General features: G+C 32.2%; 63 protein-coding genes (2 of these 63 running past the window's edge). 43 read left to right on the top strand and 20 right to left on the bottom strand.

Annotated features, from left to right (window positions below; genetic code table 11):
• The 30 genes from rplP to HM986_RS14900 form a co-directional block, all read left to right on the top strand.
• Nucleotides 1–13, top strand: the final stretch of a protein-coding gene (rplP, locus tag HM986_RS14755; protein WP_020897649.1) for a 50S ribosomal protein L16. It extends 407 nt beyond the left edge of the window; 13 of the gene's 420 nt are visible here — the last part of the coding sequence; its start codon lies beyond the left edge, outside the window; it ends in the stop codon at nt 11–13.
• A 12-nt stretch (nt 14–25) separates the two neighbouring features.
• Nucleotides 26–217, top strand: a complete 192-nt coding sequence (gene rpmC, locus HM986_RS14760) for a 50S ribosomal protein L29 (RefSeq protein ID WP_020897648.1) — start codon at nt 26–28, stop codon at nt 215–217.
• 17 nt (nt 218–234) lie between these two features.
• On the top strand, nt 235–492 hold the full coding sequence (gene rpsQ, locus HM986_RS14765) for a 30S ribosomal protein S17 (RefSeq protein ID WP_040756784.1): 258 nt from the start codon (nt 235–237) through the stop codon (nt 490–492).
• A gap of 2 nt (nt 493–494) precedes the next feature.
• Nucleotides 495–863 (top strand): 50S ribosomal protein L14, encoded by a 369-nt coding sequence (gene rplN, locus HM986_RS14770; RefSeq protein WP_092469503.1) that lies wholly within the window; start codon nt 495–497, stop codon nt 861–863.
• 12 nt (nt 864–875) lie between these two features.
• Nucleotides 876–1187, top strand: coding sequence for a 50S ribosomal protein L24 (gene rplX, locus HM986_RS14775; protein WP_020897645.1), 312 nt, complete (start codon nt 876–878; stop codon nt 1185–1187).
• A gap of 2 nt (nt 1188–1189) precedes the next feature.
• Nucleotides 1190–1741 carry a 50S ribosomal protein L5 gene (rplE, locus tag HM986_RS14780; RefSeq protein ID WP_179335855.1) on the top strand — a complete coding sequence of 184 codons (552 nt, stop codon included), beginning with the start codon at nt 1190–1192 and terminating at the stop codon, nt 1739–1741.
• A 2-nt stretch (nt 1742–1743) separates the two neighbouring features.
• Nucleotides 1744–2013 (top strand): 30S ribosomal protein S14, encoded by a 270-nt coding sequence (gene rpsN / locus HM986_RS14785; protein ID WP_020897643.1) that lies wholly within the window; start codon nt 1744–1746, stop codon nt 2011–2013.
• Between the two features lie 64 nt (nt 2014–2077).
• Nucleotides 2078–2476, top strand: coding sequence for a 30S ribosomal protein S8 (rpsH, locus tag HM986_RS14790; protein ID WP_179335856.1), 399 nt, complete (start codon nt 2078–2080; stop codon nt 2474–2476).
• A gap of 12 nt (nt 2477–2488) precedes the next feature.
• Complete coding sequence (gene rplF / locus HM986_RS14795; protein ID WP_179335857.1) at nt 2489–3031, top strand: 50S ribosomal protein L6; 543 nt, start codon at nt 2489–2491, stop codon at nt 3029–3031.
• Between the two features lie 10 nt (nt 3032–3041).
• Nucleotides 3042–3398 (top strand): 50S ribosomal protein L18, encoded by a 357-nt coding sequence (gene rplR / locus HM986_RS14800; protein ID WP_179335858.1) that lies wholly within the window; start codon nt 3042–3044, stop codon nt 3396–3398.
• A gap of 6 nt (nt 3399–3404) precedes the next feature.
• The gene (gene rpsE, locus HM986_RS14805) at nt 3405–3929 is read left to right on the top strand and encodes a 30S ribosomal protein S5 (protein ID WP_179335859.1); all 525 of its coding nucleotides are present in this window, start codon (nt 3405–3407) and stop codon (nt 3927–3929) included.
• Nucleotides 3930–3942: 13 nt separating this feature from the next.
• Nucleotides 3943–4122 carry a 50S ribosomal protein L30 gene (gene rpmD / locus HM986_RS14810; RefSeq protein WP_020897638.1) on the top strand — a complete coding sequence of 60 codons (180 nt, stop codon included), beginning with the start codon at nt 3943–3945 and terminating at the stop codon, nt 4120–4122.
• A 15-nt stretch (nt 4123–4137) separates the two neighbouring features.
• On the top strand, nt 4138–4590 hold the full coding sequence (gene rplO, locus HM986_RS14815) for a 50S ribosomal protein L15 (protein ID WP_179335860.1): 453 nt from the start codon (nt 4138–4140) through the stop codon (nt 4588–4590).
• Nucleotides 4591–4599: 9 nt separating this feature from the next.
• Nucleotides 4600–5964: a preprotein translocase subunit SecY gene (gene secY, locus HM986_RS14820; protein ID WP_179335861.1), complete on the top strand. Its 1365-nt coding sequence runs from the start codon at nt 4600–4602 to the stop codon at nt 5962–5964.
• Between the two features lie 9 nt (nt 5965–5973).
• Complete coding sequence (infA, locus tag HM986_RS14825; RefSeq protein ID WP_007094967.1) at nt 5974–6189, top strand: translation initiation factor IF-1; 216 nt, start codon at nt 5974–5976, stop codon at nt 6187–6189.
• A 4-nt stretch (nt 6190–6193) separates the two neighbouring features.
• Complete coding sequence (gene ykgO / locus HM986_RS14830; protein ID WP_008269159.1) at nt 6194–6310, top strand: type B 50S ribosomal protein L36; 117 nt, start codon at nt 6194–6196, stop codon at nt 6308–6310.
• Nucleotides 6311–6312: 2 nt separating this feature from the next.
• Nucleotides 6313–6687 carry a 30S ribosomal protein S13 gene (rpsM, locus tag HM986_RS14835; RefSeq protein WP_020897635.1) on the top strand — a complete coding sequence of 125 codons (375 nt, stop codon included), beginning with the start codon at nt 6313–6315 and terminating at the stop codon, nt 6685–6687.
• Between the two features lie 101 nt (nt 6688–6788).
• The gene (rpsK, locus tag HM986_RS14840; protein WP_020897634.1) at nt 6789–7172 is read left to right on the top strand and encodes a 30S ribosomal protein S11; all 384 of its coding nucleotides are present in this window, start codon (nt 6789–6791) and stop codon (nt 7170–7172) included.
• Nucleotides 7173–7387: 215 nt separating this feature from the next.
• On the top strand, nt 7388–7993 hold the full coding sequence (rpsD, locus tag HM986_RS14845; protein WP_179335862.1) for a 30S ribosomal protein S4: 606 nt from the start codon (nt 7388–7390) through the stop codon (nt 7991–7993).
• A gap of 93 nt (nt 7994–8086) precedes the next feature.
• Complete coding sequence (locus tag HM986_RS14850; RefSeq protein ID WP_020897632.1) at nt 8087–9079, top strand: DNA-directed RNA polymerase subunit alpha; 993 nt, start codon at nt 8087–8089, stop codon at nt 9077–9079.
• Nucleotides 9080–9219: 140 nt separating this feature from the next.
• Complete coding sequence (gene rplQ, locus HM986_RS14855) at nt 9220–9702, top strand: 50S ribosomal protein L17 (protein ID WP_178984439.1); 483 nt, start codon at nt 9220–9222, stop codon at nt 9700–9702.
• 409 nt (nt 9703–10111) lie between these two features.
• Nucleotides 10112–11215 carry a glutamine-hydrolyzing carbamoyl-phosphate synthase small subunit gene (gene carA, locus HM986_RS14860; RefSeq protein WP_179335863.1) on the top strand — a complete coding sequence of 368 codons (1104 nt, stop codon included), beginning with the start codon at nt 10112–10114 and terminating at the stop codon, nt 11213–11215.
• 201 nt (nt 11216–11416) lie between these two features.
• Complete coding sequence (locus HM986_RS14865; RefSeq protein ID WP_179335864.1) at nt 11417–13846, top strand: hypothetical protein; 2430 nt, start codon at nt 11417–11419, stop codon at nt 13844–13846.
• Between the two features lie 240 nt (nt 13847–14086).
• Entirely contained in the window at nt 14087–15382 is a 1296-nt protein-coding gene (gene eno, locus HM986_RS14870; RefSeq protein ID WP_179335865.1) for a phosphopyruvate hydratase, read from the top strand.
• A 423-nt stretch (nt 15383–15805) separates the two neighbouring features.
• A complete protein-coding gene (locus HM986_RS14875; RefSeq protein ID WP_179335866.1) occupies nt 15806–16402 on the top strand; it encodes a response regulator in 597 nt (198 codons plus the stop codon).
• A gap of 175 nt (nt 16403–16577) precedes the next feature.
• Nucleotides 16578–18164, top strand: a complete 1587-nt coding sequence (locus tag HM986_RS14880) for a vitamin K epoxide reductase family protein (protein WP_179335867.1) — start codon at nt 16578–16580, stop codon at nt 18162–18164.
• 63 nt (nt 18165–18227) lie between these two features.
• Entirely contained in the window at nt 18228–18479 is a 252-nt protein-coding gene (locus tag HM986_RS14885; protein ID WP_179335868.1) for a hypothetical protein, read from the top strand.
• A 13-nt stretch (nt 18480–18492) separates the two neighbouring features.
• Entirely contained in the window at nt 18493–19875 is a 1383-nt protein-coding gene (locus HM986_RS14890) for a TlpA family protein disulfide reductase (protein WP_161624669.1), read from the top strand.
• Nucleotides 19876–19962: 87 nt separating this feature from the next.
• Nucleotides 19963–20217: a hypothetical protein gene (locus HM986_RS14895; RefSeq protein ID WP_020897620.1), complete on the top strand. Its 255-nt coding sequence runs from the start codon at nt 19963–19965 to the stop codon at nt 20215–20217.
• A gap of 4 nt (nt 20218–20221) precedes the next feature.
• Nucleotides 20222–21622, top strand: a complete 1401-nt coding sequence (locus HM986_RS14900) for a TlpA family protein disulfide reductase (protein WP_179335869.1) — start codon at nt 20222–20224, stop codon at nt 21620–21622.
• Nucleotides 21623–22024: 402 nt separating this feature from the next.
• On the opposite strand, the gene HM986_RS14905 is transcribed toward HM986_RS14900, so the two are convergent.
• Nucleotides 22025–22783, bottom strand: a complete 759-nt coding sequence (locus tag HM986_RS14905) for a DUF481 domain-containing protein (protein WP_179335870.1) — start codon at nt 22781–22783, stop codon at nt 22025–22027.
• 226 nt (nt 22784–23009) lie between these two features.
• On the opposite strand from HM986_RS14905, the gene HM986_RS14910 reads away from it, so the two are divergent.
• Together HM986_RS14910 and HM986_RS14915 are read left to right on the top strand one after the other, a co-directional pair.
• On the top strand, nt 23010–24296 hold the full coding sequence (locus HM986_RS14910; RefSeq protein ID WP_179335871.1) for a citrate synthase: 1287 nt from the start codon (nt 23010–23012) through the stop codon (nt 24294–24296).
• Between the two features lie 153 nt (nt 24297–24449).
• Nucleotides 24450–25361 (top strand): dimethylarginine dimethylaminohydrolase family protein, encoded by a 912-nt coding sequence (locus HM986_RS14915; RefSeq protein WP_179335872.1) that lies wholly within the window; start codon nt 24450–24452, stop codon nt 25359–25361.
• Between the two features lie 119 nt (nt 25362–25480).
• Here the strand turns inward: HM986_RS14915 and HM986_RS14920 are convergent, their stop codons facing one another.
• The 6 genes from HM986_RS14920 to rsfS all read right to left on the bottom strand — a co-directional run bounded on the left by HM986_RS14920 (nt 25481) and on the right by rsfS (nt 30320).
• On the bottom strand, nt 25481–25747 hold the full coding sequence (locus HM986_RS14920; protein WP_179335873.1) for an acyl-CoA-binding protein: 267 nt from the start codon (nt 25745–25747) through the stop codon (nt 25481–25483).
• Nucleotides 25744–26397: a phosphatidylserine decarboxylase family protein gene (locus HM986_RS14925; RefSeq protein ID WP_179335874.1), complete on the bottom strand. Its 654-nt coding sequence runs from the start codon at nt 26395–26397 to the stop codon at nt 25744–25746. Before HM986_RS14925 ends, HM986_RS14920 begins: the two co-directional genes overlap by 4 nt.
• Nucleotides 26398–26409: 12 nt before the next feature.
• Nucleotides 26410–27225, bottom strand: coding sequence for a phosphatidate cytidylyltransferase (locus tag HM986_RS14930; protein ID WP_179335875.1), 816 nt, complete (start codon nt 27223–27225; stop codon nt 26410–26412).
• Nucleotides 27225–27833 carry an LUD domain-containing protein gene (locus HM986_RS14935; protein ID WP_179335876.1) on the bottom strand — a complete coding sequence of 203 codons (609 nt, stop codon included), beginning with the start codon at nt 27831–27833 and terminating at the stop codon, nt 27225–27227. Before HM986_RS14935 ends, HM986_RS14930 begins: the two co-directional genes overlap by 1 nt.
• Before the next feature lie 108 nt (nt 27834–27941).
• Nucleotides 27942–29930, bottom strand: coding sequence for an ATP-dependent zinc metalloprotease FtsH (gene ftsH, locus HM986_RS14940; RefSeq protein WP_179335877.1), 1989 nt, complete (start codon nt 29928–29930; stop codon nt 27942–27944).
• An 18-nt stretch (nt 29931–29948) separates the two neighbouring features.
• Nucleotides 29949–30320, bottom strand: coding sequence for a ribosome silencing factor (gene rsfS, locus HM986_RS14945; RefSeq protein ID WP_179335878.1), 372 nt, complete (start codon nt 30318–30320; stop codon nt 29949–29951).
• A gap of 94 nt (nt 30321–30414) precedes the next feature.
• Here rsfS and HM986_RS14950 point away from each other — a divergent pair, with 94 nt between their 5' ends.
• Entirely contained in the window at nt 30415–31146 is a 732-nt protein-coding gene (locus tag HM986_RS14950) for a biotin--[acetyl-CoA-carboxylase] ligase (protein ID WP_179335879.1), read from the top strand.
• A 31-nt stretch (nt 31147–31177) separates the two neighbouring features.
• Here the strand turns inward: HM986_RS14950 and HM986_RS14955 are convergent, their stop codons facing one another.
• Entirely contained in the window at nt 31178–31573 is a 396-nt protein-coding gene (locus HM986_RS14955) for an SRPBCC family protein (RefSeq protein WP_179335880.1), read from the bottom strand.
• Nucleotides 31574–31659: 86 nt separating this feature from the next.
• On the bottom strand, nt 31660–32304 hold the full coding sequence (gene pyrE / locus HM986_RS14960) for an orotate phosphoribosyltransferase (RefSeq protein WP_179335881.1): 645 nt from the start codon (nt 32302–32304) through the stop codon (nt 31660–31662).
• 120 nt (nt 32305–32424) lie between these two features.
• On the opposite strand from pyrE, the gene HM986_RS14965 reads away from it, so the two are divergent.
• Entirely contained in the window at nt 32425–33006 is a 582-nt protein-coding gene (locus HM986_RS14965) for an NUDIX hydrolase (protein ID WP_179335882.1), read from the top strand.
• Nucleotides 33007–33052: 46 nt separating this feature from the next.
• Here HM986_RS14965 and HM986_RS14970 read toward each other — a convergent pair whose 3' ends face one another.
• From HM986_RS14970 to HM986_RS14985, 4 genes are all read right to left on the bottom strand, one after another.
• The gene (locus tag HM986_RS14970) at nt 33053–33742 is read right to left on the bottom strand and encodes an N-formylglutamate amidohydrolase (protein WP_179335883.1); all 690 of its coding nucleotides are present in this window, start codon (nt 33740–33742) and stop codon (nt 33053–33055) included.
• Between the two features lie 68 nt (nt 33743–33810).
• Complete coding sequence (locus HM986_RS14975) at nt 33811–35052, bottom strand: glutamate-cysteine ligase family protein (protein WP_179335884.1); 1242 nt, start codon at nt 35050–35052, stop codon at nt 33811–33813.
• 92 nt (nt 35053–35144) lie between these two features.
• Entirely contained in the window at nt 35145–36590 is a 1446-nt protein-coding gene (locus HM986_RS14980) for a RimK family protein (protein WP_179335885.1), read from the bottom strand.
• Between the two features lie 456 nt (nt 36591–37046).
• Nucleotides 37047–38804 (bottom strand): M14 family metallopeptidase, encoded by a 1758-nt coding sequence (locus HM986_RS14985; protein WP_179335886.1) that lies wholly within the window; start codon nt 38802–38804, stop codon nt 37047–37049.
• Nucleotides 38805–38843: 39 nt separating this feature from the next.
• On the opposite strand from HM986_RS14985, the gene HM986_RS14990 reads away from it, so the two are divergent.
• Nucleotides 38844–39212, top strand: coding sequence for a DUF7793 family protein (locus HM986_RS14990; protein ID WP_179335887.1), 369 nt, complete (start codon nt 38844–38846; stop codon nt 39210–39212).
• A 69-nt stretch (nt 39213–39281) separates the two neighbouring features.
• Nucleotides 39282–40214 carry a citrulline utilization hydrolase CtlX gene (ctlX, locus tag HM986_RS14995; protein ID WP_179335888.1) on the top strand — a complete coding sequence of 311 codons (933 nt, stop codon included), beginning with the start codon at nt 39282–39284 and terminating at the stop codon, nt 40212–40214.
• A gap of 70 nt (nt 40215–40284) precedes the next feature.
• On the opposite strand, the gene HM986_RS15000 is transcribed toward ctlX, so the two are convergent.
• Complete coding sequence (locus HM986_RS15000) at nt 40285–42333, bottom strand: tetratricopeptide repeat-containing sensor histidine kinase (RefSeq protein WP_179335889.1); 2049 nt, start codon at nt 42331–42333, stop codon at nt 40285–40287.
• 619 nt (nt 42334–42952) lie between these two features.
• On the opposite strand from HM986_RS15000, the gene argS reads away from it, so the two are divergent.
• Both argS and HM986_RS15010 read left to right on the top strand, forming a co-directional pair.
• Nucleotides 42953–44731 (top strand): arginine--tRNA ligase, encoded by a 1779-nt coding sequence (gene argS / locus HM986_RS15005; protein WP_179335890.1) that lies wholly within the window; start codon nt 42953–42955, stop codon nt 44729–44731.
• A gap of 177 nt (nt 44732–44908) precedes the next feature.
• Complete coding sequence (locus HM986_RS15010) at nt 44909–46195, top strand: carboxypeptidase-like regulatory domain-containing protein (RefSeq protein WP_179335891.1); 1287 nt, start codon at nt 44909–44911, stop codon at nt 46193–46195.
• Between the two features lie 78 nt (nt 46196–46273).
• On the opposite strand, the gene HM986_RS15015 is transcribed toward HM986_RS15010, so the two are convergent.
• The 3 genes from HM986_RS15015 to HM986_RS15025 all read right to left on the bottom strand — a co-directional run bounded on the left by HM986_RS15015 (nt 46274) and on the right by HM986_RS15025 (nt 50059).
• Entirely contained in the window at nt 46274–48589 is a 2316-nt protein-coding gene (locus tag HM986_RS15015) for a TonB-dependent receptor plug domain-containing protein (protein WP_179335892.1), read from the bottom strand.
• Nucleotides 48582–49478, bottom strand: a complete 897-nt coding sequence (locus HM986_RS15020; RefSeq protein ID WP_179335893.1) for a FecR family protein — start codon at nt 49476–49478, stop codon at nt 48582–48584. Before HM986_RS15020 ends, HM986_RS15015 begins: the two co-directional genes overlap by 8 nt.
• 65 nt (nt 49479–49543) lie before the next feature.
• On the bottom strand, nt 49544–50059 hold the full coding sequence (locus HM986_RS15025; RefSeq protein WP_179335894.1) for an RNA polymerase sigma factor: 516 nt from the start codon (nt 50057–50059) through the stop codon (nt 49544–49546).
• A 99-nt stretch (nt 50060–50158) separates the two neighbouring features.
• Between HM986_RS15025 and HM986_RS15030 the strand changes: the two genes are divergently transcribed.
• From HM986_RS15030 to HM986_RS17910, 5 genes are all read left to right on the top strand, one after another.
• Nucleotides 50159–52696: a hypothetical protein gene (locus HM986_RS15030; protein ID WP_179335895.1), complete on the top strand. Its 2538-nt coding sequence runs from the start codon at nt 50159–50161 to the stop codon at nt 52694–52696.
• Nucleotides 52697–52923: 227 nt separating this feature from the next.
• On the top strand, nt 52924–54255 hold the full coding sequence (gene ffh, locus HM986_RS15035) for a signal recognition particle protein (protein WP_179335896.1): 1332 nt from the start codon (nt 52924–52926) through the stop codon (nt 54253–54255).
• A 125-nt stretch (nt 54256–54380) separates the two neighbouring features.
• A complete protein-coding gene (locus HM986_RS15040; RefSeq protein WP_179335897.1) occupies nt 54381–55268 on the top strand; it encodes a bifunctional 5,10-methylenetetrahydrofolate dehydrogenase/5,10-methenyltetrahydrofolate cyclohydrolase in 888 nt (295 codons plus the stop codon).
• A 209-nt stretch (nt 55269–55477) separates the two neighbouring features.
• A complete protein-coding gene (locus tag HM986_RS17905; protein WP_262890560.1) occupies nt 55478–55681 on the top strand; it encodes a YwaF family protein in 204 nt (67 codons plus the stop codon).
• A gap of 49 nt (nt 55682–55730) precedes the next feature.
• On the top strand, nt 55731–55910 hold the full coding sequence (locus HM986_RS17910; protein ID WP_317167402.1) for a TMEM164 family acyltransferase: 180 nt from the start codon (nt 55731–55733) through the stop codon (nt 55908–55910).
• On the opposite strand, the gene HM986_RS15045 is transcribed toward HM986_RS17910, so the two are convergent.
• The 3 genes in view from HM986_RS15045 to HM986_RS15055 are tightly spaced (at most 21 nt apart) and all read right to left on the bottom strand, a layout consistent with a single transcriptional unit that may run on beyond the window.
• Complete coding sequence (locus tag HM986_RS15045) at nt 55890–56315, bottom strand: VOC family protein (RefSeq protein WP_179335898.1); 426 nt, start codon at nt 56313–56315, stop codon at nt 55890–55892. The genes HM986_RS17910 and HM986_RS15045 overlap by 21 nt on opposite strands.
• A gap of 11 nt (nt 56316–56326) precedes the next feature.
• A complete protein-coding gene (locus HM986_RS15050) occupies nt 56327–57082 on the bottom strand; it encodes a pseudouridine synthase (RefSeq protein ID WP_179335899.1) in 756 nt (251 codons plus the stop codon).
• Nucleotides 57083–57103: 21 nt separating this feature from the next.
• On the bottom strand, nt 57104–57671 hold the 3' portion of the coding sequence (locus HM986_RS15055) for an alpha/beta fold hydrolase (protein WP_179335900.1). Its footprint extends 260 nt past the window's final position; only the last 568 of its 828 coding nucleotides appear in the window; the start codon falls outside the window, past its right edge; the stop codon is at nt 57104–57106.

A 57671-nucleotide genomic window follows, 5' to 3' on the forward strand; every position in this document is an offset into this window, starting at 1 on the left:
TTACGAAGCTTAATAGAAAGATATTATGAAGCAATCAGAAATTAAACAGCTTTCAATAGCTGAGTTACAAGAGAAACTTAGTGAATCTAAGAAGAGTTATACGGACCTGAAAATGGCTCATACAATTTCTCCTTTAGATAACCCAATTCAGTTACGAGTAGCTCGTCGCACAGTAGCTAGAGTAGCAACAGAATTAACTAATAGAGACGTACAATAATTGTATTCTGCTGAAAGATGGAAAAAAGAAACTTAAGAAAAGAACGTATAGGGATCGTAACTAGTAACAAAATGGAGAAATCTATTGTTGTTTCAGAAGTTAAGAAGGTAAAACACCCTATGTATGGAAAATTCGTGTTAAAGACTAAGAAATATGTCGCACACGATGAGACAAACGACTGCAACGAAGGAGATACAGTAAAGATCATGGAAACACGACCTTTAAGTAAATCTAAATGTTGGAGATTAGTAGAAATAATTGAAAGAGCGAAGTAATTATGTTACAACAAGAATCAAGATTAAAAGTAGCTGATAACACTGGTGCAAAGGAAGTTTTAACTATCCGTGTACTAGGTGGAACCAAAAGAAGGTATGCTTCTGTAGGGGATAAAATCGTAGTATCTGTAAAAGATGCTACACCAAACGGTAGCATTAAGAAAGGTGCTGTTTCTACAGCAGTTGTTGTACGTACAGCTAAGGAAGTAAGACGTCCTGATGGATCTTATATTAGATTTGATGACAATGCATGTGTACTTTTAAATCCTCAAGGGGAGATGAGAGGAACTCGTGTTTTTGGTCCTGTAGCAAGAGAACTTCGTGATAAACAATTCATGAAAATAGTATCATTAGCACCAGAAGTGCTTTAATTGATAAATAAAATGACAAAGCTTAAAATAAAATCAGGAGATACAGTAAAAGTAATTGCTGGTGATCATAAAGGATCAGAAGGTAAGGTACTTAAAGTATTAATAGATAAGAACAAAGCCATCGTGGAAGGTGTAAATATGGTTAAGAAACATACTAAACCAAGTGCACAAAGTCCTCAAGGTGGTATTGTAGAGAAAGAAGCATCTATGCATATCTCTAACTTATCGTTGTTAACTTCTAAAGGAGAAACAACTAGAGTTGGTTATAAAATGGATGGCGATAATAAAGTGAGATTTTCTAAAAAATCTAATGAAGTAATTTAACTATGGCTTACGTTGCAAGATTAAAACAAGAGTACAAGGACAAAATTGTTCCTGCTCTTACGGAAGAATTTGGATATAAAAATGTAATGCAAGTACCTAAGCTTACTAAGATAGTAATATCTAAGGGTGTTGGTGCTGCTGTTGCGGATAAGAAATTAATCGATCACGCAGTAGAAGAACTTACAAAAATATCAGGACAGAAAGCTATACATACAATGTCTAAGAAAGATGTTGCTTCTTTTAAGTTACGTAAAGGGATGCCAATTGGTGCCAAAGTAACATTAAGAGGAGAACAAATGTATGAGTTCTTAGATCGTTTAGTAACTTCAGCTTTACCACGAGTAAGAGATTTCAACGGAATTAAAGCTACAGGTTTTGATGGACGTGGAAACTATAACTTAGGTATTGTAGAGCAAATTATTTTTCCAGAAATAGATATTGATAAAGTCAATAAAATTTCGGGAATGGATATCACATTTGTGACTTCTGCTGACACCGATAAGGAAGCAAAGTCTTTATTAACAGAACTAGGATTACCATTTAAAAAGAATTAATTATGGCTAAAGAATCAATGAAAGCCCGTGAGGTTAAGCGTTCTAAAACGGTAGCTAAATATGCAGAGAAACGCAAAGCTTTAAAAGAAGCTGGCGATTATGAAGCATTACAAAAGTTGCCAAAAAATGCATCACCTATACGTCAGCACAACCGTTGCAAACTTACAGGAAGACCTAAAGGTTACATGAGACAATTTGGAATTTCTCGTGTAATGTTTAGAGAAATGGCTAACCAAGGATTAATTCCTGGTGTTAGAAAAGCAAGTTGGTAAAAAATTATAAATTGGTTTCAGGTTTGGCAATAGTGCCGAAAACCGCTACCGCAAATTAATACATATGAACACAGATCCAATAGCGGATTATTTAACGCGAGTTAGAAACGCAGTAAAGGCAAATCACAGAGTGGTTGAGATTCCTGCATCTAACTTAAAAAAAGAAATAACTAAGATTTTATTCGATCAAGGATTTATCTTAAGTTATAAATTTGACGATTCTACAGTACAAGGTACTATCAAAATTGCTTTGAAGTACAGCAAAGAGACTAAAGAGTCAGTCATCAAAAAAATTCAAAGAATCAGTAAACCAGGTTTACGTAAATATGCTTCTTCTAACGAAATGCCAAGAATCCTTAACGGTTTAGGTATTGCAATTGTTTCTACATCTCACGGAGTGATGACAGGAAAACAAGCGCAGAGAGAAAATGTAGGTGGTGAAGTTATTTGTTACGTATACTAAAAACAGGAAATTATGTCAAGAATAGGTAAAAACCCAATAACAGTTCCTGAAGGTGTAACAGTTGAGATTAAAGACAACATGATTACTGCAAAAGGTAAACTTGGAGAATTAACTCAAGAGTATTCGGAGATTGGAATTAAATTAGAAGACGGTACTATCACTTTAGAACGTGCTTCTGACAAGAAAGATTTAAGAGCAAAACATGGTCTTTATAGAGCATTAATTGCTAACATGATAGAAGGTGTATCAAAAGGCTGGACCAAAGAACTAGAATTAGTTGGTGTAGGTTATAGAGCATCTAATCAAGGACAAAAATTAGATTTAGCCGTAGGATTTTCTCATAATATTGTTTTGGACATCGCTCCAGAAGTAACAGTAGAGACAATCTCAGAAAAAGGTAAGAATCCAAGAGTTAAATTAACGTCTTTTGACAAACAATTAGTTGGCCAAGTAGCTGCAAAGATTCGCGGTTTTAGAAGGCCAGAACCTTACAAAGGAAAAGGTATCAAGTTTGTTGGTGAAGAAATTAGAAGAAAAGCAGGTAAATCAGCTTAATAATTAAGTTATGGCATTGACAAAGAACGAAAGAAGATTAAGAATAAAGAGCAGAATCCGTAAGGTAGTATCTGGTACTGAAACAAGACCAAGATTGGCTGTTTTTAGAAGTAATAAAGAAATTTATGCTCAAGTTGTAGATGATGTTACTGGTAAGACTTTAGCTGCTGCATCTTCAAGAGATAAGGACATTGTAGAGTCTAAAGGAAACAAAACAGAAGTAGCTGCTTTAGTAGGTAAATCTGTTGGGGAAAAAGCTAAGAAAGCTGGTGTAGAAACTATTTCTTTCGATAGAGGTGGTTACTTATATCATGGAAGAGTAAAATCATTAGCAGAAGGAGCTAGAGAAGCAGGACTTAAATTTTAAGACATTATGTATCAAAAATATAAAAACGCAGAGCTTGTTAAACCAAGCGGATTAGAATTAAAAGATCGCTTAGTTGGCGTGCAGCGTGTAACTAAAGTAACAAAAGGTGGTAGAGCATTTGGTTTTTCTGCAATTGTTGTTGTAGGTGACGAAACAAATGTTGTAGGACAAGGTTTAGGTAAGTCTAAAGATGTAGCTACTGCAATTGCTAAAGCTGTTGAAGATGCTAAGAAAAACTTAGTGAGAATTCCTATTCTTAAAGGAACGATTCCACATGAGCAAAAAGGTAAATATGGTGGAGCAAGAGTTAACATAATTCCAGCTGCACCTGGTACAGGAGTTATTGCAGGTGGTGCGGTAAGAGTTGTTCTTGAAGCAGTAGGTGTACATGATGTATTATCTAAGTCTCAAGGATCTTCTAACCCTCACAATGTGGTAAAAGCAACTTTTGATGCTTTATTACAATTGAGAGATGCTAAATCTGTAGCTAAAGAACGTGGTATTTCACTTGAAAAAGTATTTAACGGATAATCGATAGGATAAGATGGCAAAGATTAAAGTAAAGAAAGTAAAAAGCGCAATCAATCGTACTAAAAGACAAAAGCTTACATTAGCAGCTTTAGGTCTAAAGAAGATTGGTCAAGTTGTAGAGCACGACGCCACACCAAACATCCTTGGTATGGTTAAGAAAGTTGAACACTTAGTTTCTGTAGAAGAAGCTTAATAATATAACTTAAAAATGGATTTAAGTAATTTAAAACCTGCAGAAGGTTCAGTAAAAAATCAAGGAAAACGTATTGGACGTGGACAAGGATCTGGTAAAGGTGGTACTGCAACTCGTGGTCACAAAGGTGCAAAGTCTCGTTCAGGTTATTCTAAGAAATTAGGATTTGAAGGTGGTCAAATGCCATTACAAAGACGTGTTCCTAAATTTGGATTTACAAATATTAACAGAGTAGAATATCAAGGTGTAAACTTAGATACATTACAGAAGTTAGTAGAAGAAAAAGTAATAAAGGACAGTGTTGATTTTGAAACTTTATTATCTCTAGGATTAGTTGGTAAAAACGAACTAGTTAAAATCTTAGGTAGAGGTGAGTTAAAAACGAAATTAACAGTAACCGCTCATAAATTTACTGCTACGGCAAAAGCTGCTATTGAAGCTGCTGGTGGTGAAGCTGTAACTTTATAAGATTATAGGATGAAAATAATAGAAACATTAAAAAACGTTTGGAAAATCACAGAACTTAAGGATAGAATTATTCTAACCTTAGGTTTACTGTTAGTGTATCGTTTTGGTGCTCAGGTAGTATTGCCGGGTATTAATATTGATTCCTTAGGTGGTTTACAAGCCGGTATGGATGGTGGTATATTAGGATTGTTAAATGCATTTACAGGTGGAGCTTTCGCTAACGCCTCAGTATTTGCTTTAGGTATTATGCCTTACATTTCTGCTTCCATTGTTGTTCAATTAATGGGTATTGCGATTCCTTATCTACAAAAGCTTCAGAAAGAAGGTGCTAGTGGTCAGAAGAAAATCACTCAAATTACACGTTGGTTAACTATCGGTATTTGTTTGGTACAAGCTCCTGGTTATTTAGCTAGTATTCCAGGTTTATCTGGTTCATCATCAATGAGTGCTATGTTAGTTCCTGGTTTTAATGAAAATATTTTTTACTTTTCTTCAGTGATTATTTTAGTGACAGGTTGTGTATTTGCAATGTGGTTAGGTGAAAAAATTACAGATAAAGGAATAGGGAATGGTATTTCATTGTTAATTATGGTTGGTATTATTGCAACGTTACCTCAGACATTTATTCAAAATGCAGCTTCTCGTTTAGAAGGTGGTAATGGTGGATTTATGATGATATTATTTGAAATGGTCATCTGGTTCGTAATTATATTAGCGTCAATATTCTTAGTAATGGCTGTTAGAAAGATAGCTGTTCAATACGCAAGAAGAACGGCGTCCGGTGGTTATGAGAAGAATGTATTCGGATCACGTCAGTTTTTGCCATTAAAGCTTAACGCTTCTGGTGTAATGCCAATTATCTTTGCACAAGCAATTATGTTTGTCCCTAGTTTAATCGGTAGTTCTGCTTGGTTAAAAGATACAAGTACAGGTGTTTGGATGCAAACTAATTTTCAAGATATGTTTGGGTTCTGGTATAATTTAATGTTTGCTTTATTAATTATCGTATTTACGTATTTTTATACTGCAATTACAGTACCTACTAACAAAATGGCTGATGATTTAAAACGTAGTGGTGGATTTATTCCAGGTATACGTCCAGGATCTGAAACGTCTGAGTATTTGGATAAAATTATGTCACAAATAACATTACCTGGTTCTATATTTTTAGCCTTGGTTGCTATTTTCCCTGCGTTCGTTCATACATTAATGGATGTGCAGCAAGGATGGGCATTATTCTTTGGTGGAACATCACTATTAATTATGGTGGGTGTAGCTATTGATACGATGCAACAGATTAATTCTTATTTATTAAATAAGCATTATGATGGTTTGATGAAAACAGGTAAGAACAGAAAAGCGGTGGCGCAATAAGATTTAATTATGGCAAAACAAGCAGCAATAGAACAAGACGGAACTATTATAGAAGCATTATCAAATGCTATGTTTCGTGTTGAATTAGAAAATGGTCATATAGTGACTGCACATATCTCTGGTAAAATGCGTATGCATTACATTAAGTTGTTGCCAGGAGATAAAGTGAAATTAGAAATGAGTCCTTACGATTTAACGAAGGCTCGTATAACTTATAGATACTAATACGATGAAAGTTAGAGCATCAGTAAAGAAAAGAAGCGCAGACTGTAAATTAGTGCGCAGAAAAGGTAGACTTTACGTCATTAACAAAAAGAATCCTAGATTCAAACAAAGACAAGGGTAATTATGGCAAGAATTGCAGGTGTAGACATACCAAAACAGAAAAGAGGAGTTATCTCTTTAACTTATATCTACGGAGTAGGTAGAAGTAGATCTCAAGAAATTTTAGCAGCTGCTAAAGTTGATGAGAACACAAAAGTACAAGATTGGACTGACGACGAAATTGGAGCAATCCGTGAAGCTGTTGGAACTTTTAAAATCGAAGGTGAATTACGTTCTGAAACTCAAATGAACATTAAGCGATTAATGGATATTGGATGTTATAGAGGTATTCGTCATAGAGTTGGTCTTCCATTGAGAGGGCAACGTACTAAGAATAACTCACGTACAAGAAAAGGAAGACGTAAAACAGTTGCTAACAAAAAGAAAGTAACTAAGTAATAAATAGTCTTTAGTCTATTAGACGTTGGAAAGAATCTGTTTGAAATTTAACGGTTTAGGATTCTAGCGACTATAAACTAATACTAAAAGCTAAAAATAAAATGGCAAAAGCAAGTACTAAAAAACGTAAAGTTATAGTTGATGCAATTGGTGAGGCGCATATCACGGCATCTTTCAACAACATCATTATTTCTTTAACGAACAAAAAAGGTGACGTAATTTCATGGTCATCAGCTGGTAAAATGGGCTTTAGAGGTTCTAAAAAGAACACTCCATACGCTGCTCAGTTAGCTGCAGAAGATGCTTCGGCAGTAGCTAAAGAAGCTGGTTTGAAGAAAGTGAAAGTATACGTAAAAGGACCAGGTAACGGTAGAGAATCTGCAATAAGATCTATACACAATGCTGGTATTGAAGTTTCAGAAATCATTGATGTAACTCCATTACCACATAACGGTTGTCGTCCACCAAAAAGACGTAGAGTTTAATTTGAATTCTATTCAGTTTTCTAATTAGAACAGTTAGAAATACTTACTCAAATTTTTTAATAAACTAATATCTCGCATTTATGTGCTGATATTAGTTTATTTTGTATAAATTTGCAAACTGAAAAATATTAACAAGTATCAACAAGAGATCAACGATTTTTGAAGGATAAGATTAAGACCTTAATTCAATTATCACTCTTAAAAAACAATTAAAAATGGCAAGATATACTGGTCCTAAAACTAAAATAGCTCGTAAATTTGGACAAGCTATCTTCGGAGACGACAAAGCCTTCGAAAAAAGAAATTATCCTCCAGGACAACATGGAAACGCTAGACGTCGTGGAAAAAAATCTGAATACTCAATTCAGTTAATGGAAAAGCAAAAAGCTAAATATACTTATGGTATTTTAGAAAAGCAATTCAGAAACATGTTCAAAAGAGCAACATCTGCTAAAGGAATTACAGGTGAAGTATTACTTCAATCTTGTGAATCTCGTTTAGATAATGTTGTATTTAGAATGGGAATTTCTCCTTCTAGAAGTGGTGCTAGACAATTAGTATCTCACAGACATATTACAGTAAATGGTGAAAAGGTAAACATTCCTTCTTACCAATTAAAAGCTGGTGATGTTGTAGGTGTTAGAGAAAAGTCTAAATCATTAGAAGCGATACAAAACTCATTGTCTAACTCTAGCAATGTTTTTGAATGGATTACTTGGAATACAAGCACAATGGAAGGTACTTATGTTGCTGTTCCTGCTAGAATCCAAATTCCAGAACAAATCAACGAGCAATTAATCGTTGAACTTTACTCTAAATAATAATTAATCATATTGGGATTTAGCCAAAGGATTTATTAGTCTTCTTCATACTTATAAATCGCGCAACTAAATAACAATTAAAACGAAGAACATATGGCAATATTAAATTTTCAGAAACCAGATAAAGTAATCATGATTGATTCTACTGATTTTGAAGGTAAGTTTGAATTTAGACCTTTAGAACCAGGATATGGATTAACAGTTGGAAATGCTTTAAGACGTGTTTTATTATCTTCTTTAGAAGGTTTTGCAATCACATCTGTAAGAATTGAAGGTGTAGATCATGAGTTTTCTACTATCGCAGGTGTTGTAGAAGATGTTACTGAAATGATTTTAAACTTAAAGCAAGTTAACTTTAAGCGTCAAATTGATGAAGTGGATAACGAAACTGTTACTATTTCTATCTCAGGACAAAATCAAATTACAGCTGGTGATTTCCAGAAGTTTATCTCTGGGTTCCAAGTATTAAATACAGATTTAGTTATCTGTAACTTAGATCCTAAAGTAAACATCAATATGGAATTAACTATTGAAAAAGGAAGAGGTTATGTTCCTGCAGAAGAAAATAAGAAAGCTTCAGCAGCAATTGGAACCATCTTTACGGATTCAATTTTTACACCAATCCAGAATGTAAAATATGCTATCGAAAACTTCCGTGTTGAGCAAAAAACGGATTATGAAAAATTAGTTTTTGAAATTAGAACTGATGGATCAATTAATCCTAAAGATGCTTTAACAGAAGCTGCTAAAATATTAATTCACCACTTCATGTTATTCTCTGATGAGCGTATCACTTTAGAAGCTGATGAAATTGCACAGACTGAAACTTATGATGAAGAATCACTTCACATGAGACAACTATTGAAAACTAAATTAGTTGATATGGATCTTTCTGTACGTGCGCTTAATTGTTTAAAAGCTGCAGAAGTAGATACTTTAGGAGACTTAGTATCGTTCAATAAAAACGATTTAATGAAATTCAGAAACTTCGGTAAGAAGTCTTTAACAGAGCTAGAAGAACTAGTAAATGTTAAAGGTTTAAACTTCGGAATGGATTTAAGCAAATATAAATTAGATAAAGACTAAATATAGTATGCCATTCTTGTTTCATCACTAAGCATAGTCGAAGTGAAAGTAGGAATGGCATTCATATTTGAAATAATTATTATTAATCATATTTTGCTCCTCAAAAAAGAGTTTAGTAGCAAGATGAGAAAACAAAAGTCATGAGACACGGAAAAAAATTCAACCACTTAGGAAGACAGACAGCACACAGAAAGTCAATGTTAGCTAATATGGCTTGTTCTTTAATAGAGCACAAGCGTATTAACACTACCGTTGCAAAAGCGAAAGCTTTAAAGCAGTTTGTAGAACCTATGATTACAAAATCTAAAACAGATACGACGCACAACAGACGTATTGTTATGGCTAAGCTAAGACAAACAGAAGTTGTTGCAGAATTGTTTAGAGATGTAGCACCAAAGATTGGTGATCGTCCAGGTGGTTATACACGTATCATCAAATTAGGAAACAGATTAGGAGATAACGCTGATATGGCAATGATAGAATTAGTTGATTACAACGAAATCTACAACGCTGACAAAGCACCTAAGAAAACAACTCGTAGAAGTAGAAGAGGAGGAAGTAAGGCTGCAGCTACTGCACCTGCTGCTACTGAAACTAAAGCTTCAAACGAAGAAGAAGAATAGTAAATATGCTAACGAAAGTTCGAGAAGATTTTCAATTCAATGTGAATAAAAAATTTGCACTGGCTTTCGTATTACACAAATCTCGATTATCGAGTGTTAATAAGCATTAATAAATATAAAGGATAGACTGTTTCAGTTTATCCTTTTTTTTTGGATTTTTGCAAAGTATAGTAGAATGCTTTGGGCGTTACCCAACAAGTTTATAAAAAAAACTTATTCGGTCGCGCTTTCACTACTCGCTCTCTGCGAGGAGCTCAAACAAACCGTTCTAATACGAAGTATTCACGATTTCGAATATATAAAATGAAATTATGAGTAATCGCTAACGCAAACCATAGGTTGAGAAAAACCTACAAGAAATGAGTAAAAACATCGATTTAATAGCACTAAACGACTCAACGCAATAACAATGAAATACAAACAAAGAAAAAAAGCCCTTATTCTTTTAGCAGACGGAACAATTTTTCATGGTAAGTCCATAGGAAAAGAAGGTTCTGCTTTTGGTGAAGTTTGTTTTAATACTGGTACAACAGGTTATCAAGAAATCTTTACAGACCCTTCTTATTACGGTCAATTAATGGTAACGACCAATGCACATATTGGCAATTACGGAACCAAAGAAGAAGAAGTAGAATCTGATGATGTTAAAATAGCAGGTTTAATATGTAAGAACTTCAGTTTTAATTATTCTAGACCCGCAGCCGATGGATCTTTAGAAGAATTCTTTGAAAAGCACAATACTTTAGCCATTGCAGATGTAGATACTAGGGCATTGGTAAGCTACATCAGAGATAATGGAGCTATGAATGCTGTAATTACAACTGAGATAGACGATATTGAGGGACTCAAAAAGCAATTAGCTGAATTTCCTTCAATGAAAGGTTTAGAATTAGCATCAAAAGTGTCAACCAAGGAACCTTATTTTGTTGGTGATGAAAATGCGACTTATAAGATTGCTGCTTTAGATATTGGTATTAAAAAGAACATCCTTAGAAATTTAGCGAAGCGGGATGCTTACATCAAAGTGTTTCCTTATAACGCAAAGTACGAAGACTTAGAAGCTTTTAATCCAGATGGCTATTTCTTATCAAATGGACCTGGTGATCCAGAACCGTTATCTGATGCTATCAATTTAGCAAAAGAAATTATTGCAAATAACAAACCCTTATTCGGAATTTGCCTAGGACATCAAGTCATTGCTTTGGCCAATGGAATTTCAACGTATAAAATGCATAATGGTCACAGAGGTATTAATCACCCAGTAAAAAATTTAGTGACGGGTAAAGGTGAAATTACTTCTCAAAATCATGGATTCGCCATCAACAGAGAAGAAACTGAGGCTAATACTAATGTAGAAATTACACATGTACATTTAAATGACCATACAGTTGCAGGTATCAAATTAAAAGACAAAAATTGTTTTTCAGTTCAGTACCATCCAGAAGCAAGTCCTGGACCAAATGACTCCTTGTATTTGTTTGATCAATTTATAGAAAATATAAAAAATAATTAAGACAAGCTTATTTTTTAAAATAGACAACGCAATAAAATTTTATTTTTATTGCGTTTTTTAGTTAAGAGTAAAGGGTATTTAGTTTAAACTTTAATCTAGAAATGAATAACTTATTTTGAAGTGTATTTCTGTTGTTAAATATTAGTAACCTTAATAATTTCACTTTTAAAAAAACTATATTTGATACTGATCTTCAATTTTATGACCAAACTCTATACAGCGTGTCTCCTTCTTTTCTGCACTCTATTAATTGCGCAGAGTCCAGCAAGTTCTGTGGATAATGAATTATTAGGAAAGTACGAGTCGTATTTTAAACTACCAAGAGAATCACTATTTGTACACCTTAATAAAACAACCTTTATTGTTGGAGAAAGTGTCTGGTTTAAATCTTATGTTTTTGACAGACACAATAGTTTACGATCTAAAAAAACAACAAATGTCAATGTTGGCATTTATGATGAAGATGGGCAACTCGTTAAAAATCATTTGTGGCTTTGCTATGATGGATCAGGAAAGGGTAATATTCAAATTGATTCTACATTTAAAACAGGCGAATATTATATAAAAGCGTCTACAAATTGGATGAAGAATTTTGAAGAAAATGATGCCTTCATTCAAAAAATTAAAATAATTAGTAACGACATACAAGAGTATAAACCAGATGTTATTAATACGGAGTATGATATACAGTTTTTACCCGAGGGAGGTCACTTAATTACAGATGTCAATAATAACGTAGGTTTTAAAATAATTGATAATAAAGGTGAAGGCGTTAAAGTTATAGGAACTATTTATGACGATTCTGATGTGGAGATTACCTCCTTTAAGAGTAATACTTTTGGAATTGCTAGTTTTTTATTTAATCCTCAAAAAGGAAAGCAATATGTAGCTAAACTAACAACAAGTAATAGTAGGGAAATTACTCAAGATATTACTAATATAGACCCTACAGGTATTGCAATTAAAGTAAATAGTCAACATCCAGAAAAGGTTTATGTTACGGTAAGTACCAATAACGAAACGCTGAAATATATTAAGAACAATACTTATAGATTGTTGTTACATAAAAATGGTGAATTAAAATCTTTACCATTTTCATTTCAGGATAAAATAACTCAGATTTTTGAGTATTCCAAATCGGATTTATTTAAAGGGGTAAATACATTTACTGTTATTGATGAAAATAACACACCATTATTAGAACGTTTAATTTATATTAATAAGAGTATTGACGATGGTAATGAGATTTTAATAAGCGCTCTCAATGTGACTGAAGACTCTATCTCAGTTTCAATATACCCAGCAATAAATAAAACATCAGGGGATCATAAAGAGTACACCGATTTAAGTATCTCTGTTTTACCTGAAAGTACTATGAGTTATGATCCAAATCATAATATTATATCTGCAAATAAACTCAAACCGTATGTAAAGGGCTATGTAGAAAAGGCTAGTTATTATTTTACAGACGTCACGAACAAAAAAAGGTTTGAGTTAGATTTATTACTATTAACACAAGGTTGGAGCAGATACAATTGGCATTCCATTTTTAATAATACACCTAAAGCGTTATATGAATTTGAGAACGGTGTGGTTTTAGAGGGAAAAATACACTCTTCAGAAGAAATAACTAAAATACGAATTCAAGAACCCAAGCTTATTGGAAATAAATGGAACACAGTAGATGTAAATGAAGATAATGATTTTAGAATAGATAATTTTTTTGTGCTAAAAGATGAAATTATAAGAGTCTCTTATATGGATAAAGATGGAAAATTGATTAAACCCAAAATTTATCTTAATGCAAAACTGAATGCTTTCAAGGACTATATTTCAAATAAAGATTTAAGATATAACAATTCAATATTAAAAGAAACACCATTTTTAAGTGAAAGTAATTTTGATAATTTCTTTTATAATGATGTGATAGAATTAGAAGAAGTTTTATTAGAGTCTAAAGTTCCTGAGAAAAAAGCTAATTTCACAGGGGTAAAAATGAATTCTTTATCAGGTAGAGACAACTATACACAGGTAACGCAAGGTGTAGTTAGCAGTTTTCCAAATATTTTAGGATACATTAATGCAAATGGTTACTCAGTAAGCCAATCGTCGCAGACTGGTGGAGTTCAAATTAATAGCAGAATACCTATTACTATAAATGCCAGCCAATCTCCAGCAGTTTTTTTAGACGATGTACAATTAACAGATTTTGATTTTTTACTCAATAGGTCAACGGCAGATTTTGAAGGAATAAATATTGATAAAACTGGTTTTGGAGCAGGAATGATAGGCGCGAACGGAGTTATTAGATTATATACACGTAGAACTGCTCTTGGAGGCATAACGAAAGAAGATGAATTTGCTTTTATAAAATTAGCAAATAACGGGTTTACCGAAGCCAAAAGTTTTTATGCACCAAAATATAAAAGTTATAGCTCAGATCTTTTTAAATACTATGGTGTTATAGCTTGGTTTCCAAATGTTTTTATCGCTGATAATAAATCGCAAATATTGAAGTTTCCTGACACAAAAAGTGATATTATTAAGTTTTATATTGAAGGTTATGATTCGCATGGAAAATTTGTATCACAAATTTCGACACTAAATTTAAAGACTAGACTGAAGGATTAATCGCTCATTTTAGAACGAAATAAGATAATGTTTCATTTTAAATATTTTGACACTTTACCAAAAACGCAATAAAACACCTGTTTTATTGCGTTTTTTTAGTTACGAAATCATTATCGTTAGTATTAATCATAAATATGATTTTTGTTCTGTTTTAAGCTGTAGATTTTCGTAAATTTGGGTAACCTAAAGGGCTCACATGCAACTTTAAGGTTTAAAATTGTTAACTAAAAAAAATATATAATGAGCATTATAATTAATGTACACGCAAGACAAATTTTAGATTCCAGAGGAAATCCTACAGTAGAAGTTGATGTTACTACAGAAAATGGCATCATGGGAAGAGCAGCTGTACCTTCTGGTGCATCTACTGGTGAGCATGAAGCTGTTGAGTTAAGAGATGGTGGTGATACTTACATGGGTAAAGGTGTTTTAAAAGCCGTTGAAAATGTAAATTCTACAATTGCTCAAGAATTATTAGGAGTTTCTGTTTTCGAACAAAATGCTATCGATCAAATGATGATTGAATTAGATGGTACTCCAAACAAATCAAAATTAGGTGCTAATGCAATTTTAGGAGTGTCTCTAGCGGTTGCTAAAGCGGCTGCTAACGAATTGGGTATGCCATTATACAGATATGTTGGTGGAGTTTCTGCAAATACATTACCATTACCAATGATGAATATCATTAATGGTGGTTCTCATAGTGATGCGCCAATTGCATTTCAAGAATTTATGGTAATGCCTGTAAAAGCTAAAAACTTTACACATGCAATGCAAATGGGAACTGAGATTTTCCATAATCTTAAAAAAGTATTACACGATAGAGGTTTAAGTACGGCAGTTGGTGATGAAGGTGGTTTTGCACCTAACTTAGCTGGCGGAACTGAAGATGCTTTAGACACTATTAAATTAGCGGTTGAAAAAGCAGGTTATACCTTCGGAGAAGACATCATGTTGGCACTAGATTGTGCTGCAGCTGAATTTTTTGTAGATGGAAAATACGATTATAAGAAATTTGAAGGTGATTCTGGAGTGATTAGAACAAGTAAAGAACAGGCTGATTATTTAGCTGAACTTTCTGAAAAATATCCTATCATTTCAATTGAGGATGGTATGGATGAAAACGATTGGGATGGTTGGAAATACCTTACTGAAAGAATCGGAGATAAAGTACAATTAGTGGGTGACGATTTATACGTAACTAACGTAGAGCGTTTATCTCGTGGTATTGATAATGGTATTGCTAACTCTATTTTAATTAAAGTAAACCAAATTGGTACGTTAACTGAAACGATTGCAGCTGTAAACATGGCACATAATGCAGGTTATACATCTGTAATGTCTCACAGATCTGGTGAAACAGAAGATAATACTATTGCAGATTTAGCGGTGGCATTAAACTGTGGACAAATTAAAACTGGTTCTGCGTCTCGTAGTGATCGTATGGCTAAATACAATCAATTATTACGTATTGAAGAAGAATTAGGGAGTGTTGCTTATTTCCCTGGAGCGAATGCTTTTAAGGTGAAAGCATAGGTTTTTTTGGATTGTCCTCTTGAGGATTAGTGAGAAACAAAATATTTTTTGTTTTGAAACTACCGAGCGAAGCTCTTAGGGGTGTTTTTTTGAATGTATAGAAAAATACACAATTAGAATAGACCATCCAACTAAATATGCTGAACATATACTAAACCATCTAAAATTTAATATTTTAGATGGTTTTTTTATGTCTGAAGTTATATACTATTATAACTTTAGTATAATAATTAAGTTAGATATATAGAATAATATAGTTCAACTACACCTTTATTATTATTATTATTATTATTATTATTTGTGAGAAAAAAGTATTAATTTTATACAAATTCTTACCCTAAGGATTAATTAATTCATTGTTGATTACACATATTTAATTTTTTGATAGCCTAAAGATTAGGCTCTAAGACCTGTGCTATATTGATGAATAAAAAATCCATTAACGTCTTAATTATAGACGACCATCCCATTATTATTGAAGCGGTTATTAACACACTTCAATATATGCAAGACCAATCAGATAAGTTGTGTTTTAAAACCGAAAATGCTTCCGATTGCGAAACCGCTCATCAAAAAATACAAAGCTATTCTGAAGCAAAACCTTTAGATTTGGTCATCTTAGATTTAAGTCTACCGCCAGCTCCACACCTTAATTTACAATCTGGTGATGATTTGGGTGTACTTATTAGAGAACAATACCCAAATACTAAGATATTGGTCATTACGTCATATACCAATAGTCATAGAATTAGGCAAACCATTAATACCTATAATCCTTTGGGCTTTTTAAATAAGCAAGATGTAGGTTTTTCAAATTATATTAGTGCTATAAATAAGGTGCTATCTGGAGAAATACATTATAGTAAAACAATTATAAATGCTATTAAGCAAAAGTCACTCAATAATATTCAATTAGATACTTATGATATTATAATACTTAAAGAACTTGCTAATGGCTCTAATATGAGAGATTTGTTAAAGTTAGTGCATTTGTCTAAATCTGCAATAGATAAGAGATAACGACTTTTAAAACAAAAATTTAGTATTGAGAGTAATAGTGATAGAGATTTAGTGTTGGCTGCTAAATCTAAAGGGTTTATTTAGATTTCCGTTTTTGCTTACTTTAAAGTAAGCTTTTGTGTACTAGCTTTTGTTTTTAATACCTTAATTTTAAGCTTCTTAAAAGATTAAGGATTTGAAAGATGCATCTGTTTTTTTACTTGCACAGCTTCTAAAAGAATTTAAGTATTCTATTAGTAAGCAGCAATTGGCATTAAGATTACTTAGCGATCCAGATAATTTAGTTTTAAGTTTTACAAATTCTTTAGATTATTTTAATGTAGAACACATTGCGGCTAATGTTCCAAAAACGGCATTAGAGCAACTGCCTCAACATTTTATTGCACAAGTAAGTAATGGTAAAACGGAATATATTGTTTTGGCATCTAAAGAAACTAACAACACCATAAAAATTCAGTTAAGTGAAGAAAAAATAGTAACGCTTACTGAAAACGAATTTTTAAATGACTGGACAGGTTTTATAATTGCCATTGAAGAAAACAAAGCGGTTAGTAAAGCTTCTTTATCAAAGGATTCTATTACTAAAGTTTTTCTGCTATTGTTTTCCTTATCATTTTTGGGATATGTATTTCTCGTCACAAACTCAATGTTGTTAACTACAAATTTTGCATTATCACTTATTGGTCTTGGTTTAGGGTATCTTATTATTAAGGAGAAAATTGGGCAACAAACCTTTGCTTCCAAATACTGTAAAATAACTTCTACTGTAAGTTGCGAAAATGTATTAAACTCTAAAAGTGCCAAGGTTTTTAAAACTATTGACCTAAGTGATACGGTTATAATGTATTTTACAGCTATTACTGTCTTTAATTTGTTACAACCTCATAGTGTTTTGGTTTTTATAATTTCAGCAATTGCGTTACCAGTAGTTTTATATTCAATTTACCAACAATATTTTACGATTAAAAAGTGGTGTCCGTTATGTTTGGGTGTAGCATCTGTTTTGCTATTACAATTTTTTACACTTACAACTATTTATAAAACAACTTTATATCAATACAGTGATATTTTTTTGTTAATATCCGTTTTAGGTATAACAATAATAGGTTGGTTAGCACTTAAACCATTATTAGTTTTAGAACAAAAAAATACTACGCTCGAAATTGAAAATTTAAGTTTTAGAAGAAATCATAAATTGTTTATTCCTTATTATAACGCGTTAACACAACTTGACACAGAAGATTGTACTATACCGCAAATTGTACTAGGAGCTGAAAACCCAATCATAAAACTTACAATTATTACCAATCCTTTATGCAAAAGCTGTATCGAAGCTCATAAAACATATATAGATTTATTACAAAAGTATAAGGATAGCATTCAGTTAAACTTTAGGTTTTTAGTTCCAAATAAAGATAGAGCAGACAATAAAACTATAATCTCAGAACGCTTACTGCAATTGTATTTTGAAAACGATACAAAAGTTTTTTTAAACGCTTTTAATGATTGGTATAGCAATGGCAATACAAAAATATGGACTAAAAAATGGGGGAAATGTAAAGATTTAAAGTATAATAAAATACTAAGTCAACAAATATATTGGTGCTTAAAACAAGGGATAGAAAGCACACCTATAATTTTAATTAACAAAAAACTTTTTCCAAAAAATTATAGCTTTAAAGACATTGAGCATTTTGTTGAACCAATCTTAGAACAAGAGATGTTAAAAACTAAAAAAGAGATTAATAATATTCATGCATGAATGAGACATAACTTGAGTGTCTATAACGGTTCAAGTATTTTTTAACAATTAAATATTAAAATTATGTTACAAAACATTTTAAATTTAGAAGGAGTTACTGTGCTCGGTAAAACACAGCAAGGCGCGATAAATGGTGGAGGCAGCTGTAGGCTAACCACTTTAACTAATAATGATTCTGAAGAGTATATCATTATGGGAGGAAGTGTAGGTGAAACTGCTGAGTCGCAAACAGCAGCTGCGCAAAAAGCATGTGGTCAACTATTAGAAAATGCCGATAGATGTTTTTATGATTGTTCACATGATGGGCCAGGTTAAAATTAGTAAATCTATGAATAGAATAAAAAACTTAAACTGTAAATCTTATATGGGTTTACAGTTTATTCTCTTGCTTTTCTTCTCATGTGTTCAAGAAAAAGAGAGAGAAGTTTATGTTGAAAAAAACAATACGACCCAAAAAGACTCAATAGTAGTGTCTATTGAATTTATCGGAGTAGGTGAGGTAGGATTTAATATACCTGATGATTATTTAAATAATAATTTCTTAAGTTTTAAAAGTGAGACAAACGATAGCACCTCAATCATAAAAAAAATACCTATCACAGAGAAGTATAAGGTTATTAAATATAAAGGGTTGGTGTATAACAATAATGAATTTCAAAAAATTACTCAAGCTTATCTTTTAACGGATAAAACGGATACTCTTAAATTGACATTCCTTGCTGATAATTATGTTTTTTCAAAAAGCATGAACAATATTGATTATGTTTTTGAAAATTATAAATCTCTAGTAAATGAAAAATGGGATGTATCAAAAAGCAATGAAAAAAAATCAATATTAAAATTAGACACGTTGTATAGAAAATTTGTGCAAAAGTATTCATCTGAAAATAAAAGCGGCTTGTTACAATATAATGATATATATTATTATAATAAATTACAGAATTTAGATTCAACTAATGAAGAAGTTGATAATTTTCTAAAAAGAACGATTGATCCTGTAGCTAGTAAAGAATTGTATTCGTTGCTATATAATTATACAAAGACAAGAATTAAGATGTTTGACTACAACACACTTAATGAAAAGAAATATGGAAAAAAATATTTAGAACTTATAGCAATAGGACACTATAATTTTTTAAAAGACCCAGATAATAAAAGAGACAAAAAATATCAATCAGCAATTGATTGGTTAAAAACCACAGACTTTTACAAAAAGGACTCTTTACATATCAAGAAAAAGATCACACCTTTAGACAGTAATTTATTCAAAACAAAAATACATAAACTAATCTTAGCTGATACCGAGCAAAATGATTTGAGTATAGCTCAAGTCATCAAGCAAAACCCTAGTAGTTATTATTTGTTAGATTTTTGGGCGACGTGGTGTGCACCATGTATAAAAGGCGTTAAAATAATGAATAATATGCAGTTACCGAAAAACATAAAGGTAATTAGTATAAGTGTAGATAAAGAGAAGGATAAACAGAAATGGAAAACTAAGACTAAAGAATTAGAGCAATCTCTTTCTTATTGGATAGATGAAACAGATAGTAACACTAAGGAATTCATAAAATTTATCGAAATGCAATCTATCCCAAGATATATCTTAATAGATAAAGGTATGAATTTAATAGATCAAGCATTTTATCATCCACAAGAGCCTCAGTTTTTGTCAAAGTTAAAAGATGTTAAGAATCATAAGTATTGGTAAATTTCTAATCGGAAAGATATAAGAAAACGACACAACTTGAGTGTCTTAAATGGTTCGTGGATTTTTAAACAATTAAATATTAAAATTATGTTACAAAACATTTTAAATTTAGAAGGAGTTACTGTACTTGGTAAAAAACAGTTAGAGAACGTAAGTGGTGGTGCACAAAAATGTATTATTACGCATTCTGACGGCTCGTCATATATGCTTATCTTAAGAAGTTTTTCTTCTAGCGATTCAGGTGCTTCAGGTGCCGCAAATAATGCATGCGTTGATGATATAACTAATGGTGAAACCAGTGGTTGTCATTATGATTGTGAACATGATGGTTTTGGTCAATAATTTTATGATTAAAATTATTAAACATAATGCCAAATTTTGGGGTAACAAGCTGTACAGCTTGTTACTTCTTTTGTTACTAGCTTTATTGTTTAATTGTAAAAAAGATAATAAAGAAATAGTAAAAGATAAAATTTCGAACAAAATTAATATAGAAAATGATTCTATATATATATCAGTAGATTTTAATCAAGATGGTAGTGCAATTATCAATGTCCCTGATGCTTTATTACATAATTATTCACTAACTTTTAACAATGAAAAGCACGAAGAAAGAAGAGTAACTCATGTTCTATCTAGTGCTTATAGTTCAATGGTTGTAGAGTATGGTGTATATATTTCTGGTCAAAATAAAATTGAAAATATAAAGCAAAATTATCTAATTTCGAAAGGAAATTCTAGACTGTTTTTAGAATATGATTCAGAAAAATATATTTTCAAGCATAATAGTTCAAATATAGATTCTATAACAGAAAACTATAGAAGATTAAGATCAAAAATTTTTCAAACTGAAAACAAGGAAATCTATCTAAAGGAGTTAGATACATTATATCTTTTTTACAATAACTTATATACTGAAAAGAATAATACAAAAAAGGTTCAATTAAATGATATTTATTATTTTGAAAAACTACAAATGATAAACCCTTTAAGCGAAAAAGTAGATGATTTTATTAAAACTTTGTCAGATCCAATTGCTAGTAAAACTTTAAGGAGATTGCTTTTTAGTTATGTTGAAAATAGAATAAATATTTTTGATTATAAAAATTTAAATATCATAAATTTTTCTGAAGAATATATTAATCTGTTATCTATAGGTGTTTTTTCTTTTTTAAGATTTGAGGATAATAAAGGTAATGATAAATTTCCGGCAGCAACAAAATGGCTTAAGGAAACTAGTTTATATTCTAATAATAAAATTATAATTGACAAGGAAATTGAGCCATTAGACAATGAGGATTTTAAAAAGAATTTGTCTCAACTTCAGTTTTTTGGTAAATCGGAAGAATCAATTGATTTTACAAATATCATTAAACAAAATCAAACAGATTATTATTTAATTGATTTTTGGGCTACATGGTGTGCACCGTGTATTCAAGGAGTTAAAACTATGAATAAGATGGAGTTACCGAAAAATATAAAGGTAATTAGCATAAGTGTAGATAAAGAGAAGGATAAACAGAAATGGAAAACTATGACTAAAGAATTAGAGCAACCGCTTTCTTATTGGATAGATGAAACAGATAGTGACACTAAGGAATTCATGAAATTTATCGAAATGCAATCCATCCCAAGATATATCTTAATAGATAAGGATATGAATTTAATAGATCAAGCATTTTATCATCCACAAGAGCCTCAGTTTTTGTCAAAGTTAAAAGATGTTAAGAATCATAAGTATTGGTAATACTATTTATAAAGTTAGATGATTAAAGGGGTTCCGTATTATAAGCAAAAGGATGCGAAAGACTGCTGTCCAAACTGTCTAAAAAAATAGAATTAAGAAGGTTAGGTATAAAACGAACTTTAGAACAGCTAATAGAAGCACCTTTACTATATTTTGCATTGGAATAAAAATCAATATACAGCTTTAAACAAAATAATTAGCAAAAAGAATCCTGTTTTTTCAGTAAACTGTAACTAAATATATCAAGGATTTTAATTGGTTTTAAATTGACCTTTTGTTATTGTAAAATAATTTTGATTAAATTAAGAAGAAATGTTTTTAAGATAACCTATTATGTTAACAGTTAGTTGCAATGAAGACATGACTTTTGTTTCTAAAAGCGCAGCGGTCTAAAATCTTTTTTCAATCAAACGTATAAACAATACCATTAGTCAACTCATATTGCGTCTTAGGAATACCGATAATAGGATCCGTATCAAAATTATAAGTGAATGACGTTTTAAATAATAGATTCTTTAAAACTTTAATACCGATTGATGTTTGATTCGAAATCCTAAAATCTGAGAACTGTTTCAATAGTGGCTGGTAATATGTAGTGCTCACTATAGATATATTTTCTAAAGGATATAAGCTACTAGAAAAATAGATACTACTTCTAAAATCTCTTAGAATCTCGATACTTTGATCTGAAGATTCTTCGTGTTCAAACATTAAAAGGGTGCCTAAATAAAACCTGAAATTGTCATTTTTAGAGAGTTTAAATCGTGGTCCAACACCTAATAATCCTCTAAACTTTATATCGGAAATAGCATCGTACTGACTTTGCGCAAAGATTTCAAGCTTTAAACGTTCTGTAATTTTTCTATTATATCTGATATGCTGAATGCCTTTGTTCACAAAAGAATTGTTTTCAATTTGTTCAAGCTTTAAATCATTAATAAAAAGATAAAGGTTTCTTCCGGTATTGTATTGAAGCCTCAAATTGTTGGTGATTTTAAAAATAGACTGTGTGTTCTTAATAAGTCCAATATCTAAACTTGCAGCACCAGACCATTTCGATGTATCAGAAACACGCCTTAGAGATTCTACATTCACAATTTGTGCGTGAATTTTATAAAATCCAACAAAAGCTAAAAAGAGTAGTGTAATAGTAGGCTTCATAGTTTAAATTAAGTGCAAAAATACTAAACTCATTTTTTACTTACGGATTTTGTGAATTAGAAAAGTTAACGCACTCTATGTACAATTTTCAACGTTCTAACAAAATAAAATATAATTATATTGATTTGATAGAAATTGTTAAAACCATTATAAATCTGCTTTAGAAATCGTTTGATATTTCGTAAATTTACAATCCTTATAATTTATTAAAATCCGAAAAGAAAATATGTCAGACAAAGCTACATTAGAAATTAATGGCGAAAAGTATGAATTCCCTATTATAACTGGAACAGAGAAAGAAGTCGCTATAGATATTAAAAGTTTAAGAGGTTCAACAGGTGGTGTTATTACCTTAGACCCAGGTTATAAAAATACGGGAAGTTGTGAAAGTGCTATTACGTTTCTAGATGGTGAAAAGGGAATTTTAAGATATAGAGGATATTCTATTGAAGAATTAGCTGAGAAAGCTAGTTTTCTAGAGGTTGTGTTCCTTCTTATTTTCGGTGAATTACCAACACAAGAGCAATTAACAAAATTTGATACTGATATTAAAGCACATTCAGTTGTGGATGATGATATCAAAAAGATTTTAGATGCATTTCCAAAATCAGCGCACCCAATGGGAGTGCTATCTTCTTTAACTAGTGCGCTTACCGCATTTTACCCATCTACTGTAGACGTTAGTTCTGAAGATGAAATGTATAAGGCTATCGTTAGAATTTTAGCTAAATTCCCTGTTTTAGTGGCTTGGACATTACGTAAAAAGAATGGTCTTCCTTTAGACTATGGTGATAACAAATTAGGTTATGTAGAGAATTTATTAAAGATGATGTTTAAGAGCCCAAGTGGTGATTACGAACAAAATCCAATTTTAGTAAATGCCTTGGATAAACTTTTAATTTTACATGCAGATCATGAACAAAACTGTTCTACTTCTACAGTAAGAATCGCTGGTTCTTCTCATGCTGGTTTATTCGTATCATTGGCATCTGGTATTTCGGCACTTTGGGGACCACTTCATGGTGGTGCTAACCAAGCCGTTTTGGAAATGCTTGAAGCTATTAGAGCTGATGGCGGAGATACTAAGAAGTATATGGCTAAAGCTAAGGATAAAAATGACCCTTTCCGTTTAATGGGCTTTGGTCACAGAGTCTATAAAAACTTTGATCCTAGAGCACTTATTATTAAGAAAGCAGCTGAAGAGGTATTAGCTGATTTGGGTATCGAAGATCCTATTTTAGATATCGCAAAAGGTTTAGCAAAAGAAGCGTTGGAAGATCCTTATTTTGTAGATAGAAAATTATATCCGAACGTAGATTTCTACTCTGGTATTATCTATAGAGCGATGGGAATTCCAGTAGAAATGTTTACTGTAATGTTTGCTATGGGACGTCTACCAGGTTGGATAGCACAATGGAAAGAAATGCGTATGCGTAACGAGCCTATTGGTCGTCCAAGACAGTTATATGTAGGAGAAACTCATAGAGACTTTACATCTATTGAAAAAAGATAATTCTTTAAAGTCATAAAGAAAAGCTTCATAGATATTTATGGAGCTTTTTCTGTTTTTAATCATTTGTATTAGTCTTAAAAAATAATTATATAGGAGATATGAATTATTAATATGCTGTAGCAAATGATCATTTAAAAGAATAAATTAAGACACATGAAACTTAATATACAAAACGAAACGTCTCGTTTGAGATCAGTAATTCTCGGTACTGCAGAAAGTATTGGAGCTATGCCATCAATTAACGAGGCTTATGATCCTAAATCAATTCTGCACATTAAGGCGGGGACATACCCTAAAGAGAGTGATATGCATAAGGAAATGGAAGCCGTGGCTAAAGTGTTTGAGAAATACGATGTTACGGTTTACAGGCCAGAAGTGATAAAGGATTACAACCAGATATTTTCGAGAGATATCGCTTTTGTAATTGAAGATAAATTAATAAAAGCGAATATATTACCAGATCGCGAACGCGAGTACGAAGCTATTCATCAGGTAATTGAGGCAATAGGGGAGGATAATGTAATTATACTTCCAGAGGAATGCCACGTGGAAGGAGGTGATGTAATGCCTTGGAATGATTTCATATTCATAGGAACGTATTCTGGTGACGATTATTCGGATTATATTACAGCTAGGACGAATATGGATGCTGTGATCGCGATTCAAGAATTATTTCCACATAAAACGGTTAAAGCATTTGAATTACGTAAGTCAAACATTGATCCCAAAGAAAATGCACTTCATTTAGATTGTTGTTTTCAGCCCATAGGAAAAGATAAAGCAATTCTTCATAAGAATGGATTTCTAATTGAAAGGGAATATGAGTGGTTACTTAATTTCTTTGGCAAAGAGAACGTCTTCGAAATTACAAAAGATGAAATGTATAGTATGAACAGTAATATCTTTTCAATTTCAGAAGAGGTTATTATTTCTGAAAAAAACTTTACGAGATTAAATAATTGGCTAAGAGAAAATGGCTTTATTGTAGAAGAAGTACCTTATGCAGAGATTGCAAAACAAGAAGGTTTATTAAGGTGTTCTACATTGCCTTTAATAAGAGAATAATTTTGTTATATTTTTTTAATAATAGGTAGTCGATCTCTAAATAGGAAGTCTTCTGTTGTCAGTTTTTTGCAACTAAGTCCTTTATCCAATATGCAAGAGCAAAGCGATTGTAGAAACTTTTACTTTCGATATAAAAAGTAATTTGTCACAAGATTGATATACTCCTGTTTAGCTTCATCTTTGGTAATATCCTTTATTTGAAATAAAGCATTTGCCTTAAACGCATTAATTATTGGTTTACGACTGCTTGGGCGATCATAGTTATTGGTCGCTTTTTTAAAATAGGCATATAGTCGTAACAAAAAGTCCGCAGGAAACGGATCTGTATGGTCATTTACACGATCTACTGCATCTTGAAATTCTATATTTAATTCTTTTGAAGTCATTTTATTTCTGCAATGATGGTTTCACCACCTCGAACTTTTTGATTAAGTTCTACTTTTATATCTGCATCTAAAGGTAAGAATAAATCCACACGCGACCCAAATTTTATAAATCCAGAATCAGATCCTTGTTCTGCTTTAGCACCTACTTTGGCATAATTCACAATACGTTTTGCCAATGCACCTGCAATTTGCCTGTGTAAAACTTTGCCAAAATGTTCATTTTCAACTACTACAGTTGTACGTTCATTCTCTTCACTTGCTTTTGGGTGCCAGGCCACTAAAAACTTTCCAGGGTGATATTTACTGAACGTTACATTTCCTGAGATTGGATAACGCGTTACATGTACATTAATAGGAGACATAAATACCGAAACCTGAATACGTTTGTCTTTAAAAACCTCATTTTCTTCAACTTCTTCAATAACCACAACTTTACCATCCACAGGTGATAGTGCTTGCTTTTCGTTAGAATGTGTACTGCGTTTAGGGTTTCTAAAGAACTGTAAAATGAGAATAAAAAATACTAAAATGGCTAGCATTAAACCTTTTCTTAACCATTCATTAGTAATGAATCCATCAATTAAAAAAAATGAACCTACAACTATTACTAGTGTTATAAATATAATTTTATGACCTTCTTTGTGAAACATAGTTTTAACCTCTTAAAAGTGTATAATTCTTAAAAATAAATATATAAATGGTGCTGCAAAGATAATACTATCTAGTCGATCTAAAAGGCCTCCGTGGCCTGGCATTATAACTCCACTATCTTTAACCCCAGCTTGACGTTTAAATTTGGATTCTATTAAATCACCAAATGTACCAAAAACACTAACGATAATGGCTAATATTAACCATGGTGTAAACGTAAGTGTTTCTGTATATGTAGCAATAAAATAACTTGAAACACAAGCAAAAAATAACCCTCCAAGAAAACCTTCAACAGTTTTCTTGGGTGATATACTTGGAAATAATTTTTGTTTACCAAAATTCTTTCCAACTATATAAGCAGCACTATCATTAACCCATATAAGTATAAAACTACCTAATAATAGAAGGGGAGTGAATTCATTATGATAGTTAGAAATAAGTAACATACACACAAAACCACTAGCCAAATAAAAAGCAGCTACAATATATCGCTTAGATTCAAAAAGTGGAATTCGTTTTGAAGCAAATAAATCCTTTATCAAAATAAGATTGACAAATATGGTAATTACTAATAGAATTTGAATGGCTTCATCGCTCATTAAATTTGCTGAATTATTGACACTTAAATACCAAAATCCTACGTATAAAATAAGAAAAATGAAATATTGCATAAAAGATTGAAGCTTTATAAGGCGGCTCAATTCTGTTAAACAAATTATGCCAAATACTCCAATTAAAATAACAGAGGCTATCTGTGAGTAGAGTGAACCTATTAGAAGTAAAACATAGATAGCACCAGAAATGGCTCTTATGGCTAGTTCTTTCATTATAAGTCTTCTAATAAAAGTAGGTATAGGTTTTTTGAACTACTTCCGTAAGTTAGAAAGTCTTTATCGTCAGCTGTTTTGAAATGCTTAATTGTAGTGATATTAGTTGGTATCTTAGTTTTGCTCTTAGCTTTAATACCTTTTAAACCTTCACCAATAGTTTCTACAAACTGACTCGTTGTAGCGTAGATTATAAAATGATCTGGTAATTCTATTAATTTCTTTTCAGCAATTTGATTTGAAGAAATCAATAAAGAGCCATCATCAGAAATTAAATACTCACAGGTAGATAAAAAATAAGCACTTTCTGATAGTTTTGTACTACTATTAAGGTTAAAATCCTTGAATAATTCTGTTAAGCGCTGATCGATAAGAAAAACTTTATCATTATGCCAATTATTCTCCTCTAAGATAGAATTAAAACTTTCTTTTACCTCTTCGAGATTCTCACAATATAAGAACTTACCACCATTACCTTTAAAGTTGATTGTAAAACGTTCATCTACAGGTAACTTTACTTCAGGCATGTATTTGCCACGTTCATGATTTGGTATGTTTTCTTCAGTTTGTTCAGATTTTTTTCCGAAGAATTTACGAAATAAGCTCATTCAATAATTGCGATTAATCCTTATATAGGTGTAATTCTCAAATATAAAAAAACTTAAATTAACATGAGGTTAATTTAAGTTTTTTATATGATTGTAAGATGTGGACTGTTACTCTTCCACCTTTTTTATTTCTTCTTTAATATCATCAATCGTCTCTTTCTGTTCTTGCTCTATAATCGCAGGATTTTCAAAAGCACGCTTTCCAAAGATCTTTTCAAGGTTATCTTTAAAAATAACTTCTTTGTCTAATAAGACTTCCGCTAACTCGGTTAGTTTATCCTTATTGTTTTCTAATAAATTTATAGCTCGCTGATATTGCTCTTCAATAATATTAGAAATCTCTTGATCTATCAGTTCAGCTGTTTTTTCACTATATGGCTTAGTAAAACCATATTCAGATTGTCCTGAAGAATCGTAATACGTTAAGTTACCTACTTTATCACTTAGGCCATAAACAGTAACCATGGCTCTCGCTTGTTTTGTTACTTTTTCTAAGTCACTTAAAGCACCTGTAGAAATTTTATCAAAAATTACTTTTTCAGCAGCTCTACCACCTAATGCAGCACACATTTCGTCTAGCATTTGTTCTGGGTGTACAATTAAGCGCTCTTCTGGTAAATACCAAGCAGCACCTAACGAACGTCCTCTAGGAACAATAGTTACTTTTACTAATGGTGCAGCATGCTCTAACATCCAACTTACAGTAGCGTGACCAGCTTCATGAAAAGCAACAGCTCTCTTTTCTGCAGGGGTTATAATTTTGTTTTTCTTCTCTAATCCACCAATAATTCTATCAACAGCATCTAAGAAATCTTGTTTGTTTACTGCTTTCTTTCCTTTTCTTGCTGCAATTAACGCCGCTTCGTTACAAACGTTAGCGATATCTGCACCAGAGAAACCAGGTGTTTGTTTGGCTAAGAAATCAATATCTAAAGTTTCTTCTTTTTTAAGTGGACGTAAATGCACTTCAAAAATTTCTTTACGCTCTCTAACATCTGGAAGATCGACATAAATCTGACGGTCAAAACGACCTGCTCTCATTAATGCGCTATCTAAAACGTCTGCGCGGTTTGTTGCAGCTAAAACAATAACATTTGTATTAGTACCAAAACCATCCATTTCTGTTAAAAGCTGATTTAAAGTGTTTTCACGCTCATCATTAGAACCAGACATGTTGTTTTTTCCTCTAGCTCTACCAATAGCGTCAATCTCATCAATAAAGATAATTGAAGGAGACTTTTCTTTAGCTTGCTTAAATAAATCTCTTACTCTAGATGCACCAACTCCAACAAACATTTCTACGAAATCTGAACCAGATAGAGAAAAGAATGGCACTTTTGCTTCACCAGCAACAGCTTTTGCTAATAATGTTTTACCAGTTCCTGGAGGGCCTACAAGTAATGCTCCTTTTGGTATTTTACCACCTAACGCTGTATATTTTTCAGGAAATTTTAAGAAATCTACAATTTCTTGTACTTCCTCTTTAGCTCCTTCTAAACCTGCAACATCTTTAAAAGAGGTTTTTGTATCTATTTTTTCATCAAAGAGTTTAGCTTTAGATTTTCCGATATTGAAAATCTGTCCACCAGCTCCTCCACCTCCGCCACCAGACATACGACGCATAATAAAAATCCATACACCTATAATTAAAACAAACGGTAATAACGTTATTAGGAAATCTCCCCATACATTATGTTCCGTTTCATAAACTAACTCGGTATTGAGGTTATTAGTCTTAATAACTTCATTGACTTCTTTTTCGAAATTCTGAAGATCACCAAATTCAAACTTATAGTTTGGAACTGGTGTTACAGAAGGAAATATAGAATTAGAATTTGTTTTTTTGTGCTGAGATTGTTCTTTTGCTTCTTTGGTTAAGAAAACTCTAGCTTCTCTTTTATTAACTATTTCAATTTTATCAACTTCACCTTGACTCAGATAAGTTAAGAACTGTGCCGGAGTAGTTTGTGTACCTGTTGATTCTCCAAATCCGCCAGAAAAAATCTGAATAGATAAGAATATAACTATGATAATTCCGTAAATCCAATACGGGTTTAGTTTCGGTTTCTTGTTTAAGTTTTTATTGTCTTTAGCCATTCGTAGCGTTTCTCGTTTTTAGTAACTGGTTTCTATTTGGGTTATTTTTGCATCGCCCCAAAGCTCCTCTATATCGTAGTATTCTCTTATGTGTTTTTGAAATACATGCACCACAACATTAACATAATCCATTAGAATCCATTCAGCATTTTCAGTGCCTTCAATGTGCCAAGGTTTATCTTTAAGTGTTTTGCTAACTTGTTTCTGTATGGAGCCAACGATTGCGTTTACCTGTGTGTTTGAAGTACCTTCGCAGATAATAAAATAATCACAAACCGTATTTTCTATTTCTCTTAAATCTAATAGTGTTATCTCTTTTCCTTTAACATCTTCAATGCCACCAATAATTGATGTAATGAGTTGGTCTGTAGGGATTTTATCTTTCTTCATTAAATTGTATTAATTTTGTGCAAAGTTATTATTTTTTTAGTTCTTGTATGCGCTTAATGTCATAAGAAAACTATAAAATAAAATTACCTATGAAATGTATATAATCAAACTTAATGCCATTGACTCTACAAATACGTATCTAAAAGATTTGTCTGCTGTGGCTTTACCAAAAGATTATACCGTTGTGGCTGCCGAATTGCAGACTAAAGGTAGAGGGCAAATGGGAGCGAAATGGAAAGCTGAGGATGGTAAGAACCTTACAGCGAGTGTGTTTAAAAGACTACCTTTTTTTAGTATTACAGAACAGTTTTATATCAGTATGGCTGTTTCTTTAGCGCTTATTAAAGCTTTAGAAACGTTTAAAATACCAAAATTACGCATTAAATGGCCTAACGACATTTTGTCAGCAGACACTAAATTGTGTGGTATTTTGATAGAAAATGTCATAAAAAACAATAATCTGCAAGGCTCCATTATTGGATTTGGGCTAAATGTGAATCAGAAATTCTTCAATAATTTGCCTCAGGCTGCATCTATGAGTTTAATAACAGGAATAATTTATAATAAAGATGAAGTGCTTTCGGAGGTATTAAAACAATTAAAGATTCATTTCGATTTACTAGAATTGAAACGATTTATAGAAATTAAAACAGCATACGAAAGTCTCCTTTTTAGAAAAAATAAGCCATCAACTTTTAGAACATCCAAAAATGATAGCTTTTCTGGAATTATACAAGGTGTTACCGAAAACGGCCAATTAAATATTTGGACGGAAGACGGTATTATTAAAACTTTTGATCTAAAAGAAATTAAGTTGCTGTATTAAATTTCAACAACGTTTTACATAATAATATGTATTAAACCTCAGTTTTCATATTGGTGACTAAAGTCTCAATAAATTTACTGATAGGGCCCTTTATCATCATCCCCATCATAGCGTTAAATTCTCCTTCAAAATTTAATTTAACATCTGTTTTGTTAGGTTCAATCTCTGTGATATTTGCAACTAAAGAAAAGTCTAATTTTCCGCCTGCAGCTCCTAAAACGATTTTACTATGAGGAATCACTTCCTTTTTCTTTAATACGATTTCTGGCATTCCTTTTAATGCAAATAGAAATTTATCATTTTCTAAAACTTCAAATTTACTAATGTTTTCAGGCATTAAGCTTTCAAAATTTTTAACATCAGATAGAAAATTAAAAGTTTCTTCTGCTGATTTATCTAAGGTTACTTTTGGGGATTCTAATTTCATTAGTATTGTTTTATATTGTTTTTTTTTATTGTTGCTAAGTTTTAACTTCTCAGCTAAATAGTTCAACAATCTTACTATATATTATATCAATTAGCGTTCCATTCGCTAGGATTGGCATTCCATTGAGCTAAAATGTCTTGTTGGTCTTTTGTAATATAAAAGGTTTCAACAGCTTGTTCTAATAAGTTTTCATAATTACCAAGAGTGTGTAATTGAACATTGGCGTCGTCAAAATTATTTTTAGCGACATCAAATCCATAAGAAAAAATGGCAACCATTCCTTTTACATTTACCTCAGCTTCTTTTAACGCTTGCACAGCATTAAGACTACTCATTCCTGTGCTTATTAAATCTTCAACCACAACAACGGTTTGTCCTTTCTCAATATACCCTTCGATTTGATTTTGGCGACCATGCTTTTTTGCTTCTGGTCTCACATAAACAAAAGGCAAGTTTAAGTATTCAGCGACTAAAGCACCGATACCAATTGCACCTGTGGCAACACCAGCAATGACATCGGGTTTACCATAAAGATCTTCAATGTTTTGTGCAATTGTGGTTCTAATGTAATTTCGAATAGTTGGAAACGATAACACAATTCTGTTATCGCAATAAATTGGAGATTTCCAGCCAGAAGCCCAAGTAAAAGGATCATCGGGTTGTAATTTTATAGCATTAATTTGCAATAAAACTTCTGCTGTTTTTTTGGCAATATCTTTGTTAAAAATCATGATACAAAAATAATGAATTTTCGAGGTTAGAAAATTTTAAACGAAAATAAATTTCATTTCAAATGGTTTCTCATAAAAAATAATAAATTTACAGAAGGAAAGTTGAAACAAACGCAAGCGATGTACACAATTTATGTAGGTGATAAACCTATAATTTTAACTACTGAGGTAGAAAAAGAAACTGATTTTAAATCCTTTCTTTTAAAATCTGTAAATATAGGCAAGGTCATAAAAACCTTAAATAATACAGATTTAAAAGCCGTACACTTAATTCATAAAAATGAAGATAAGTTGCTCAAAAAGTTTTTAAAACTCTTACCCAATGTTGTTGCAGGCGGAGGAAAAGCTTATAATTCTAAAAATGAAATTCTCTTTATCTATAGAAATGATAAATGGGACTTACCAAAAGGAAAAGCTGAACGAAAAGAATCGATAGAAGAAACTGCTATACGCGAAGTAGAGGAGGAGACAGGTGTAGAAGGTTTAAAAATAACCAAGCCGTTACCAACAACGTATCATATCTTTAAACGAAACGGTAAACACAAAATTAAAGTTACTTATTGGTTTGAAATGAAAACCAATTTTGAAGGTGAATTGTTTCCGCAAGAAAATGAAGGTATTACTAAGGTAGAATGGTTAGACGCTGAAGCATCTCAAAAAGCTTTAGATAATAGTTATGCCAATATTCGAATTTTGGTGTAAAGAAATTTAAGGTTCGAAGATGTTAATCTGACGCATCAATGCACAATTATGAGTGATGTTGTCGCATACTTTTAATTGCATTAAATAAGGCTTCTTTCAGGTTTAAAGACATCCCATTATTTCTGCTGTGTTTTTGATTTACTTCAATCTCAATCCCTAAATAACTAGTTGGAAATTGCTTTCTTAAAAAGGAGGTGAAACCATCCGCTTTGCCTAAGTAAGGATAATTAAACCTTACGTTAAGATTGGGATTGTGCTTTAAAAGTTCTACTTTTAATTGTTTGCAAAACTCTTGTTCTTTTTTATTACGTGAATCATATAATAATCCAATATCAGCTTTGCGTTCGTCTCCATTTAAATTTGGGGTAAAACTATGTATAGACAGATGTAAAACTTGTTGGTTATTCTTAATGAACTCTGCTATTTTATATTCAATTTTAGTTCTGTAAGGAAAATAATATGTTTTAAGAATTTTAGATTTTTCATTTTTAGATAGGTCGTTACTTAATTCGGAAAAAAGGTGCTTGCTAAATAAAGAGCGATTTAACTCCACCAATAAACGACTCGTTATACTAAAATAGAAAGCATCGGTCAGCGATTGTAAATGTTGAAACAAGTCTAAAGCGCCCAAATCGTAACCGCGATGGGTTTTAAGGGCTATGGTATTGTTGAAGTGTTTTTTGTAAAGCTTAGGAATTTCATTTCCTCCATGCTCGCAAGTTAAAATAAGTTTCACCTGTTTATGTATTGCTTTTCTAAAGTTATGTGCTTCACCTTTATTATCATTTTATTGTGTGTCTGCATCTAATTATCTATGTTTCTCGGTTGAAATAAAGTATTCGTTTTTAAGCAATTCTGCATGTCCTTATAAACTGAAATAATATGGGCTTCCGATGTATCAGTGCCGATTGCCTTTAATAACCTTGTCGCTAAAGTGCCTTCTTTCAAAATTATATCAATAGCCTTATGATGTGATTTATGTAGCTTGGATTTTACCGAACTATACAAATGTTTCCAAACGATGTCAACGGTAGAGCTGCGTTCTATTCCGAATAAACGCAAATACTCTAGATTTTCAATTTTAGAGTTTTCGGCATATTTTATGACACCGTTTAAAATAATAAATAAATCTTCTTTTACCCAGGCTTTTTGGTCTTTAAGAGTACAGAATTCTTTGTTAACCAAAGCTTTTAAAACTTCGATAACCAATGCACAAATAGCGATATCTGCTTTAGGACATTCTTGAATATCCATTAAGCGAATCTCAATAGCATTACGATCAAAACGTGCAATAGCTCCCCGCGAGTTTAAAAAGTGCTGATCTAAAATCTTTTCTTTATCATAAGGTTGAATCGCTCGTTTTATCGGTTCGAAAATCGTTGCATAATAGTCTAATTTCGAAAATGTGCGCTCAGGAATGACTAAACCTGTTAATTCGGGTATTTCTTTTTGGTTGGTTTTGTAAAACTCTAAACGGGTGTCTTTAAAACTTGTAATTTGACCTTCTAGAATAGGTGAGCTGGCACAAAGTCCTGGCAACAATGGCAATAAAATACGGATTGCTGCATGAAGTTGTTCGAACTCTTTATCGTCATAAAATGGTAAATTGATATGAGTGCTTTGTACATTACTCCATCCATGACCTTTGCAGTTGAAAATAGTATTGTACAGCGCGTATACTTTACTATAACTATGTTTCCAAAGTTGAGTATCTGTATTAGGATTCATTAAAGGGTGAGATGCTGAACCTAAAAGCTTTATGTCCAAAGGTTGTAAGAGTGCTGTGATTTCCATAATGTTAGCATGAAATCTATCAGCCAAATCATCTGTACTTTTTGCCGGTCCATTGGTTTTTAGTTCAATAACATGTGCGACAAGTTCGTTACTCCATGCAATGCTGCCATTTTCGATATCTGATACTATTTTGCCTGCTTTTAATTTAAGCAGTTCATCTACTTGTGGAGCAACTTTAAAATTGTCATTTTTAACAAGCATGTATTCGAGTTCAATACCGTAAACTTCGAATAAGTGATATTTTTTTTTCATATTTTTATGCCTAATGCTTTTAGCGTTATAATGCTATTTGCGAATCATTAGTTTATTAACTGATGAATCGCTTAGCATGCTCGTTTTATGGATTATTCTAATCGTTTTTTTAATGCTGAAAGAATCTCCGTATAAACCAAATCGCCATAATGTGCGTCTTCCACTCCAAAATCAATATTTGGATTATCATTAATTTCTATGACCATCAATTTGCCATCTACAACTTTAATATCAATGCCGTAAAGGCCAAGTCCCATTAATTTTGCAGATTTTAATGCGATATCAATCACGTTTTTTGGTACGTCTTCTATGGGTAAACAATCGGCATCTCCATCTTGGTCGTTTTTATCAGTTGCTTTCCAGTTGTAAATTTGCCAGTGACCTTTCGCCATATAGTACTTACAGGCATAAAATGGTTTATTGTCAATGATGCCAATGCGCCAATCGTAATCTGAAGGACAAAATTCTTGAGCAATGATTAAATCAGACTCTTTCAACATTTCGGTAACTAAAGCATTGTATTCTTCTTTAGTTTTTGCTTTTTTTACTCCAAAAGAAAATGTAGAGTCTGGGGCTTTTAATACACAAGGTAGGCCAGTTTGTTCTAGTACAGAGTTACGATTGTTACTATGTACAATAACAGTTTTTGGTGTACTAATGTTGGCATTATTCATAGCTTCTGCCATGTACACTTTATTACAGCATTTTAAAATAGCATCAGGATAATCAATTATCGCAATACCTTCTTGTTGAGCTTTCCTAGCAAAGGTGTAGGCTTCATTATTTACTTCGGTACTTTGTCTTAAAAACAGCGCATCAAAGGATGAGAGTCGCGATAAATCTTTAGGCTCAATAATTTCAGCATAGATATTCATCTTCTCAGCAATTTCTATAAACTTTTTTAATGCTTTCGTATTGCTAGGGGGAGCAGGGTCATTTGGATTTACTAAAATGGCCAGATCAAAATCGTGATTAGCGATCTTTGCCGTATCATAGCGTTTTTTTGCAAAATACTGGTTCGCAAATTCACGAACACTCGGCACGTGTTCTCCTGGAATTTCAGCTTCAGAAATCGCCTTAATACTTTGAATGTTCCATTTGGTGGTATGATTAAAATTTACGCGCAAAAATGGAACCTGGAAGTGCTTGTAAAAAAGAGCGCTCAGGTTTTTGTATTTCTGTGCAACATTTTGCCCAAAATAAATACTTAAAGTAAAATCTTGCGACTTAATGTTTTTTAAGCTTTGTTGAATAACATCATCAAACTCATCAGAAACAATTCTAACTAGTTTTAAAGCTTTAAGATCTACAATGTTTTTTGTGGTTGGAATTGGTAAGTGACCTCTAGCTTCTGCCAAAAGTGATACGTAATAGCCTTTAGATTGGTATGAGTAGTCCTTGCATAAATTGAAAATTCGTGCATTTTTTAATAAGGAATACTTAGGATTTGTAAGATAATCTTGAGAGGAAATTACGGTTATATTATCAATTGAAAAGTTCCATTTTTCAGGTTGATTAACAACAATGTATTTGTTCATTTAGAGCGCATTACGCTATTATAATTTTAAGCAAAATTATACTATTTTTTGATTGGTTTTACGCAGGGTTGAAAATATTTTTTTGTTTTGTTAGGTGCTTTATTTAGCCGTCTTATAGATGATTAGTTACGTGGTTAAGCAATTGATTTACCAAACAAATCAGAGATATAAAATTCTAGTAAAATTTGATGTGTAAGTTCTATCTGGCTATCGTTATAAAAAGTATTAACCTTAGTTATTTTCATTTGCAATTCGTTCAATTCGTTTGTGATTGTCTTCTAAATTCTATGTATTGCTCAATTGTACCTAAACCTATAGGTACGCGTCTTTTGTTATTTTTGCAGGTTAAATCATTGATGCCATATTGTATGTTTTCAATTTAGCATCCCAACTGAATTGTTTGTGGTAAGTTTGCTTTCTGCTGGTTCTATTAATACCCGGTCAGCATAGCATAGTCTATTTTATACGATAAATAGGATATTGTAAATGTGCTTTTTCATAATTCTTACTTTGCTTATGCAGCCAATCTAACTGTGCATACCAACTATTAGCAAAATCTTCATCATAGCTGATTTTTATATTGTATTCTATTTCTAGTTTTGGGTTATTCTTTAAAAGTTGTTCGGCTTTATCTTCCCAAACATAAGGCGAAAAGCCTTCTTTTTGTTGCAGAACTGTATCAAAGAAATTCCAATTAAAAAAGGAATCAGGTGCAGAAGGTTCTAATGTTTCTAATAGGTATCTTATAGCTTTTTGGTCTGTAGAAATGAGATAATCTCCTTTGCGGAATTTTACCTTTTCATTTGAAGTATTTACGTTTGTATTATAATGTGAATAATGACCTTCATATGGAGAGGTGCGAGTTTCATAGCTTCCAATTTTATAAGATTCAACAGTTAATATAGTATCATTTTTAAATTGTGTGAATACGATGTTGTTTAGCTTTAATAAATCTATGACGTTATGCCAACCTTGCGGAATAATGTAAGCTGTAGGAATGGTGATTGAGTCAGTTGCTTTAAAATAATTATGATATATCACATCTTTAGTAAATGGTTTAGATCTATCATATTTTAAACGTTTTGCACCAGTAAATTCACTTGGAATCATTTCTCCTTCATAACCTTTAAATTTTAGAGTAGAGCTTAGGCTTGTATCTATAGCCCAAGTTAAAGAATAGCTGTCACCTGCTGTCCATAATTTAGTTTGTTCGTTTCGGAGTTTTGCAATTTTATCACCCTGTTCTTCTGTGATTTCGATCATGCTTTTCATTAATTCGTAAGTACCTTCTACACGTTGCTTATATGGTTTTAACATGTGTGTTTCTATCATCATACCAAGAGTATTAAACAACGTTGTGAACCCTGTGCTATATCTTGGGGTATCTAAAAACTGAGTAAATCCTGAATCTGGTGTGCGGTTAAACACATTTACATAAGGTGTGATGTCCCAAGATTTTTCTTCAAGTTTTTGTTCTAATGAAGGCCTCATCTGAGTGTGTATAAAATCGCCTAATGGTCCCCCTAATTTATTATGTTGGGTAAATAAGTGTGTTAGGGTGTATTGATAATCAGCTCCATTGCTCACGTGGTTGTCTATAAAAATATCTGGCTGTACTAAATGGAATATCTTGATAAAAGCTTTGGCGTTTTTGGTATCGGCTTTAATAAAATCTCGATTCAAATCATAATTTCTAGCGTTACCTCTAAAGCCATACGCTTTTGGTCCATTTTGATTGGTTCGAGATGTAGAATTTCTATTTAAGCTGCCGCCAATATTATATATTGGGATGGTAACCACAATTGTGTTTTTGGGAGCATCTATTTTTCCTTGAACAACATCTCTAAATAACATCATTGTTGCATCAATACCATCTGATTCTCCTGGGTGAATACCATTATTAACTAATAAAATTCTATTTGTTTGTCTAAGTGTTTCAAAGTCATCACCAGAAGCTTTCATGTTTAAGGTTACTATATGTAACGGTTTACCCGAATCTGTTTCTCCAATTTCTTGGACTGAAATTTCAGGATAACTATCAGCTAAGTCTTGGTAATAATTTATAGTTTCAGTATAGGTGGCAGTTTCAAAACCGTCGCTTTTTTCGAAAACTGTGGTGAAATCTATTTCAACAGATTTTTTTTCTGAATCCTGTTTTTCGATTTTTTTATTACAAGCAACTAACAATAAGGCTAATACTAGTAGTTTTTTCATGGTCTAGAAGTTTGGTTAAAATTACTTATATTTATTAACATGAAAACATATAAACTTAGCTTTGGTACAATAACCGTTATTAAAGCTAATCTTGCTGAGGTTGTTATATATGATGGTATCGTAATGGATATGAAAATGATAGACGAATACCATAGATTTCTAACTGAAAAATTAGAAGCTCCGTTTTCTTTATTAATTAATAAAAAATTTTCTTACACCTATACTTTTGATGCTCAGAAATCCATTGTTAATATTGATGGAGTAAAAGCGATGGCAGTGGTAACACACGCCTATGTGTCTAAATTAGCAACAGATATTTTAATAAATATAAATAGGGATAATGATTGGAATATTAAGATGTTTAATACGCGTGAAGATGCTCTTGATTGGCTAGAAAATGATGACTGACTTTATAGCTACTTTGCCATAAAAAAATAATAACTTTGCATTTCATTTTACCATTTTATTCGCAAATAAATGCAACAAACTACCAATACCGTTTTGATGATTCGTCCTGTAAATTTTAGGATGAACGAGCAAACAGCTGTCAATAATTATTTTCAGGAAGATTTAGATATAAGAAATGCAGAGATCAATGCAAAAGCACAAGAAGAATTCGATGCTTTTGTACAAAAACTGAAAGCGGTCGGTATCAATGTCATTGTTGAAGAGGATGATAAAGTAAATGACACTCCAGATTCAGTTTTTCCAAATAATTGGGTGAGTTTTCATGCTAATGGGGACGTCGCAAAATATCCGATGTTTGCAGAGAATAGAAGACGTGAGCGTAGAGATGAAATTTTTATTAGACTTGAGGACGAAGGATTTAAAATTGAAAATATCATTGATTATACATCAGCGGAGCATGAAGGGATCTTTTTAGAAGGTACAGGAAGTGTTATTTTAGATCGCGTTCATAGAAAGGCATATTGTGCATTGTCTCCGAGAGCTGACGAAGATTTATTTATAGAGTTTTGTGAAGATTTTGAATATAGTCCTGTAATTTTTACAGCATTTCAAACCGTAAAAGAAAAACGCTTACCGATCTATCATACTAACGTAATGATGTGTATTGCTCAAAACTTCGCAGTAATTTGCTTAGATAGTATTGATGATAAAAAAGAGCGTAAAAGCGTTGTAAAGCATTTAAGGCAAGATGGTAAAGAAATAATTTCGATTACTGAAAAGCAGATGCATCATTTTGCAGGTAATATGTTGCAATTGCGAGGCAATGATGGCCAGGTTTATTTAATTATGAGCGAGGCTGCACACAAGAGCTTAACACCAAATCAGGTTACAAGTATTGAGAAGCATGGTCCTATTATTTCGAGTTCGTTAGAGACTATAGAAACATGTGGAGGTGGAAGTGCTCGTTGTATGATCGCTGAGGTGTTCTTACCAAAAGCCTAAGGCACACTAGTTTTTGGTTTTGGGTATTCTAATTTAGGTTGTAACAAATTAGAATATTGTATTGTTTAAACTAAGCTTTCGATCTTAACCTAGGTAATTCAACAAAGAATTTACTTCCAACATTCTCGGTACTCTCTACCCAGATTCTGCCGTCATTTAATTCTACTAAATCTTTAGCGATAGATAACCCTAAACCTGTTCCTTTTTCATTTTTAGTACCAGCAGTTGTAAAGTTTTTATGCGCAGCAAATAGCTTGTCTAGGTTGCTTTTAGGAATACCAACACCTGTGTCTTCAATGCAAATTAAAGATTTGCCATTGGCATTAATATTAGAAATAGTAATTACATCACCTGTTCTGCTAAATTTCACAGCATTTGTAATTAAATTCTGAATCACAATTTCTACCATGCTACGATCAGCATAAATAAAATCATTCTGAGATTCATCTATTAGAACAATGTGTTTATCTTCAACTTTTTGTTCAACTAAGGCTATTTTATTATGAAATACTTCTTGAATATTAAATAGCTCAGGTTTTGGTTCTAAATTCTGCATTTGCGATTTAGACCAGTTTAATAAATTAAATAAAAGTGATGATGCGTTATTTGCATTTTCACTTAGCTCAGGAATCAATTCATAGAATTCATCTTTAGAAATACTATCTTCATTTAATAGATCTAAGAAAGCTTTAATTGAAGAGATTGAATCTTTTAAGTCGTGGGAAACAATAGAAAATAGTTTGTCTTTAACTTGGTTAACTTCCTCTAAATGATGTGTTTGCTCTAGGATGGCTTCTGTTCTTAATTTCTCTTCCGATAAGATGTCTTTTTGTTTTTCTAAGGCGTCTTTATGAGCTTTAGTTTTTAACAGACTATAGATTAAAAGGCTTAATAATAAGGCAAATGCAGCTATACTACCATATATAAGAATAGGATTATTAATCGACGTTGATACGGCAGTTTCTGGTTCTTTAACTGAACTATCATTCTCAACAGTGTTGTTGTTAATGATGTCTAAAGGATCTAAATTAGTTGGAAATACAGGTTGATCTATTTTAGAAAGAGAGTCTTTTAAGTAATAAAATTTATTTTGCCAATAGAAGGCTGTTTGGTAATATCCTCTCGTGGAGTCTAAAACAATATGAAGTTTATAATTTTTTAAAAGCTCAGTTTTATTATTTGTTTTCTGTGCAATAGAATAAGCTTCGTCTAGTTGATATTGAGCCTGTTTTAAGTTCTTATTTTGAAGACTTAGATTCCCCATCGCATTTAGGGCTCTTAAAATACCTTCATTATTCTTTTGTTCTCTGTTGTACTTTAATCCATCTACTAAGTATTCTGAAGCTTTATCATATTCATTAAAGCGTAAATATTCACTACCCAATTTAGGAAGTATTTCACCTCGCAGAATTTGGTCTGTTTTTGGATTTAGTATATCTAATGTTTTTTCATAATATTCTATAGCCTTGCGATGTTCTTTCAATTCTGAATAAAGTCCGGCAATATTTTTAGTAGAGATTTTAATACCTTCTTTGTCTTTAATTTCTTTGCGGACTTCTAAGGCTTTAAAATTATACTCTATGGCTTTGTCAATTTGATTGGTTTTATAATAAGCTTTAGCAAGATTATTATATGCTGAGCTTAATTCTTCTTTTAAATATCTCTTTTCAAAAATATCTATTGCGGATAATGAATTTTGTAAACCAACCTTATAGTTGCCTCTCTTTATTTCAATAAGACCAATACTGTTGCTTACTTTAGCAACACCGAGAGTATCACTTATTTTTAAATATAAATTTCTAGATTTTATATAGTTGTCAATAGCATTAAAGTAGTCATTACGTTCTGTAAAGATTAACGCTCTAAAGTAATTACTTTCTGCCTTTCCTTTAATATAATTTAGTTCATCAGAAAGTTTTGAGGTTTGATTAATATAAAGTAAAGCTTTATCATAATTTTTATTCTCATAAAGCTCATTAATGAGCACAAGAGACATATCCACTTTCGTAGAGTCTGGGTTTTTATACGCTACTTTTACTGATAGTTCATCTATTTTTTCAGTCTGAGAAAAGATAGAAAACGATATAAGACAAACAGCTAGTGTCAGTAACTGTTTCATCTTAAAATAGCGTTAAAACGAATTGCGCTGTTTTGGTTTGAAAAACTTTTAGAGAGGGACGAAAAAAGTAAGTTAACACAAAACAATAACAACGTTGTTAATGTTTGATTATTAAACCTCATTAATGTTTGGGACATTGATTAATAGCCCTTCAAAAGTGCTATTATGTAAGCAGATATACTAATAATTAGGACTTAATGCCAAAATATTAGTTGAAGTGACAAATATAATATTCTCGAAAAAAATGCTTATCGATTAAAGGTAAATTTAACAGTAGTAATGCCATTTTGTCGACGAAATGCATCATTGTGTTAAGGTCTTGTTAATTAATGGCTTGTCTTGCGTGTTTCGTATGCGGAAAGGGCTTTTAGAATAATGTCAGACAAGCGTTCGATTTATTAAAAAGCATTATTTGTTAGCGTATTTTTACTCGAACCAGGATATAAAAGTGGTAATGAGAATGAAAAGTAGATATTCAAAAATTTATTTTAATCAGAAACTTAAGACCAATATAAACGTTTTCCTATAGTCTAGATAATTAACTAATAATGTTAATATAGAAACCTAATAAAACTCCTATCTTTGCCAGCGTTTTAAAACACATAAATTAAGCATTATTATGACCCTTCAAGAGACTTTAGAATTACATGTAAAAGCAGCGATAAAGTCGTTGTTTAAAGCGGAGTTAGAATCAGTAGAATTTCAAGCGACTCGCAAAGAGTTTGCAGGAGATGTTACAGTTGTGGTATTCCCAATGTTACGTGTTGTAAAGGGAAACCCTGTTGTTATTGGAGAACAAGTAGGTCAGTATTTACTAGATAATGTAGATTTAGTCAAAGGTTTTAATGTTGTTAAAGGCTTTTTAAATATTGAAATTAATGACTCATATTACATAGATTTCTTCTTGTCTATAAAAGGAAATGATTTTTATGGTATTGTAAATCAGAAGGATGATAATGCTGTTATGGTAGAGTATTCTTCGCCAAACACAAATAAACCTTTGCATTTGGGACATGTAAGAAATGTACTTTTAGGTTATAGTGTAGCGGAAATTTTAAAAGCTTCAGGAAAGAAAGTTTATAAAACTCAAATTATTAACGATAGAGGTATTCATATTTGTAAGAGTATGTTAGCTTATCAGAAATTTGGTCAAGATGAAGCACCTACAGAAGACTTAAAGGGAGATAAACTTGTTGGGAATTATTATGTAAAGTTTGATCAAGAGTATAAATTTGAAATTTCAAATTTAATGGCTCAAGGTCAATCAGAAGAAGATGCAAAAAAGAATGCACCCTTATTGTTAGAAGCACAACAAATGTTACTAAAATGGGAGGCTGGTGATGAAGACGTTGTAGCGCTTTGGAAAAAGATGAATCAATGGGTTTATGATGGTTTCGATGTTACTTATAAAAATATCGGTGTAGATTTCGATACATATTACTACGAAAGTAACACTTATTTGCTAGGTAAAGAATTTGTTGCTGAAGGTTTAAAATCGGGCGTTTTTGAACAAGATGCTGATGGTTCTGTTTGGTGCGATTTAACCGAAGATGGATTAGATAGAAAAATTGTACTTAGAGCAGATGGTACAGCTGTGTATATGACGCAAGATATCGGAACTGCAATTCAACGAATTAAAGATTATCCAGATGTTGGTGGTATGGTTTATACCGTGGGTAACGAACAAGATTATCATTTTAAAGTGTTATTCTTAATCTTGAAGAAGTTAGGTTTCGATTGGGCAAAGAATCTATTCCATTTAAGCTATGGTATGGTAGATTTACCGAGCGGAAAGATGAAGAGTAGAGAAGGAACAGTTGTAGATGCTGATGACTTAATAAAAGAAATGGCTGATACGGCCGAAGAAATTTCTAAGGAATTAGGAAAGCTTGAAGAGTATTCGGAAGACGAGAAAAAGGAATTATACAAAACGATTGGTTTAGGGGCTTTGAAATATTACATTTTAAAAGTAGATCCCAAAAAACGAATTTTATTCGATCCAAAAGAATCTATCGATTTTCAAGGGAATACAGGTCCTTTTATTCAGTATACATATGCTAGAATTCAGTCGATTCTTAGAAAAGCTAATGTAAGTAACAATGAAACGATGAGTACAGTAGAGCTGTCACTCCATGATAAAGAAAAGCAACTCATTAAGCAATTGGAGCTGTTCCCTGAGATTATTCAAAATGCAGCAGTACAACATAGTCCTGCATTAATTGCAAATTATACTTACGATTTAGTAAAAGATTTTAATTCATTTTACCAGAATGTATCTATTCTTGGAGCAGATTCTGACGTAGAAAAGAATTTTAGAGTAGCTTTATCCAAAACAGTGAGCCAAACTATAAAAAAGGCATTTAAGGTTTTAGGAATTGAAGTGCCCGAACGTATGTAGATTTGTAATTTTTGCGATTAACAGTGTTACTTCTTTTAATTAATTTTGTTGTCAGTTTTAAGAACTGAATACACAACATGATATTTGATATTTGTAATTTAACACATTGAATAGAAGCATATTCTCTTTTTTTTTGTATTTTAGGTAAGGTTCCAATGTTCATTAAATCTTACTGTTATGGAAAAATCTTACATTCTAAAACGTTGCACAAGTACGCTGCTGTTGCTCTTATTTGTACTCTTTTCTTTAAGTGCTCAAACTGGTTTTAAGGAGTTTCAGGGTAAGGTGATTGATGGTAAAACTAATAAGACCATTGAAGCTGCTAGTCTTAGCGTTAACAATACTAACATTAGTACTATTACAAATTCTGAAGGTCAGTTCATCTTAAAAATTCCGAGTGCTAATTTAGATTCAAAACTTATAATTTCTTTTTTGGGCTATACTACTTACGTTATGCCATTGTCTGAATTAAACAATAAGAATTATACGATAGAATTATTTGAGTCTGTTACGACATTGTCTACTGTAAATATTGCGGCGTTTAAAGATGCTACAAGTTTAATAAGAAAAGTGTTTAATAGTAAGAACGAAAATGTAAGTGGAGAAACTGTTTTTATGACTGCTTTTTATAGAGAAACCATAAAACGTAGAAATAGAAATGTGTCGCTTACCGAAGCTGTTGTTAATATTTTAAAACAGCCAAATTCGTCTAAAGAACAGGATGCTATTCAGCTTAGTAAAGCTCGAAAAAGCACTGATTACAAACGTTTAGATACTGTTTCTGTTAAATTGCAAGGTGGTCCGTTTTCTACAATGTTTTTGGATATTATGAAATATCCTGAGTACATTTTTACGGAGGAAAGTATTAATGGATATAATTTTTATTTTGATAAACCGTCAACGATAAATAACAGAACTGTTTTTGTTGTTAATTTTAATGCTAAGAATAACGATCTTACTATAAATTACAGGGGGAAACTTTTTATTGACTTAGAATCGCTAGTTTTAGTAAGTGCTAATTACTTTTTAGATGTGAGTAATATGGATAAGACTAAGAATCTTTTGGTTAAGAGAAAGCCAAATGATGTTGAAGTTTATCCTTTAGAAGCGATTTACAAAGTAGATTATAAACAAAAAAATAATAAGTGGTATTACAGCTATTCTAATTTAAGTCTCACATTTAAAGTAAATAAAAAACGTCAGCTCTTTAATAAAGTTTATACCTTATCTAGTGAAATGGCGGTAACAGATTGGCAGGTAAATCATACAGATAAAAAAATTAAAAATAAACTAAGCCCTTCCGTAATTATTACTGATGCTATTTCAGGATTTTCAGATCCTAATTTTTGGGGGCAATATAATCTCATAGAACCAGATAAATCTATTGAAACTGCTATAGAAAAAATTAGAAAGAGTATTGAAAAGGAAAGGGAAAGAGAAAGGAAAAAGACACTAAATGGCTAAGTCCGAGCGCAACATAATTTTAATGACCCTGATTTTATTTCAGGGTTTTTTGTAACACATTTTTAATAATCTTAACAATTAAAAATTGACTCTAAAACTTAAGTTTGGAGTCAATTTTAAAGACTTGTTGTTTACTTCGATGATGACATCTTCAGAATTAAGTGTGTAAAAACGATTAATTGTGTTGGTTTGATTAAAGATATTCCAGATAGAAGCTCCGATTTCAGCATTTGTACCTCTCGATAATTTCATCTTATATATCGCAGAAATATCGGTTCTAAAGTAATCATCCAATCGAGAACTGTTTGGGGTATTGTATTCAATGGTAGCGTTATTATCAATTTGAAGCTCTATTGGTGCGGTAAACGGTCTCCCTGAATGCCAATTGAACCCTATTCCGATTTTAAGCTTTTCACTGTTGTAAGTGAACGAAGAATTAACCGCATGCCTTAAGTCAATAGTATTAGGAAACGATTTGCTATTGTTAATCTCATTAAAATGATAATCATTCTTACTATACGTATAGCTTAGCCACGTACTAAAATCACTAAAACGTTTATTAATAAGGAAATCGATGCCTTTTACAATATAATGACCTATGTCATTCGTAAACTGAAATTGGTTTTGAAAACCTTGGCTACGTGCTGTAATGTTATTGACGCCTTTATAGTAACCTTCTATAGAAACCAATAGGTTGTTTTGATTGTAGCTGAGTCCCACCGAAGCTTGTTCACTTGTAATTAACGGAACATTATTACCATTAGCCAATTGCCATCGTCGTTTTTCAATACCAAAAAAATCTTGCTGTAAATCAATTATCTGTGTGATAGATTGGCTTTTCAATTCGCCTAAAACTTCTAATCTAAAATAATCTAGAAATTTATAATTTACTGTAAATCGTGGTTCAATTAAAAATTCGGACAATTTTCCAAAATAACTAATTCTAGAGCCCAGCCGTATATAAGTCTCACGGGAGGGTGAGTACCATTCTATTTCGCCAAATAAGGCATGTGTTCTAATAATTTCCTTTATTAAACGTGTGTAATTTGGATTAGTTACATCCTCAAAATTAGTAACTCCAACATCGTTAAATTGATAACCGCTGTTAAAGTTAATGTCTTCACTAACGGTTTTAGAAAGGTCTAGTCTAAGGCCAAAGTCTTCAACTTTATTCTCTTGGACTAATAATTGGCTATTTGTAACATTGTTGTTTTTGGCATCTAAATCATAATTAGAATAATATACTTGAGCCGAGAAATTCAGTTCACTATTTACTAATTTCGAATAGCTTGCACTTGCTCCGTAGCTTGTCTGATTTAGTTTGCTTTTGGTTTCTTGAAAGTTGTTATCTGTTGAGGTAAATATTTGGTTGTAATCTAGATCATTAGACATACTCATTACATTAACACGCAACTTGGAGGTGGTGTCAATATCATATAAAAATTTAGTATTAAAATCGTAGAATAAAAAGCGCTCATCTTGTGCTAACAATGTGTTTATATTAGAGGATGTATTTAATTCTGAGTCTTTGAAAATACGATCAAAATAGGCATCATAAGTTTTAGAAACTAATATATCAGTATACGAACGTCTAGCAGATAGCTGCAGTTCTGTTTTGTTAGATAGTGGGATTTTTGCATAACCATCGACACTCAGCATATTTCCGCCAATTCCACCACTAGCTTTTCTACTTAAATCGTCCGAATTTTTTATAGCGATGGTGCTCGATACAGCATTGCCAAATTTAGAACTAGTACCATTTTTAGAAATAGTAATGTTCTCTGATAAGTATGGATTAAAAGCAGATATTAATCCAAAAAAATGTCCGGATTGGTACATGCGTATACCTTCGTATAAAATTAAGTTTTGGTCATTAGTGCCACCTCTAACATTGATATTAGAAATGCGTTCATCTACACTCATAATACCGGGTAAATTTTGCACAATCTGTAAGACATCGGGTTCAATTAATCCTGGTAGAATATCAAAAGCTTTTGTACTGGCTTTTATACTTCCATCATTAGTTTTAGAAATCCCTTTGATAAGGTAGTTCGTGATTATAACTTCTTTTAGCCGTTGTACATTGTCTGGCGTATCTATTGCTGCCCTCATAGTAATAACAATAAATCGATTACTAAGCATTTTAAAATTAAGATTGGTGACAAGATTTAAGTGATCTAATACTTGTTCTATGGAAAGCTCAGTTGATAGTGGCTTAATTAATATGTTTTCAACTGTTTTAGTTTCAAATGAAAACTTAACGTCGTGTTGCTTTTCTATATTTAGAAGAATTTGGACAAGTGCTTTTTCAACCTGTTGTTCCTGACAAAAAGTGAGGTTGCAAAAGGCAAGTGATAAAAAGTAGAAAATTAAACAAAGTATTTTTTTATTCACGCTTTAGTAAAATAGATTCACCAGATTGGCTGTAGCTTAAATTTAATGGTATTGTAACAGACTTCAATGCTAAATCTAAATTATTATGAGTAAAACTTCCTGTGAACAAACGTGAAAGGTCAATATTCTCTGTAATTATATTTTGCTTGTATTGGTTTTCAAACTCCGCAATTACATATTTTAAAGGAATGCTTTTAAAGCTACTTTCACCTTGTAACCATTGTGGCTGTATAGTGTTCTCGTGTTCATTTACAAGTAGTTTTCCATCAATGATTTTAAACGTATGACCAGGTTTTAAGGTTGCCTTTTTGTGATTATGCCTTACGGCAACTAAACCTTCATAGCAAGTAACCTCAAAGTAACCATGCCGTTGTTTAATATTAAATTGAGTACCCAAAACACTAACAATTCCATCTGCAGTAATAACGTCGAACTTCTTTCCTTTTGCAACTTTAAAAAATGCTTCACCTTGTAAATTTAATTCTCTGCTTTGGCTCCAATTCTTTTCATTAAATGTTAATGTTGAGTTTGAATTTAAATCCACCGTAGAGTGATCTGGTAGTTGCACCGTGGTTTGCTCTGCGATTGATGTGCTCACTTGGGTATCTAGAGTTGTGGTGTAATAATAAATACTGAATCCGATTGCTAAAACTGCAGCAATTTTAAGTAACGGTTTTAACCAATGGTTTAAATTCGTTTTCTTAACTTCAAGATTCGTTTTTAAAGTTTCGTAAGTTTGGTCAATAGAGAAATCCGGAGCTTTAAACGACGTTAAAGTCTTATTCATTTTTATAAGCTCATTATAATCCTCTAGCTGCTCAAAAGCATTTTGCTCTTCAGTATTTAGATTATGATCTAACCATTTTTTTATGAGTGCTTCTCTTTTCATAATGTGATTTCAGATATATAACAGCTTACTTTTAAAAACTCCTACTTTTTTTTAGTTTCAATGTTTTAAAGTTCTTCAATATCTTCTCTTAATTTTTTTAAGGCTCCGTAAATACGTTTTTCTACCCCTTTTATAGATATGTCTAATAACGCTGCGATTTCTTTAAATCGTTTACCCTCAACTCTATTCATTAAGAACGCAACACGTTGCGCTTCCGTTAATTTGCCTAATGCTCTTTGTAGTTTTTGATGGTATTCTTTTTCTTGTAAGACAAACTCTGGTGTCTCGTTAGTGGTTGTTCTTTGAGGCTTTGTCTGATATTTTAAAACTACTTTTTGATGTGCAAACGCATTAAGCATTAAATTATTGGCCGTGGTAAATAAATAGCTTTTAGCTTTATTAGGAGTAACTTTTCCACAATTTTGCCATAGCTTTATAAAGGCTTCTTGGACTTTGTCTTCCGGATTTAAATGATCCCCAAATTTATAGTATAAAAAATCGTGCAGGTTTTTAGCGTGCTTTTTATAGAAGCGCTCAAATAACTGTGATTCACAGATGTTATCTTGTAGGGATTTACTCATGGTTTTTATCAGGCCACAAATTATAAATAATATTTTAAATAATTGTGGTAGGAAATATTGAGGGCTAACTGTTTTATAATAAATAGTAAGCATCAATTAATGAAAACCAAATCTAATTACCTATTTATATATTTCCTTTTTGCCCTTTTTTACTTTACATCTTGTCAAGAAGAGATTACAGAAATAGAGATTCCAAGCGGTCAAGAAGCCATTGTTCCCAATTCTACTTTAGTTAACCTTATGAGCAGAGCTACGGCGAACTTTGGTGCTGCGGATAATGTTTTAGATGGAGTAAGCTGCTTTTCTGTGGAGTTACCAGTTACCATTATAATTAGCGATGTAACATTAACTATTGAAACCTTATCTGATTTAGAACAACTAGATGGCTTACTGAGTGATGCAACCAATGATTATATTTTAGATTTTGTATTTCCAATTGCGATTATTTTTAATGATTACAGTCAAATTGAAATTCAAAATGAAAATGAACTAGAACGTTTTATAAACGAATGTGTTACCAACGAAACTGATATTATTAGTTGTGTTGATTTTGCCTATCCTATTTCTTTTTCTGTTTTCAATTCAGCATTCAACCTTATTGATACCGTAATAATTGTAAACGATGAAACTTTATATGGTTTCCTAAATGGTTTAGAAAATGATGATAACGGCGTTATTGTAAGTTTAAATTTTCCGGTAACCATAGACTATATTAATGGTGAAACGATTGAGGTTAATACCAATCAAGAATTAGCAGAAACGATTGAGGCCGCTAGTAGTGATTGCGATGTTTCTAATTGCACAGAAGAATCTTTAGAATTAAACTTAACTGAATGTCAATGGAGAATTGAGACATATTCAAGTTTTCCTGAATTTACGGGAATCGATTTCGTTTTTTATTCAAATGGCACATTCAATATTTATCAGGATGGTGGCACTTTTAATGTTGTTAGTAATTGGTCCGTAGTTTCAACAGAAGGTGAAACATATTTATATTTAGAAACAGATTTTGAAGATTTCGGTGGTGATTGGATAATTATAGAATGTGATGATGATGCCATACAGTTTGCAAGGGGAGAACAAGCAATGGTTATTAATCAGGTCTGTGAAGATGATTTAAATTGTTCACTCAATGATATTAGCAGTATTTTACAAGAATGCCCGTGGGATTTTAGTGATGGCACTGGTAATTTTGAGAATGATAAAATGATTTTTAATGCTAATGGTGATTTACAAATTTCGGAAGGAATGGCAGCTTCTGCAGTTGGTGGAGGTTGGAATTTATCTGTTTCGGATGAAGGTGTTATGTTAACATTTACAGATTTAATCGCATTTCAAGATAGTTTAGATGGCGATTGGTTAATTGTTGAATGTGATTCAGATAACATTGTGTTGCAGAAAGGCGGCCAAACTTTAATATTAGAAAAAAACTGTAATACAGATCTTTTTAACTGTTTTGATGATTTCGAAATTGTAGAATGTACACAAGTGAGTAATGTTCCTATTTTTAACTTAAGCGCCAATACCATTGGACTTGTGCTTTGTACAGAGTCTTTTGTGTCGTCGTTTCATGAAACCTTAAGTGATGCAGAGAATAATGCAAATTCAATTGAAAACACTGAGGCTTATGGTGCATTAATCGCACAGGTTTATTTGAGAGTTGAAGCTAATAATGGTGAGTTTGAAATCTATAATGTGTATCTCAATACAGAAAGTTGTACTAATTTTAATTGCTTTGTTAATACCCAAATTACGGAGTGTGGTAGTGATGGTTTTGCTACGTTTAATTTAACCGAAGCTAATCAAGAATGTGGTCCTGATATCGCGATTTATGGAGTTTATTACTATGAATCTGAAAGCGATTTACAAAATAATGTAAATCCAATTAACACACCAGAAAGTTATACGAATATGTATAACCCAACAGTAATATACGCGGCCGTACTAAATGTTTATAGTAATGTTATAGAACATGTTTTTACCATTGATTTAATCGTTGAGGATTGTAATTACTTTGAATGCTACGAAAGTTTTGATGCTGTAATAGAAGTTTGTAATGACGATTTTAATGGTTTATATGAATTTAATCTTCCTATGGCATTCGCCAATTGTACTCCAAGTGCGGATTTAGTCACTTATTATGAAACTCTGGCCAATGCGGATACAGGTCAAAATCCAATTACTAATCCATCAGCTTACACTACTTCTGATGTGTTCTCAATAATTTATGTTAGAGTTGAAATTCAAAATCAGTTAGAGATATTTCCAATTCAATTAAACGTTATAACCTGTAATACTAGTAACTGTTCAGAAGGAGATATAAACGTTATTTTAACTGAATGTCTTTGGACCATAGCTAGTTATAACGGAAGCGATAATTTAAGTAATTATGATTTTCATTTCGAAGAAAACTCAGGTATTGTAGTAATATATACAGATACCATCACAATCGATGCCACATGGTCAGCATCCCAATCTAATGCTAGTGTTATTCTTGATTTTTCAAATGTAGCCGGACCAAATATTCAAGTTATAAACGGAAGTTGGTTAATTGTAGAATGTACAGCAAGCCAATTAATATTGCATGATATAAATAATAGTGATAACGAAATTGTTTTAGTTAGAAGCTGTGAGTAAAGAAACTAGAAGTTGGTAACTTTAGTAAGTTAAGTTGATTGAAAAGGGTCATTCGCCATGAGTGGCTCTTTTTGCTATAGATTGGTTTGTAGTCATTGGTCTGTCTTTTTTATCCAAAAATCATTTTATCAATTCCCATTCATAATTCCCTCATAAATTCTTAAATTTGCATCTTATTAAATAATACAGACTGCTTACTTGCAGGCTGCAAACTGAAGACTAGAAACATGTTCAATAATTTAAGTGATAAGTTAGATAAAGCGTTACACGTATTAAAAGGTCATGGTAGCATTACAGAAGTAAATGTTGCTGAAACCTTAAAAGAAGTAAGACGTGCGCTTTTAGATGCCGATGTTAACTTTAAAATTGCAAAGGAATTTACAGTTCGTGTAAAAGAGAAAGCGCTTGGTCAAGATGTATTAACAACACTACAACCAGGTCAGTTAATGGTTAAACTCGTTAAAGACGAGTTAACTGAATTAATGGGTGGAGATGTAGAAGGTATTAATCTTTCAGGAAATCCTAGTGTTATTTTAATGTCTGGTTTACAAGGTTCCGGTAAAACAACCTTCTCTGGTAAGCTTGCTAATTATTTAAAAAACAAAAAAACTAAAAAACCTTTATTAGTAGCCTGTGATGTTTACCGTCCTGCTGCAGTAGATCAGTTGCATGTTGTAGGGGATCAGATAGGTGTTGAGGTTTTTAGTGATAGAGGAAATACAGATCCTGTTGCAATTTCTAAAGCAGGTATTGCGCATGCCAAAGCAAATGGTCATAATGTGGTGATTATTGATACAGCTGGTCGTTTAGCTGTGGATAAAGCGATGATGGACGAAATTTCGAACATTCATAAAGCAATTCAACCACAAGAAACCTTATTTGTTGTCGATTCTATGACAGGTCAAGATGCGGTAAATACCGCAAAAGCTTTCAATGATATTTTAAATTTTGATGGTGTTATTCTTACCAAATTAGATGGTGATACACGAGGTGGAGCAGCAATTTCTATTAAATCTGTAGTTAATAAGCCAATTAAATTTATTGGTACAGGTGAGAAGATGGAGGCCATTGATGTCTTCTATCCATCACGTATGGCAGATCGTATTCTTGGAATGGGTGATGTTGTGTCTTTAGTTGAACGTGCACAAGAGCAGTTTGATGAAGAAGAGGCTCGTAAACTTCAAAAGAAAATTGCGAAAAACCAATTTGGGTTTGATGATTTCTTGAAACAGATTCAGCAAATCAAGAAAATGGGTAATATGAAGGATTTAGTAGGTATGATTCCTGGAGCAGGAAAAATGATGAAAGATATTGATATTGACGATGATGCTTTTAAAGGTATTGAAGCTATTATTCATTCAATGACGCCAGAAGAACGCTCTAATCCTGCAGTTATAAATGCAAGTCGTAAAAAACGAATTGGTAAAGGTTCTGGGACTTCGGTTCAAGAAGTTAATCAGCTTTTAAAGCAGTTTACTCAAATGAGTAAAATGATGAAGATGATGCAAGGTGGAGGCGGTAAACGTATGATGCAGATGATGCAGAATATGCCTAAATAAGTTGTAGTATTCAGTCTTCAGCAGACAGTTTAGAATACAGTCTTCAGTCGATCCTTATAAATAATAATTTAATTAATTAGAGCTTTGCGCCATAGCGTCTTTGCTAGAAAACAATAACCAAAAGCATGACAATTTTAGACGGAAAAAAAGTAAGTAACGATATTAAAAATGAAATCAAAGCCGAAGTCGATAAGATGAAAGCTAATGATGAAAAAGTTCCGCATTTGGCAGCTGTAATTGTTGGTAACGACGGTGCGAGTTTAACCTATGTTGGCAGTAAAGTTAGAGCATGTGAGCGTGTCGGTTTTGAATCTACAATGGTGCGTATGTCTAATACGACTAGCGAAGTTGAGCTGCTAGATAAAATAGAAGAACTTAATAATAACGATGATATTGATGGCTTTATAATTCAATTACCATTGCCACCGCAGATTAATACTCAAAAAGTATTAATGGCTGTAAACCCAGATAAAGATGTTGATGGTTTTCACCCAATGAATTTTGGAAAAATGTCATTAGATATGTCCACCTTTATTCCTGCAACTCCATTCGGAATTTTAGAACTTTTAGACCGTTATGGTGTAGAAACAAAGGGGAAGCATACCGTTGTTATTGGTCGTTCACATATTGTTGGTCGTCCGATGAGTATTTTAATGGGAAGAAAAGGGTTTCCTGGAAACTCAACGGTAACTTTAACACACAGTCATACCAAGAATATAACTCAGATAACGTCTCAAGCAGATATTATTATTTCTGCATTAGGAATTCCAAAATTCTTAAAAGCAGAAATGGTGAAAGATGATGTTGTTATTGTAGATGTTGGAATAACAAGAGTACCAGACGATTCTGATAAAGGGTATTACATTACAGGCGATGTCGATTTTGCAACTGTAAGTAAAAAAGCAAGCTTTATTACACCAGTTCCTGGAGGAGTGGGGCCAATGACCATTGCAATGCTTTTAAAGAATACATTAATCGCAAGAGATCAGCATAGAAAAGCTAATAGATTATAAAATGATGTCTTGAAGGCTTTGTACTGTCGTTTCTAATGCTGTTACGATAGGCAGTCTTCAGCATGTATTACCCATTCTTTTTACATTCATTTTTGGGGTCATTCTTATAAAGTATTTTAAAAAGACACCTATCCAATTCTCAACAGGTAAAGATCCTCATTGTTTAGGATGGTTTGTGTCTTTTTATTATAAGTTTTCATGCGTATCAAATGCTTTTTGATAACTATAATTTCAAAACAGATTTACCGCTTTTTCTCTGTAGTTTATTGGCCTTAATAATTCCCATATTTACGCATTATCGTAGGTATTGGAAGTTCGAAATATTAGTTTTTTGGATAATTGGAGGCACATTACAGGCCGTAATTACACCAGATATAGCACAGGGGGTACCAGGTTTTGATTATTCTAGGTAGTGTTGTAAAATCTTTTTTAGCCTTTCATGTTTATTTGGCAATTGTAGCCGTGCTGAATTATGCCTTAACTGCTAATTACGTTTACTTAACGGAAAAGCCGCAATCCGCCACAATAATGGATTATTTTGGAGAGTGGCCTTACTATGTAATTGCTGGTCAGTTAACGCTTATTCCTTTGTTTTTATTGGTGTATTTGCCATTTTATCTGTCAAGAAAGTTTAGCAAATAATTGAGTCATATCTTTAAAGGCTTTAAACTCTAAAGCATTTCCTGAGGGATCTTTAAAGAACATAGTTGCTTGTTCTCCTACCAATCCTTCAAATCTAATGTAGGGTGCAATTATAAATTTTATGCTTTTCGATTTTAATAATTCTGCAAAATCGAGGAAGGCTTCCCATTCTAAAACCACACCAAAATGAGGCACAGGTACAGCTTTGCCATCTACCGAATTTGTTATAGCATCGCTAACTTCAGTCTCCTTGAAGTGAATAACCAATTGGTGTCCGAAAAAATTATAGTCGACCCAATGGTCACTACTTCTTCCTTCTTCAAGGTTTAGTGTATTGGTGTAGAAATCTCTAGATATTTCCAAATTATGAACAGGAATCGCTAAATGAAAAGGAGCTAACGCCATAAATGAAAATTTTAAGTTCTGTCTATCTTCTTTGGTTGAAAGGTTTTTATAGAATCACTGATAAGATTATTGAGTGTCTGAAATTCACTTTTTGTAAGCTCTCTATATTGTCCTAGAGGCATATCCAGCTTTATATTCATAATACGAATACGCTTTAAAGTTTGTACTTCATAATTGAGGTATTCGCACATTCTTCGAATTTGTCTATTCAGACCTTGAGTTAAAATAATACTAAAGGTAAATTTATCAATTTTCTTAACATCACATTTTTTAGTACGCTTGTCTAAGTCTTCTAGGTAAATACCACCAGACATACGTTCAATAAACGTTTGGGAAATAGGAGTGTCAACAGTTACTATATATTCCTTTTCGTGATTATTACTCGCTCGTAAAATTTTGTTTACGATATCGCCATCGTCTGTAAGTAGAATTAAACCTTCACTAGGTTTATCTAATCTACCAATAGGAAAAATACGTTTAGGATAATTAATGTAATCAATGATATTGTCTTTTTCAACACGTGTGTCTGTAGTACACACGATACCTACGGGTTTGTTAAAAGCTAAATACACAAAGTCTTGTTTGCGTTCGCCAATGATTTCACCATCGACTTTAACCACATCGTCAGATGCGACTTTTGTTCCCATTTCGGGAATAACATCATTAAGAGTTACTCTTCCTGCTTCGATAAGTCGGTCTGCTGCTCTACGTGAGCAATAACCGGCTTCACTAAGGTATTTATTTAAACGTTTTAATTCTTCTGACATGATGCAAAAGTACAATAAAGATTAATCATTAATGAATCCAATAATCTTAGCAGTTAAAGAAATATCCTTTAGACCATGTCCAAAACCAGTGGTGGTAATGAATTCTGAATTTTTATAGCGATTTGCAATTAACTGTCCATCTTCGTAAGGGATAATTCGGTCTTTTTTATCATGAATAATTAATCCTTTTGCGGTAATAGATTCTGTAAAGTTAGCCACAGAAAAGTAAGCAACGGGTTGCCCAAAGCGCTCAATAATAATGTTATCTAAACCGTTTGAAACCTTGTTGTTAAATCCCATCATAGATTTATATCTATCAAATACGCCTGTGAAATGTGCAGGTGCTCCTAATAGAATTAATTTTTTTATTGAGGGTAATTGGTATTTGTGCATATAAAAAACGCTAGACATGCCTCCAACCGAGTGACCAATTAATACGTCTGGCTGAAATTTATTAGCGACCACATTTATAAATTCAGAATATAATATCGCATTAAATTGTTTACTGTCAGATCTACCATGTGCTGGCGCATCTAAGGCAATAATGTTGTAATCTTGAGATCTTAAGTCTTTTAATATGTATTCCCAG

Origin of the sequence: Winogradskyella costae, assembly GCF_013403865.1 — a bacterium.
Lineage (GTDB): Bacteria > Bacteroidota > Bacteroidia > Flavobacteriales > Flavobacteriaceae > Winogradskyella > Winogradskyella costae.

Excerpts from the sequence above, each read along its gene's own strand:
- rpmC (WP_020897648.1), top strand. The coding sequence starts at position 26 with ATGAAGCAATCAGAAATTAAACAGCTTTCAATAGCTGAGTTACAAGAG.
- rpsQ (WP_040756784.1), top strand. The coding sequence starts at position 235 with ATGGAAAAAAGAAACTTAAGAAAAGAACGTATAGGGATCGTAACTAGT.
- rplN (WP_092469503.1), top strand. The coding sequence starts at position 495 with ATGTTACAACAAGAATCAAGATTAAAAGTAGCTGATAACACTGGTGCA.
- rplX (WP_020897645.1), top strand. The coding sequence starts at position 876 with ATGACAAAGCTTAAAATAAAATCAGGAGATACAGTAAAAGTAATTGCT.
- rplE (WP_179335855.1), top strand. The coding sequence starts at position 1,190 with ATGGCTTACGTTGCAAGATTAAAACAAGAGTACAAGGACAAAATTGTT.
- rpsN (WP_020897643.1), top strand. The coding sequence starts at position 1,744 with ATGGCTAAAGAATCAATGAAAGCCCGTGAGGTTAAGCGTTCTAAAACG.
- rpsH (WP_179335856.1), top strand. The coding sequence starts at position 2,078 with ATGAACACAGATCCAATAGCGGATTATTTAACGCGAGTTAGAAACGCA.
- rplF (WP_179335857.1), top strand. The coding sequence starts at position 2,489 with ATGTCAAGAATAGGTAAAAACCCAATAACAGTTCCTGAAGGTGTAACA.
- rplR (WP_179335858.1), top strand. The coding sequence starts at position 3,042 with ATGGCATTGACAAAGAACGAAAGAAGATTAAGAATAAAGAGCAGAATC.
- rpsE (WP_179335859.1), top strand. The coding sequence starts at position 3,405 with ATGTATCAAAAATATAAAAACGCAGAGCTTGTTAAACCAAGCGGATTA.
- rpmD (WP_020897638.1), top strand. The coding sequence starts at position 3,943 with ATGGCAAAGATTAAAGTAAAGAAAGTAAAAAGCGCAATCAATCGTACT.
- rplO (WP_179335860.1), top strand. The coding sequence starts at position 4,138 with ATGGATTTAAGTAATTTAAAACCTGCAGAAGGTTCAGTAAAAAATCAA.
- secY (WP_179335861.1), top strand. The coding sequence starts at position 4,600 with ATGAAAATAATAGAAACATTAAAAAACGTTTGGAAAATCACAGAACTT.
- infA (WP_007094967.1), top strand. The coding sequence starts at position 5,974 with ATGGCAAAACAAGCAGCAATAGAACAAGACGGAACTATTATAGAAGCA.
- ykgO (WP_008269159.1), top strand. The coding sequence starts at position 6,194 with ATGAAAGTTAGAGCATCAGTAAAGAAAAGAAGCGCAGACTGTAAATTA.
- rpsM (WP_020897635.1), top strand. The coding sequence starts at position 6,313 with ATGGCAAGAATTGCAGGTGTAGACATACCAAAACAGAAAAGAGGAGTT.
- rpsK (WP_020897634.1), top strand. The coding sequence starts at position 6,789 with ATGGCAAAAGCAAGTACTAAAAAACGTAAAGTTATAGTTGATGCAATT.
- rpsD (WP_179335862.1), top strand. The coding sequence starts at position 7,388 with ATGGCAAGATATACTGGTCCTAAAACTAAAATAGCTCGTAAATTTGGA.
- HM986_RS14850 (WP_020897632.1), top strand. The coding sequence starts at position 8,087 with ATGGCAATATTAAATTTTCAGAAACCAGATAAAGTAATCATGATTGAT.
- rplQ (WP_178984439.1), top strand. The coding sequence starts at position 9,220 with ATGAGACACGGAAAAAAATTCAACCACTTAGGAAGACAGACAGCACAC.
- carA (WP_179335863.1), top strand. The coding sequence starts at position 10,112 with ATGAAATACAAACAAAGAAAAAAAGCCCTTATTCTTTTAGCAGACGGA.
- HM986_RS14865 (WP_179335864.1), top strand. The coding sequence starts at position 11,417 with ATGACCAAACTCTATACAGCGTGTCTCCTTCTTTTCTGCACTCTATTA.
- eno (WP_179335865.1), top strand. The coding sequence starts at position 14,087 with ATGAGCATTATAATTAATGTACACGCAAGACAAATTTTAGATTCCAGA.
- HM986_RS14875 (WP_179335866.1), top strand. The coding sequence starts at position 15,806 with ATGAATAAAAAATCCATTAACGTCTTAATTATAGACGACCATCCCATT.
- HM986_RS14885 (WP_179335868.1), top strand. The coding sequence starts at position 18,228 with ATGTTACAAAACATTTTAAATTTAGAAGGAGTTACTGTGCTCGGTAAA.
- HM986_RS14890 (WP_161624669.1), top strand. The coding sequence starts at position 18,493 with ATGAATAGAATAAAAAACTTAAACTGTAAATCTTATATGGGTTTACAG.
- HM986_RS14895 (WP_020897620.1), top strand. The coding sequence starts at position 19,963 with ATGTTACAAAACATTTTAAATTTAGAAGGAGTTACTGTACTTGGTAAA.
- HM986_RS14900 (WP_179335869.1), top strand. The coding sequence starts at position 20,222 with ATGATTAAAATTATTAAACATAATGCCAAATTTTGGGGTAACAAGCTG.
- HM986_RS14905 (WP_179335870.1), bottom strand. The coding sequence starts at position 22,783 with ATGAAGCCTACTATTACACTACTCTTTTTAGCTTTTGTTGGATTTTAT.
- HM986_RS14910 (WP_179335871.1), top strand. The coding sequence starts at position 23,010 with ATGTCAGACAAAGCTACATTAGAAATTAATGGCGAAAAGTATGAATTC.
- HM986_RS14915 (WP_179335872.1), top strand. The coding sequence starts at position 24,450 with ATGAAACTTAATATACAAAACGAAACGTCTCGTTTGAGATCAGTAATT.
- HM986_RS14920 (WP_179335873.1), bottom strand. The coding sequence starts at position 25,747 with ATGACTTCAAAAGAATTAAATATAGAATTTCAAGATGCAGTAGATCGT.
- HM986_RS14925 (WP_179335874.1), bottom strand. The coding sequence starts at position 26,397 with ATGTTTCACAAAGAAGGTCATAAAATTATATTTATAACACTAGTAATA.
- HM986_RS14930 (WP_179335875.1), bottom strand. The coding sequence starts at position 27,225 with ATGAAAGAACTAGCCATAAGAGCCATTTCTGGTGCTATCTATGTTTTA.
- HM986_RS14935 (WP_179335876.1), bottom strand. The coding sequence starts at position 27,833 with ATGAGCTTATTTCGTAAATTCTTCGGAAAAAAATCTGAACAAACTGAA.
- ftsH (WP_179335877.1), bottom strand. The coding sequence starts at position 29,930 with ATGGCTAAAGACAATAAAAACTTAAACAAGAAACCGAAACTAAACCCG.
- rsfS (WP_179335878.1), bottom strand. The coding sequence starts at position 30,320 with ATGAAGAAAGATAAAATCCCTACAGACCAACTCATTACATCAATTATT.
- HM986_RS14950 (WP_179335879.1), top strand. The coding sequence starts at position 30,415 with ATGTATATAATCAAACTTAATGCCATTGACTCTACAAATACGTATCTA.
- HM986_RS14955 (WP_179335880.1), bottom strand. The coding sequence starts at position 31,573 with ATGAAATTAGAATCCCCAAAAGTAACCTTAGATAAATCAGCAGAAGAA.
- pyrE (WP_179335881.1), bottom strand. The coding sequence starts at position 32,304 with ATGATTTTTAACAAAGATATTGCCAAAAAAACAGCAGAAGTTTTATTG.
- HM986_RS14965 (WP_179335882.1), top strand. The coding sequence starts at position 32,425 with ATGTACACAATTTATGTAGGTGATAAACCTATAATTTTAACTACTGAG.
- HM986_RS14975 (WP_179335884.1), bottom strand. The coding sequence starts at position 35,052 with ATGAAAAAAAAATATCACTTATTCGAAGTTTACGGTATTGAACTCGAA.
- HM986_RS14980 (WP_179335885.1), bottom strand. The coding sequence starts at position 36,590 with ATGAACAAATACATTGTTGTTAATCAACCTGAAAAATGGAACTTTTCA.
- HM986_RS14985 (WP_179335886.1), bottom strand. The coding sequence starts at position 38,804 with ATGAAAAAACTACTAGTATTAGCCTTATTGTTAGTTGCTTGTAATAAA.
- HM986_RS14990 (WP_179335887.1), top strand. The coding sequence starts at position 38,844 with ATGAAAACATATAAACTTAGCTTTGGTACAATAACCGTTATTAAAGCT.
- ctlX (WP_179335888.1), top strand. The coding sequence starts at position 39,282 with ATGCAACAAACTACCAATACCGTTTTGATGATTCGTCCTGTAAATTTT.
- HM986_RS15000 (WP_179335889.1), bottom strand. The coding sequence starts at position 42,333 with ATGAAACAGTTACTGACACTAGCTGTTTGTCTTATATCGTTTTCTATC.
- argS (WP_179335890.1), top strand. The coding sequence starts at position 42,953 with ATGACCCTTCAAGAGACTTTAGAATTACATGTAAAAGCAGCGATAAAG.
- HM986_RS15010 (WP_179335891.1), top strand. The coding sequence starts at position 44,909 with ATGGAAAAATCTTACATTCTAAAACGTTGCACAAGTACGCTGCTGTTG.
- HM986_RS15020 (WP_179335893.1), bottom strand. The coding sequence starts at position 49,478 with ATGAAAAGAGAAGCACTCATAAAAAAATGGTTAGATCATAATCTAAAT.
- HM986_RS15025 (WP_179335894.1), bottom strand. The coding sequence starts at position 50,059 with ATGAGTAAATCCCTACAAGATAACATCTGTGAATCACAGTTATTTGAG.
- HM986_RS15030 (WP_179335895.1), top strand. The coding sequence starts at position 50,159 with ATGAAAACCAAATCTAATTACCTATTTATATATTTCCTTTTTGCCCTT.
- ffh (WP_179335896.1), top strand. The coding sequence starts at position 52,924 with ATGTTCAATAATTTAAGTGATAAGTTAGATAAAGCGTTACACGTATTA.
- HM986_RS15040 (WP_179335897.1), top strand. The coding sequence starts at position 54,381 with ATGACAATTTTAGACGGAAAAAAAGTAAGTAACGATATTAAAAATGAA.
- HM986_RS17905 (WP_262890560.1), top strand. The coding sequence starts at position 55,478 with ATGCTTTTTGATAACTATAATTTCAAAACAGATTTACCGCTTTTTCTC.
- HM986_RS15045 (WP_179335898.1), bottom strand. The coding sequence starts at position 56,315 with ATGGCGTTAGCTCCTTTTCATTTAGCGATTCCTGTTCATAATTTGGAA.
- HM986_RS15050 (WP_179335899.1), bottom strand. The coding sequence starts at position 57,082 with ATGTCAGAAGAATTAAAACGTTTAAATAAATACCTTAGTGAAGCCGGT.